Genomic DNA, 56774 nt, shown 5'->3' with positions numbered 1-56774 from the left:
ACTGGTTCCAATCCGTGTATGAGGTGAGATGGTAGGCGCGTGCCTGCGTGCGGAACATGGTGAACATCTCGGCCGATTCGAAGTTGACTTCCTTGCTGGCCATGTAGGCCACGGCGTGCGCGCCGCGTTCGGCGAGATGTTTGATGATGATCGCCATCGCCGCGCTTTCGTCGATGGAGACCACGGATGCTTTGAGGGACTGCTGATGGCCGCCGATCTGCACGACGGGCAGGAAATCGGCGTAGCGGTCCATGGTTGCGGACAGGTCGCTGTCTGGGTCGGGGGCGACGATCATGCCGTCCACATGGCGTAACACCAGGGATCTGAAGCGTTCCGCCTGTGCGGCCTGGTCGGCGCCGATGCCGATGAGGACCTGCTGCTCGTCGGCGTCGATCGCGTATTCGAGCTCGTCGAGCAGTTGTGCGCTGAATGGTTCCGTGGCGCTCGGGATGATCAGGCCGATGGAATTGGTCACATCGCTGCGCAGCGAGCTGGCCGCGTAGTTGACGGAATAGTTGAGCTGTTCCGCCGCGGCGCGCACGCGTCTGGCGATGTCGTCGTCCTTGCCGCGTTTGCCGGACAGCACGCGCGACACGGTGGCGATGGATACGTTGGCCAATGCGGCGACGTTCGTGATGGAACTGCCGCGTTCGTTCTTGCCGGTCATGCTCTCCTCCGTGTACATGACTCATGGAATGCGGTTCCGTCTGCCTCTGCGACTAAGGCATGGCGCCTGTGAAACACAGTGTGAAACACTGGTGCCGTGACGGGACCGCATCAAGAATAGAACAGCCGCCCGTCGAAAGGGCGGGCGGCTGGGGAAATCGTCGAAAAGCCGGGAATCACTCGGCGCTGACGAGGATGTTGGCCAGGTTGTCGGCGACGGTCTCGTCATCGGCGCCCTGCACGTCGATCACGACGGCGTCGCCCTGCTTGATGCCCAGGCCCATGACGGACAGGATGGAGCCGGCCGGGACGGCGTTGCCGCCTTCCTTGGCGATGGTCACGGTGCAGCCGGAGGCGGTGACCGCCTGGGCGAACTGTGCGGCCGGACGGGCGTGGATGCCGACGGGATCGGTGATGGTGATGGTGCGGGTTGCCATAATGACACTCCTTTGCGTCGATTCGGTTCTGTTATTACCTAACAATCATGCGGCGACGGGTGTGCCGCTGAAAGCAAGTGTAACACTTTTTCGCAAAACGCGGAAAACGTTTACCGTTTTTGTGTCGCGGGTTGTGCGGTGTATACTGACGTGGAGCTGAAAATGATTTACCGGCAAAGACGGTGGGGGTCATTGCAGTGGGGCAGCGCCTAGGTCGCGTTGCGCATCAAGTTTTACCAGCCGTACAGCGAGCGGTTGGAAGTAAGTAAAGGAAAGGGAGTTCCTTATGATTATCAAGGGTGTCGGCATTGGTCGTGGAGTTGCCGTGGGCAAGGTCATCCGCATGGCCCCGCCGCTGGAAGAGCCGGCGGACGTCAGCCGCGACGCCTCCATCAGCGCGGTGGAGGAGAACGAGCGCGTCGCCGCGGCCATGGCCAAGGTGAACGCCGAACTGAACCACAAGGCCGAGCAGGCCGCCAACGGCGATGAGGGCGCCAAGCAGGCCGCTCCGATCCTGCAGGCCATCGCCATGTTCGCTTCCGATCCCTCCCTCGCCGAGAACATCAAGAACCTCGTCAACGGCGGCAAGACCGGCGAACGCGCCGTGCTTGAAGGCTTCGCCCAGGTCGAGGAGATGTTCAAGATGATCGGCGGCTACCAGGCCGAGCGCGCGGCGGATCTGCATGATGTCGGCCAGCGTGTGATCGCCGAGCTGCGCGGCGTCGCCGCCCCGGGCGTTCCGGAATCCGACGAGCCCTTCGTGCTCGTGGCCGAGGATCTTTCTCCCGCCGACACCTCCACGCTCGACATGACCAAGACGCTCGCCATCGTCACCTCCCAGGGTGGCCCGACCTCCCACACCGCCATTCTGGCCCGTGCCCGCGGCATCGTGTCCGTGGTGTCCGCAGCCGAGGCGGAGGGCCTGAAGAACGGCGAGAACGTGATCGTCAACGCCGCCAAGGGCGAGGTCGTCACCGAGCCGACCGACGAGGAGATCAAGGACGCCGAAGCGGCCAAGGAACATGCCGCAAGGGCCAAGGAGCTGCGCGGCCGGGCCGGTGGCACCAAGGACGGCCACCATGTGCCGCTGCTTGCCAACCTCGGCAAGCCCGCCGACGCGAAGACCGCCATCGAATACGGCGCCGAAGGCGTGGGCCTGTTCCGTTCCGAATTCCTGTTCATCGGCAACTCCGAGCCGCCGAGCGTCGAAGAGCAGACCAAGGCCTACACCGAGCTGCTGAGCCAGTTCCCGGGCAAGAAGGTCGTCATCCGTATGCTCGACGCCGGTGCCGATAAGCCGCTGCCGTTCCTCACCCCGGAAGACGAGCCGAATCCGGCCCTGGGTCTGCGTGGTCTGCGCACCCTGCGCGAGCACAAGGATGTCCTGGAAGGCCAGCTGAAGGCCCTCGCCGCCGCCGACGCCCAGACCGACGCCGACCTGTGGGTCATGGCCCCGATGGTCGCCGACGAGTACGAGGCCGACTACTTCGTCAAGCTCGGCAAGAGCTTCGGTTTGAAGAAGGTCGGTGCGATGGCCGAGGTTCCGTCCATCGCCCTCATGGCCGACAAGGTCGCCGAAGTCGCCGACTTCGTGTCCATCGGCACCAACGATCTGACCCAGTACACCATGGCCGCCGATCGTACCCTCGGTTCCGTGGCCGGCTATCAGACCGCATGGCACCCGGCGGTGCTGCGCGCCATCAAGCTGATCTGCGACGCGGGCAATGCCAAGGGCATGCCGGTCGGCGTGTGCGGCGAGGCCGCGGCCGATCCGGATCTGGCCGTCGTGCTCACCGGTCTGGGCGTGAACTCCCTGTCGATGACCCCGGTGGCCCTCGATGACGTGCGTGCCCAGCTGGCCGAAGTCACCTTCGAGGAGGCCCAGGCCAAGGCCAAGGCCGCGCTGAACGGCGACTTCTACACGCCCGCCAACTGATTCGGCGCATAAGCCGGCACCGCCTCATCCCAAGGTTCCGCCTGTCCTTCCACGGATCGGCGGGACCTTCCGTATTTCCGGAGCCGCCCGCCTCCCACCCGCGGAAATGAGCCGTGAGCGGGGAGCGAACCACGGGGAGGGCTACACTGAAGCGTATGAAGATCTCCGCTGATTTCACAGTCGTGCCCGACGACTTCGCCAAGGCCGCGGCACCGGAATACCGGGTGGAAGGCGTGCCATCCATCTCCTTCCCCTTCTACATCGACGAGGTCGACCCAGAAGCGCGGTATCTGCACTGGGCGTTCACCGACCCCGACTCCATCCCCGTCTGCGGATTCGAATGGATCCATTGGACGGTAGCGAACCTGCCCATCGACGCGCTGATGTTCGATTTCAACGATTCCCACGCGCTGGCCATTCCGCCGGACTTCTCCCGCCAAATGCCCGCCATGATCCCCGAAGCCGTGCAGGGCCGCAACTCCTCGGCATCGCATTTCGTCGGTCGTAACGCCGACCCGGCGCTCACGATGCGTTACAACGGCCCGCAGCCGCCCGACAAGGATCATGACTACTGCCTGCACGTGTGGGCCACGAAGCAGCCGCTGCCCGGATTGAACCAGGGCTTCTGGATGAACGAGCTGCTTCGCGGACTGCGCGAGTCGGGGGAGAACCCCGATCAGGGCGTCATGTTCGTCACGGGTCGCGCCTGAGTCGTACGCGCCCGAACGGTCATGTCTGGGTATGCGTGGCTGAACGGTTCCGCCGACATCCAGACGCATAGATACTTCGCTCCCCATGGGGAGCACATCACCAAGAACAGAAAGGAAACCATGGCCTGCACCACGATTCTGGTAGGCAAGGATGCGAGCTATGACGGCTCCACCATCATCGCCCGCAACGAGGATTCCGCGAACGGCGAATTCTGCCCCAAGCGGTTCGTCGTCGTCAAGCCGGAGGACCAGCCGCGCACGTACCAGGCGGTCATCTCCCACGTCCGCATCGAACTGCCGGACGATCCCATGCAGTACACCAGCGTCCCCAACGCCGACCTCAAGGAAGGCCTGTGGGGCGAAGCCGGTGTGAACGAGGCCAACGTGGCCATGAGCGCCACCGAAACCCTGACCACCAACGAGCGCGTGCTCGGCGCCGACCCGTTCGTGGAGCGTATTCCGGCCAAGGGAAAGGAAGGCGAGGAAGGCTATGAGCCCGAAATCGCGGGCGGCATCGGTGAAGAGGACTTCCTCACCATCGTCCTGCCGTACGTCAAGACCGCGCGTGAAGGCGTGGAACGACTGGGCGCACTGCTGGAGGAATACGGCACCTACGAGATGAACGGCGTCGCATTCTCCGACGTGAACGAAATCTGGTGGATGGAAACCGTCGGCGGACACCATTGGATCGCCAAGCGCGTGCCGGATGCCGCATACGTGACCATGCCGAACCAGCTGGGCATCGACGAATTCGACCTGGACGACGCCCTGGGCGAGCAGATCGAACACATGTGCTCCGCCGATCTGGGCGAGTTCATCGAACGCAACCACCTCGACCTGGCCGTCGAAGCGACCTCGCCGTTCAACCCGCGCGACGCCTTCGGTTCGCACTCCGATTCCGACCACGTGTACAACACGCCGCGCGCATGGTGGATGCAGCGCTTCCTCAACCCGTATGACGAAGTGTGGGACGGCCCGGACGCCGACCATCGCCCCGAAAGCAACGACATCCCGTGGGCACGTCAGCCGGAACGCAAGGTGACCATCGAAGACATCAAGTACGTGCTGTCCGGGCACTACCAGGGCACCCCGTACGATCCGTACGGCAAGCTCGGCGACGAGCGCACGCACCACATGTACCGTCCGATCGGCATCAACCGCCAGAGCCAGCTCGCCGTGCTGCAGCTGCGCCCGTACCGCCCGCAGGCATACCGCGCGATCCAGTGGATGGCCTACGGTTCCAACCCGTTCAACACGCTGGTGCCGTTCTACGCCAACGTCGACACCACCCCCGCGTACATGGCCGACACCACCACGCGCGTGACCAGCGAGAACTTCTACTGGGAGAACCGCATCATCGCCGCGCTGTGCGACGGTGCCTTCGCCGACACCGCCAACGCGGTCGAACGCTACCAGGAGAAGACCGGCGCGATGGGCCACCGCATGGTCGCCGCCACCGATGAGCAGGCCGCGCGTCTGGATTCCGCCGTACAGGGCGAATTCGACGCCGACAACGTCGAAGGCGACATCGAGCCGATGGAACCGGAGGAGATCATCGCCTCCGTGCGCAACGGCGAAGTGCGCGACGTGCTCGCCGCGGCAAACCAGACCATGGCCGACCAGCTGAAGGAGGAAACCGATAAGCTTCTCGACTCCGTGCTGTACACGCGCAGCATGGCGATGAAGAACGGTTTCCACATGTCCGATTTCTGATCGCGGGCAACCGCAACCGGCGGCAACCGCAACCGACCGCAACAGGGAACACCCGGGACTCCCGGGAGCCCAGAGAACCCCAGGGAACACAAGGAAAGGTACAAACGAATGACTTCCATCGAGGACTTCACCAGCCAGTACGGCCTGGTGCAGAAGATCGACGCCTTCGGCTATCTCGATTACCTGAAGAACAACCCCGACGCCCCGCGCAAGCACGGCAAGGTCGTGCTCGTCACCGCCGACACCCCGCTGAAGGCGAGCCGCGGCGAAGGCAAGACCACCACCACCATCGCGCTCATCGACGCGCTGAACGAGCGTGGCATCGACGCGGCCGCCGTGCTGCGCCAGCCGAGCATGGGCATCACCGCAGCCGGTTCCAAGGGCGGTGCATCCGGTGGCGGCAAGGCCTCCCTGACCCACCCGGAGCTGATCGACTGGGGTCTGTGCGGTGAGATGGGTGCCATCGAGGCCGCCCAGAACCTGCTGGTCTCCTTCGCCGAGAAGGCCGTGGACGAAGGCAAGCTGGACACCATCCTCGTGCCGCGCGTCTCCGAAGTGCCGTCCCGCTCCCTGCGCCAGATCGCGGTGGACCGCGGCAAGGGCGATGTGCCCGAGCGCGTGGTACTCACCCCGACCTGCGAGCTCATGCAGATCGTGGTGCTGTCCCGTTCCATGGATGAGATTGCCGACCGCGTGTCCAGAATGATCGCCGGCACCAAGGACGGCAAGGGCGTGACCTTCGGTGAATTCGTCGACCTGTGGCGCATCACCGGCATCCTGGCCGACGCGGTCAAGCCCGCCAAGACCGAAACCGTGAACGGTTCCCCCGTGTACGTGCACGGCGGTCCGTTCGCCAACGTGTCCATCGGCATCCCGACGCTGGTCTCCGTGGAGATGGCGTGCGCGCTGCATGACGTGGTCATCGTCGAAGCCGGGTACGGCACCGACGCCGGCGCACAGAAGTGGCTCGACATCGCATGCCGCGAGTTCGACGCGCAGTGGCCGTCCGCCGCCATCGTCGTGACCCGCGCCTCCACCTGGCGCGACGACCCGGAGCTGGCATGGCGTTACCCGTTCCACGTGCAGCGCCTCGAAAGCCTGGATATCCCGACCTTCCCGCTCATCAACCTGTGGGAGGGCGAGGACGACCAGGTGCCGGCCCTGAAGCAGACCGCCAAGGATCTGGAGTTCCGTGAGCCGATCATCGGCAACCTGTTCCGTGACGGCGGCGAGGCGCTGGCCCCGCAGCTGGACGCCTTCGTCGACGTGCTGCAGAACGCCGCGGCCCCCGCGCGCCCGAGCAGCCACAGCGGCATGTCCGTGGTCGAGGACGCCAAGTGGGTCGCCGAACATGCGTACGGCGTGCCGGCCGAGCGCATTCTGCTCAAGGATGGTTTCGTCGCTTCCCGCGATGAGGCGATCTCGCTGTGCGAGAGCGTCGGCATCGACATCACCAAGCTTGCGCTGGTCGCGGTGAAGTCCCCGGCTACCATGACCGACAACGACCGTGCTCCGGAGGAGGAGCGCACCGTCACCCTGAAGAAAGTGGAAGTGCACGCCGGTGCAGGCTTGGTGCATGTGAACCTCACCACGTCGCTGACCACTCCGATGCCGAAGATCGTCTGATCCGGCTGCCGGAGGCTGGGCGGCCGGCGCCGTAGGTGTGGCCGACTGCGATTTTCGGGCGGGGCCTGCGCGGATGATTCCATCCGCGCGGGCCCCGTTTTTGTTGGGGTGGGTTCGCGCGGGTTGCTGGGGTTCACTGGGTGTTGGGTCTGCCGGGTTGTTGGGGCAGGGGCCATTGCCCTGCGAATGGGGGAGGGGCGGCGCTACCTCGCTTATATGTGGCGGATTTTGGCGTTCGGGATTTGCCAGGTGGCTTATGTATGGCACTTTTGCGTGGGAGCCCCGGGTATGCGCGTTGGAATTCCGGCGTTCGTACTCGGGGTTTTCCGGTTTTGATGCCATATATAAGCCACCTGGTTCGTGGAGGGGGCTGGAATCTGCCACCTATAGGCGAGATGGCCGCACGCGTGGGCGCACCGCTGCGGGAACGGGTGGAACGGGTGGGAACAAGGTAGTCGGAGCGGTTCGAGAGACGGTTCAGACGGTTTGGGGAGGTTCAGACGGTTTGAACGAGGGCGGCTTGGGGCGAAGGTTCGGGGATCCGAAGTGTAGAGAAATTGCTTAAGTTACATTTAAGTACTGGAAAATCAGCACTGTTAGCGTTCCCTCAATGACAACGCATGGTCATTGGTCATGGAAATGCCCGTTTTCAATGCCTGAAATACGGCAAGGGAAGCAAGTGCGACACGCCGATGCTAACGTTTGCGCAGACGGTTTTACGCCACTTTGAAGAGATGTCGCCGGAAGCTGCCCGAATGCGCCGGCGACGTTATTTTGTATTTTCAGAAAGAAATTTTCCATGCCTGATTTCATGGGGATTTTCATATCCCCAATTACTGAAGCGATTAAGCTAACAATCGGTAATTACCGCAATGAAAACGATTCAAACAAGCCGCCTAAAAGTCATGCAGCACAACGAATCTGAAATAGCCCTCATTTGCTTAAGTGTGTTAAGTGTTTACACTGTGTAAATGAAGCGCTTGAGTTGATGTGGGTGCGACGCATTGCGGGAACGCGAGAAGGGTTCCGCGTGGGGCGGCGCACCCATACGCAGTTGAGGAGTACGAGGAGTACATAGTGAAACGTTGGGATCTGCATACGCCGGGCAAAACAGCCCGTCATGCCGAGGGCAACCATGCCCACGGCGCCTGCGCGCGCCGCTTGGGCATGGGCGCAGGCAAGACGCAGTGCATCCTGATCGCCCTCGCGCTCGTGCTGTCCGCGTTGGTGGGCATGCCGGTGCTGGCGAACGCGGCCGACACCACCTCATCCCTGGATTCGTATTACGTGCTCGGCGATAAGGACATCGCATCCGGCGACCTCACCATCACCGTCACCACGCGCGACGACAACGGAAACACGCAGAACAAGACCTACAGCAACCCGAGCTCGATCGACAACATCGCACTGGACCAGCCGACCACCTTCACGCTGAAACTGAACCTGAGCGACGACACCATCACCGGCGGCAGCACCGACCCGTCCAAATACAACCTCGATCTGCGCTACCCGCTTCCGATCGATTACAGCGCGGTCGCCGACGAAAACAAGCAGATCCGTTACGAAATGAAGAACGGCGAAAAGCTGGGCTCCATGCAGATTGTCGAAGGGGAGAACGGCAAAGCCGAACTGGTGATCCGATTCGACCGCGATTACGTGACGAAGCATGGTCTGAACCAGAACTATTGGGTCAACTACACGTTCAAAACCAACTGGGACGCCGACAATATTCCGGACAACGGCCAGGACTCATGGGAGTTCCCCGGCATCTCCAACACGGTCGACGTGACGTGGAGCAAAGCGCAGGTGGGCGGCGGCAAAAGCTGCAACTACACGAGCGGACTGAAGCAAACCTGTGAAGTCAAGTTGACGGCCGAAGCCGACATGCAGGATTTCGACTTCAAGGACGTGCACGGCGCCGACCTGACCGTGAACCAGGATTTCCAGATCACCGCGAACGACCAGAACAATCAGGCCGCAGTGGATGCCGCCGCCAAAGCGACCTTCGATTACACGCATATCGATGACGACGAGCATTCCGTGACCATGCATATGGACACCCTCCCGAAGGGCGACTACACCATCACCTACACCACCGAAGTCAAAGACACGGCCCAAGCGAACGCCAGCAGCGGCAAATACGACGGCGCGAAGAACACCGCCCAGTGGCAGTGGAAGGGCGGCGGTCCGAAGGAATCCACCTACTACCCGTGGGTGAAAGGCAAAAGCTACAACTGGGTGAGCAAGACCTCAGGGCAGACGCTGGATGCCGACGGCAACGTCACGTGGACGGTCAACATCAATTCGGGAACCGACAAGGTCGATCTGAGCGGCTACCGTTTCACCGACGAACTGCAGCAGGGCAGCGACGGCAACCCGACGCAGCACTATACCGGCAACCTGCAGGTGTACAAGGTCGAAACCGATAAAGACGGCAATAAGACGGAAACGCTGGTGAGCGACAACACCGCTCTGCCGTCGGACGGCAGCCAGTCGTTCTCCTATGATTTCCCGAGCGATGCGGGGTCCTACGAATACAAGCTGGTGTACAGCACCAAGCCGATCGACGGAAAGGCCGAATTCAAGAACAAGGGCACGGTGTGCCATATCGACGGCAACTCCTGCTCCGAACAGGGCAACGCCTCCGGGTACTTCGCCAAGGACATCAGCGACATCCACCTGCTGAAGAAGACGCACGGGCACTCCCAGGCGGTGGAAGGGCACCCGAACGTGCTCGAAGTGCCGTGGACCATCGACTTCGACCCGCAGAACCAGGACATCACCGAACTCAACTTCTACGAGGATTGGACCTCCAGCGATTCGGACGGCAACACGCTGCACATGTGGTACTCCCAGGATGCGCTCAACCTGAGCGTCAAGGAATACACCGGCGGCGAAGGGTGCACGGAATCCATGGACAGCTGTTGGAAGGACGTGACCGGCGACTACCAGATCCTCTCCCGCGACGGGCGTGAACTGCCCAAGGGATACGACTACCCGGCGGGTTGGTTCCATGACGGCAACGCCGAATCCGGCGACACATGGAACCTGCACGACGGCTCGCCCAGCTTCAAGCTCTGGTACAAGAACGACGATGATCGGGCGACCAAGAAATACGACAAGAAGATGCGTATCAGCTACACCACGTTGTTCGACAAGAACCCGGACGTGTACCACAACTACGCCAAGTTCAGCTACAAGGTCGGCGGCATGAGCAAGGGGGAGACGGTGGAAGACACCTACACCTACTCAGGCGGCAACCATATCGGCAAGTCGGCGGACGCCACACATGAAGGCGGCAGCGACTTCAACGACGCCGCGACGTTCGAAACCGCGGAAACCGTGAAGAACAACTACAAGACCACGCTGAAGAACGCCGGCATGAGCGACGCCGACGCCGAAACCAAAGCGGCGGAATACGTGGAGAAGAACTGCCCGAACGGCAGGTGGCGCACGCATTGGCGCGTCTGGGGCAACGGCGTGAAGTCCTGGTGGCTGACCAGCGACACCAACAACCGGCTCAACGGTATTGCCGACCTCAGCGAGGTGCAGACGATCACCATGACCGACACGCTGCCCAAGGGCTGGAAGCTGGCCGACGACTACCCGACGTACGGGCGTTTCGTCAACCAGAAGTTCGATTACAGCGTCGACAAGTCGGATGCGACCGAGCATTGGGACACCTTCGCCGTCTCGACAAGCAAGGATTGCAAGACCGAAACCGGTGCCAGCGCGACCTGCGCGACCATGACGCAGCAAGGCCAGAATCTGACCTTCACCGCCCCCAACGACGGCACGTTGACCGCGTGGCGCACCAGTACCACCGACAGCAGCAAAGACATGCCCGAAACGGCGCGAACCAACAGCGACGGTACGGCCATGGCCATAGCCAAGCAGGATCATTCCATCGTGGTGTTCAGCTTCGACACCTACATCACACCCGAAACGGCGAACGACCTGGGCTACAAGGCCGGCACCACCATGGTGTTCACCAACCATGCCGGCATCCAGCTCGACGGCCAATCGCTTGTCAGCAACGACGCTTCCGGCACCGCCAGCATCAAGCAGGACGTGGAGAACGTGCTCGGCAAATGGGGCGACGTTAAGGACGACAACACCATCGTGTACACGGTGGATGTCGACAAGAAGATCCTGAACTTCGTCGGCAACGCGGACTCGTTCCAGCTGGTGGATGAGCTTGACAGCCCCAACGCCGAATACTTGGGCGACTACAGCGCCCTGGTCGATGGCGGCAGCGACCCGCGATGCGACAAAACCAAAGAGGTGAGCGCCGACATTTCCGTCGACCCGGTCACCAGGAAGCAGTCGATCACCTTCACCATCCCCAAGAACCTCTCCGATCCTTATGACGGCTCCGACAATCCCAAGAGCATGTGGATCGACCACGGCCTGAAAATCAAGTACACCGTGCGAGTCAAAGGCGTGGTGGGCCAGCAGGTGAGCGTGCGCAACTCGATCAAGCTCAAGGGCAACGAGGCGGTCAGGAAGGACGACGAGCGGGATACGAGCATCAAATCCATCGTATCCGGCATGGGCGCGCAAGGCGACACCACGCTCGTCAAAACCGATGCCGCTTTGCATAATCCGAAGACCCTGCCGGGTACGACGTTCACCGTCTGCAAGGTGGATATCAGCGACAACGCGACCAACACCGCCGAACAGACGACCTGCGACGGCACATACAGCAAAACCATCACCACGGGTAATGAAGGCCAGGCGACGCTCAGCTCTCGCGCCGGCACCGATACCAGCAGCGCGCTGTACAACCTCTCCACCAGCACGCTGTATGCGGCGGTGGAAACGCAGGCGCCGAACGGCTACCAGTTGGACGCGGCACCGTACTACTTCTACCTTCGCGACACGAACGATGCGGAAACCGACCAGCTCAAAACCATGAAGGAGTATGTCTCCGCGCATAAGCTCACCGTCGAATCCAACGACGAGATCCACGCGCGCGACCAGAAGATCAGCACCATCAGCTGGAACAAGGTCAAGGCCGCTTCGGCAACCATCGACGATAACGACAAGGCGACGCTGACAGGCGGGGATTCGGCTTATCTGGCCGGATCCAGCTGGGCGATCTGCACCGACCAGTGCGGGACCGATGCCGCGAGCTACGTGTATGTGGCCGACAACGGCAAAGCCGAAACCACCGACAGCGGCAACCAATGGCTGGCCGATCTGGATTCGCGCGACGGGTACATCACCATCTCCGGCTTCAAGCAGAACACCGTCTACCAGGTCACCGAAGTTTCGGCGCCGGACGGATACACCGCCAACGCGGGAGCCGACTACACGTTCGAGATCACGAGCGACGGCAACGTGACCGTCGGCATGCTCGACAGCGACGGACGGAACGTGCCCTCCACCAACGCGGATTTCCCCGCGCTCGCCAAAGCCCACGGGTTCGCGCAGCTTGAAGACGGCAGTTGGATCGTCACCAACGCCAAGAAACCCCTGACTTCCATGCCGTTCACAGGACGGGCCAACTGGCTTGGCGTGATCCTCGCGGCAGGACTGGTACTTGCAATGGTCGGCTACCGGCTGACCTCCTCATCAGGAAAGGAGCGACGCCCGAAGCGAATCCATGCAAGGGAATGACCGTGGGGCGCAATCCCGCCGCGCGGGCTTCCCACACCTTCCCATACCGAGAACCAACCAACAACCACAACCAATAACCAACCACCAACAATCAATCAGGAAAGAAGAAGATCAACGATGAATTCGATCACCAAGCGCCTGATGGCAGGCATGGCCGCGGCCGCGACACTGCTGTCCGGCATGGCCCTCACCGGCTCCGCCATGGCTGCCGATACCACCGCTATTGCGACCGACAATGTTAAGGCCGAGCAGACTCTGACCGTCAAGGCTTCCGAAGGCGCGCTCAAGGGCAAGAATCTGTACGCCGTCAAGCTGGCTGCCTATTCCGCGGCGCAGACCGATGGCACCAACATCACCGGCTACGATCTGGCGGACGGCGGTTATGCTACTGCCGTTAATCAGGCGTTGGAGGATGCCGGTATCAGCACCACCAGACCCGAGGGTTACGACAGCACCAACCCGATGGTGTGGGTCGTGCAGAACCTGCTCGACTCCGACGCCTCGCCGTACGCCGGCAAGCTGCGCAACTTCCTGACCAAGCTTGCCAACCAGCGGACTGTCAAGGATGCGTTCGCCGATGCCAACAAGATGACTGTGGATACTGATGGCAACAACGCCACCAAGAGCGTGCCTGCCGGCGTCTACGCCGTGTTCGATGTCGCTTCTGAGAACGGCAACGAAGTCGTGTCCATCCCGATGCTTAACGGCACCGGTATCGACAATAAGACCATCCAGGGTAAGACCCTTGGCGAAGTCGACTACAAGGCCACCCAGCCGACCGTCGACAAGAAGATCGTGGAAGGTAACGAGCGCGTCGAGAGCAACGTGGCCGCCATCGGCGACACCGTCACCTACGAGCTGACCACCACTGTGCCGAACTACACCGGTTACGACCAGGGCTACTACCTCTCCCTGAACGATACCCTCTCCAAGGGCCTGACCTTCAAGGAGATCACCTCCGTCAAGGTTGAAGACGTCGACACCGAGTACAAGGACAACGCTAACTTCTACAAGAAGACTGACCTCACCGATGTGACCACCGAAGACGCATACAACGGCGGCAAGTCCTTCTCCATTCTCTTCGCTCCGACCACTGAGGGTTCTTCCGATATCACCAAGCAGTCCGACTTGTTCCCGATCGGCAAGAAGATCACCGTGCAGTACACCGCGACCCTGAACAAGAACGCCGTCATCAACGGTGAAGGCAACCCGAACCAGGTGAACCTGACCTACTCCCGCAACCCGAACGGCATTGAGCACGGCGATACCGACACTGTCGAAGTCAAGACCTACACCGGCAACCTGAAGCTGCACAAGGTCGACGTCAAGGGCAACAACCTGGCCGGTGCCGAATTCGAAGTGCGTAACGCTTCCGACGGCGCTGCCCTCAAGTTCGTGAAGAACTCCGATGGCACCTACACCCTGCTTGACGATCAGACCGCTGCTGACGGCGTCACCGAGCTGGTCACCCCCGAGAGCGGCATCCTGACCATCAACGGTCTGAACGGCCAGTACTACTTCAAGGAAACGAAGTCCCCGCTGGGCGCAACCGCACTGCCGAGCTTCGAAGCCACCGTGACCGTTGCGGACGGCACCAAGGAAGGCGAAACCGCCGGAACCCAGACCGTCAGCCTCGACAAGGCCGACGCCAACCAGCTGGTGGTGGCCGACACCGACAGCGACGCCAACATCAAGGTGACCAACGTGCGCAACCTGCTTGAGATGCCGAAGACCGGTGCCACCTGGCTGTGCATCTACGCGGCCATGGCCGTGCTGTGCGGCGCCGGCGCGTTCCTGCTGCTGCGCTCCAGGAAGAACGACTGAGCGTAAAGGCGAATCGCAGCCATGACCAAGCAGCGCAAGACCGGTAGGGGAGGGCTTTCGGGCCGTGCCCTCGCCGGTGTTGCGCTGCTTGTGCTATCCGCGCTCTTTTGCACGCTGCCGTTCATGCTCATGGTCGGCAACTCCGGCAAAACCGCCGGCATCACCCAAGCGCACGACGACAGAACCGCCGCGCTTACGAAACGCAAGCTCGCCGCCGAGCTGCGGCAGGCGCGCGACTACAACACGAATCTGTTCAACAACGGTCAGGCGACCATGGGCGAGGTGGTCGACCCGTTCTCCAATGGCGGGAGCGCCTCCGAGGCGGATAAGGACGAGGATTACCAAAAGCAACTGAACCTGCCGGCCGACGGCATCATGGCAACCGTCACCTACCCGCGGCTCGGCATCAACCTGCCCATCCGCCACGGCACCAGCCAGCGTACGCTGGCAAGCGGCGCCGGGCACATGTACGGCACGAGCCTGCCGGTTGGCGGCGAGAACACGCACGCCGTGATCTCCGCGCACACCGGGCTCGCCGACCGTCTCATGTTCGACAAACTCAGCCTACGCCAAGGCAAAATAGGCGATTTCTTCTACATCAAAGTGGCGGGCGAAACGCTCGCCTACAAGGTGACCAGCATCACGGTGGTCGACCCCGACCAGTTCGATGATCTGAAAATCGTGCGTGGGAAAGATTTGGTGACCCTGCTCACCTGCACGCCCTACGGCGTGAACACGCAACGCCTGCTCGTCACCGGCACGCGCACCACCATGCCGCATCCCGCGCCCCTACCCAAGAACGCGCCCAAGGATCGCACATCCGACTACATGATGCTGTACGTGGCGATCGTATGGGTGCTCGTGGTCGCGTTCATCGCGGGCTATGTGCGCAAACGGCATCGCAAAGCGCGTCCGACGGTTTCTTGGGCCAAGCATGCCGTACAGAGAAGATGAGCGTACGCTACTTCGCCTATGTATGGCAGATTTTGCCGGTGCGGAATTACCAGGTGGCTTATATATGGCACCTAAAAGGGAAAACCCCGGGTATGTGCGTTGGAATTCCAACGCGCATACCCGGGGTTTTCGTGCCGGAGTGCCATATATAAGCCACCTGGTTTGTTGCGAAGGCCCGAATCTGCCATAGATAAGCGAAGTAGGGGCGAAGCGACTACATGGCCGCCGTGTGCCGGGCCTCGGCCGGGGCCGTACCGGCGCTTGTGCCGGGGCTGGCCTGGCGCAAACGAACGTCAAGGCGTTATGGAAGGTCGCTCGGCTCTTCGCTAGAAGTTGCCGCCGTTCCAGCCCCAGTCGGTGGTGGCCGTGTAGCGGATGTAGGTGCGATCCTGCGGAATGCCGAGCTGTTCGCTCAGTGCCGCCATGATCTGCTCGGTCAGCTTCTCCCAAGCGGAGCCCGGCACGGAGCGGCCGAACACGTTCACCTCGACGTAGGCGGCGGGGCGGGAATCGTCGCCGCCGAAGTAGATGGGCATATTGTCTTCGAACGGGCACATCAGCCAGCCCTCGGACTTGCCGGGGACGGCGGTGATGGCCTTGCCGTACGCGGCCTTCAGGGCTTCGCGCTGCTCGGGAGTGGTGGAAACGGAAACGTGGGTGTGGATGACGGGCATGATTCCTCCAATGTCGGTGGATGATACGCCTCCATCATAGGCGTTGCCAAACGCCATGAAAATATAGACGAAAACACAGATTCTGTAGAGTTTCTTGGTTTGTTCCGTGCTACGTCGCAGCGCACATGTTAAATGTTCGATGTGAAAAAACTGATTGAGCAGCTGATGAAGTTCGGCATCGTCGGTGTGATCGCGTTCATCATCGACTGGGGCATCCTGAATATTCTGGTCGGCGTCTTCCACATGCACAATGTGCTCGCCGCCACCATCTCCTTTGTTATCTCCCTGATCTTCAACTATGTGGCCAGCATGAAGGTCGTGTTCAAGCATCGTGAGGACATGGCCCGCTGGATGGAGATCGCGATCTTCGTGGTCGGTGCGGTGATCGGCCTGTTCATGAACGACGCCATCATCTGGATCTCCACCTACGGTATGAACCACGATGCCTATGTTTCGCAGAGCACCGAGTACCTGATCCGCACCAACGTGGGCAAGCTCATCGCCACCGCTGTGGTGATGGTGTGGAACTTCCTGACGCGCAAATGGCTGCTCGACGACACGCATACCAATGCGATGAACCGGCTCAGGAAAGCCGAGGATCGTCTGAGCGCGGAGGAGCTGGAAGCCAAGTGGGAGAACAGCTTCTCGCATAAGCTCGGTCTGTGGTCGCTGGAGCATACGCCCAAGGGCTGGCCGAAGTAACCGGCAGGCAGCCGAACATACGACAATGGCGGGTGGATTCCCCAAGGAATCCACCCGCCATTATTTTTGTGCCGCGCATATGTGCCGCGTGTGACACGTGATACGCGGCACACGAAAGCAAAGAGCGGCAGGCTACGCGTCGATCTGCGTGAGCATGGGCTGCTCCGTCGAACCCTTGATCTGCTTGAAGCCGATGAACGCGATCAGCAGCGACGTCAACGCCAGCGCTGTCACCACCATGAAGCCGCCGTGCGAACCCATGCGGTCGATGAACACGCCCGCGATGGCCGAACCCGCGGATCCGCCGATCGAGTTCATCGCGCCCATCCACGCCATGCCTTCGGTGAACCGTGTGGGCGGTACAAGATGCAGCATGAGCTGGTTGCCGTTCACCCAGGTCGGCGCCTGGCATACGCCGATCAGCAGGTAGATGATCATAATCACCCACAGGTGCTTGGCGAACATGAACGAGCCGATGCCCAGATTCACCACGGCAAGGCAGAAGTAGAAGCGCTTCCACAGCGGGATCGTCCAGTTCTTCGCGCCGTAGAACAGTGCGCCCATAAGCGAGCTGAACGAGAAGCAGGCGAACACGAAACCGGTGTACTGCTTCATATTCGCTTCGGTGGCGAACGAGACGATCGAAATGCTGGCGGCGCTTTGGAACGCGCCCAAACCGAACCAGGTGACGCACACGGCGATCAGGCCGGGGCCCCAAATGGACTCCTTCTTACCGGCGAGCGCATCGGCTTCGGCCTTGGCCATCGCGGCCCTGACCTCATCCTCGCTCTTGCCTTCGGAACGTGCCTTGTCACGCGCGTACTCCACGGCCGTTTCGGCCTGCAACGCCTTGGCATGGGCGGCTTCGCGCTCGCGGTACTGCTTGCGGGTCATGCCGGCCTCACGTGCCAGCTGCGTCTGCGATTTCGGTTCGGTCGTGAGCTCGGTCAGGAACATCAGCGCGCCGATGACCACGCACATGCCGGTGAACGAGAACGCCAGCAGGCCGGAAATCACGGCCAACGTGGAGGCGAGCGGATTGCCGATCACCCACATGCATTCGTCGAATACGCCGCACAGCGACAATGCGCGGTTGGTGCGTTCGGTGTCGCCCTTGAGCTGGTTCGTCCAACGCTGGCGGCTCATCGCGCCCCACGGCGGAATGGCCGCCATGAACGGCGTGATGCAGAACAGCACCCATTCTGGCGCATGCGACTGGATGCTGGTGATCAGCGCGGTCGCGGCCACGATCCACACGATGATGGTGGGAATCGACACCTGGCGCTGGCCGAACTTGTCGACCAGCTTGCCCAGCACCGGACTTGCGATGGCCAAGGCGATGGCCTGCACGGCGGACAGCGCGCCGGCCAGCGAATAGTTGCCGTAGTAATGCTGCACGGCGATGGTGATGGTCATGCCCACCATGGGGAAGGGCATGCATGCGATGACGGAGCCGATGGAGAATCGTGCGGTGTGCGGGATGCGCAGCAGCTCAGCATAGCCGCCGAACACTTTCTGGCCGACTTCCTTCAGACCGGTTAGTACTTGATTGGACACAGCAGCACCCACGCTCCTTTCCGCTCCCGATTGGATGTCCCTCGCAGCACAGTTCGTTGTGTGCGAAGCCCTCATCGAATGATGTGTTGATTGTCCATGGTCGCGCAAAGTTTGCGTCTGCATATTTGCGTCACGGCAACTCTAATCGTTTGACACGACGCAAAACGGCCGTGACACGCGGTGCGTGCGGGTACATTGGAAAGAAGATTTTCCCGCTTCCCCGGACATGAACCGGCTATGGAAAGGAACGCTGTGAGCACGACCACCATCCACTTCGTCCGTCATGGCAAGGTGTACAACCCCGACCATCTGCTGTACGAACGGCTGCCCGACTTCCATCTGTCCGACCGGGGCCGTCGCATGGCGGAAGCGACCGGCGCATACATCGCCGCGGACCCGGCCATGAACCGGTCCGTCGCGATCTTCTCCTCGCCGCTCGACCGCACCCGCGAAACCGCCGGAGCCATTCTGGAAGCGCTCAACCCCGTGCGCGAAGCCCGCGGCGAACAGCCGCTGGAACTCGCCACCGACGAGCGCATCATCGAGGCGCGCAACGAATTCCGCGGCAAACGCATCGGCCACGGCGAAGGGGCCCTGTGGCGCAACGGCAACTGGAAGCTCATCACGAACCTCTACAAGCCGAGCTGGGGCGAGACCTACCGGCAGATTGCCGCGCGCGTAGGCGACTTCGCGGACGAGAAGGTGCGGGAATTCCCCGGCGAGCACATCATCGTGGTCAGCCACGAGTCACCGATCTTCAGCTACCGGCACATGCTGGAAACCGGTCACCCGGAGCATTGGATGTTCCTGCGCCACACCGCGCTCGCATCCATCACCTCCATCACCTACGACGATGCGACCGGGCGCATGGTGTCGGTCGCGTACGTCGACCCTGCGGCCGACGTGGAGTAACGTATTCGACGAAGAAGCGAGGATCGCATATGACTTACGCATTGGATATGGAAACCGTGGAGCGTATCGCGGCCATGCCCGCGGTGGCTAAAGCCGCTAAGGCCGCCGGCGAGCTGACGGCGCTCTGGCCGTTGGATGGCGCGCTGCGCATGGATAACGACGCGAAATACACCGAGGACTTGCAGGTCCGCGTCACGCTCGCCTTCGCGCGCGTGCTGACCGGGCTCGAAGTGACGTCGGCCGACGCCGAATTCGTGTATGAGGGCGCCGATTTCATTCCCGGCCGTCCGCAGGAGGTGGTGGACGCGCTGCTCGCCGCCGACGAAGCATACGAGATCATGGAGGATTACGGCCATGACGGGCAGGTCGATCTGGTGGTCGAAGCCGCGCAGGCGCTGGGGGCGGCATGGGATGAAACGGCCGCCTGGGAGGTGACGCAGCTGGTTTCCGGCGTCGCCGGGCAGGTGCGGAGCATCGACGAGCTGGATATGGCGAAGCGCTTCGCCATGGCACTCACCGTATGCGACGCGCTACTGGGTACCGTCACGCGCGGCGCCGCCGACGCGCACGATGCGGCGGTGCGCTCGCTGCCGGTGCTGTTGTATGTCAACGAGTTGCGTGAGGGCTGCTCGGTGCCGAGAATCTGCTTGGATGGCGAACGGATTCTCGGCTTGGTGGAATGCCGTGGAAACGCTTCGGATACGCTGGCGGCCACCGCCGAGTTCATCGCACCGCTGGCCGAGGCGGAATGGCGTAAGCATCGCGAGGATGTGCTGTGGGACCCGGATGAGGCGAAGAAACGCGCCAAGGAGGAGGATGAGCGCCGCAACAAGGAGGAGCTCGCCGCCAAGTTCGCCGATAAGTAGAGTCCACTGATTGCGCGGTTCGCGTGGTGTTGCGTTGTGCGGCCCGCACGGTTCGCGCGGCATTCCATAACGAAAGGGTTCGGCCCCGTCCATTTGGAACGGGGCCGAACCTTTTCGCTATCGATTTGTCTGACCGGCGAACGGCGTCATTTCACGACGTCACTGCTGGGCTTCGCCGTTCTGCCCGTTGATTTGCTCCGGGTCGGTGTCGGCGGTCTGCGCCGGCTGATCGGAGGCGTCGAACGGATTGTGCTCGGCTTCCGGAGTCTGCTCGGTTTCCGGAACCGTGGGCACGGTCGGCACTGCGGGCATGGCGGGCACGGTCGGAGCCTGATATGCCGGCGTTTCGGCAACGGGCTGCACCGGCTGTGCGACGGGCGCCGTGGGGGTTGCCGGAGCTACCGGAGCCTGATAAGGCTGGAACTGCTGGCCGGCTGCGGGAGCTGCGGGAGCGGTAGGAGCCGCAGGCGCGGCGGGAGTGCTGTAGACCGGAGCGCCGTATGCGGGAGCCTGATTCTGCTGCTGGCCGTAGGTGGGAGCGCCATAGGTCGGGGCGTTGTAGGGCTGGTTGCCGTAGGTGGGGGCGCCGTAGGTGGGTGCCGTGTAGGCCGGTGCGGCGGGCTGCGGGAAGCGCGGGTTCTCGTCGAAACGTGCGCCTTCCGGCTTGGAAGCGGATGCCATGAACACGATGTACGCGATTTCGAGCGCGATGACGATGGCCACGCAAACCAGCAGCGTGATGCCGAGCGACGCGATGGTTTCGGACGAGGTGCAGCCGCTCATGCTCCTCGGCATGATGCCGTCGAACGCGCCGGAGGTGTACATGGCGATGGAGCAGGCGCGGTTGCTGAACAGCGAGCCGATGGTGCCGGCCGCGATCAGGATACCGGCGATGACGGTCACGATGATCGCGGCGTAGTAGCCGAACAGCCACCAGCCGGACCGGTTCGTGTCATGCAGTCGCCTGACGCCCAGCGCGATGGTCGGCACGACCGTCGCCAGAGCCCACAGGCCGGGCAGGAAGCTGAGCTGATCCACATAATCCGCGATGACGCCGAGTGCCATCACGATGATGACGTTCGCCAGCGCGAACCACCAGAATTCGCTGCGGGACGCGCGTCCCTTGAAGGTGGCGTATTTCTTCCAGAAGCGAAGGAACGCTTCGGTGAACGAGCAACCGTAATACGGCTGGTCCAGCGGCACGGTTCCGGCTACGGCGCCGGACGGGGGAATGTTCGGGGTGTTGTTGTTATACGGTGCGCCCTGAGCGTATTGCGGCGGTGCGACTGGCTGCTGAGGCTGCGGGGGGATGTTTGGATTCGACATGATCTTCCCTTCGATTGAATGGCCGTAGTGCTGTGATCGTTCTCCATTGTACAAAGGAACGAGGGGGTTGCCGGTACCGGCACTTGGAGTGGCCGGCAAAGTTTCCGGATGTTTCCTGAACGTTCACTGAAAGCCGCTGGCGGCGATTCGGCGATCGTACATCGCGCCCGCCGCCGTGCTCGTCCCTCTTGCGCGGCACAATGGAGCCTATGACTGAAGCTGAAAACAACAAACCAGAACTTCCCGAAAACGTTCGCGTGCGCTTCTGCCCGTCCCCGACCGGCATCCCGCACGTCGGCATGGTCCGTACCGCCCTGTTCAACTGGGCCGAAGCACGCCACACCAAGGGCACCTTCGTGTTCCGTATCGAAGACACCGATGCCCAGCGTGACTCCGAGGAAAGCTACAACCAGATCATCGAGGCCCTGAATTGGCTCGGCATCGACTGGGATGAGGGCATCAACGTCGGTGGCCCCGACGGCCCGTACCGCCAGTCCGAGCGCGGTGACATCTATAAGGATGTTGCGGCCAAGCTGCTCGAAGCCGGCTATGCGTACGAATCCTTCTCCACCCCCGAGGAGATCGAGGCCCGCAATGTGGCTGCTGGTCGTCCGAAGGCATTCGGCTACGACGGCTACGACCGCAACCTCACCGAGGAGCAGAAGGCCGCCTTCCGTGCGGAAGGCCGCAAGCCCGCGCTGCGCATCCGCATGCCCGACGAGGACGTCGCCTTCGACGATCTGATCCGCGGACGCATCGAATTCAAGGCCGGTTCCGTGCCGGATTACGTGATTGTGCGCCCGAACGGCGACCCGCTGTACACCCTGACCAACCCGGTCGACGATGCCATGATGAACATCAACGTGGTGCTGCGCGGCGAGGATCTGCTGAGCTCCACCCCGCGTCAGATCGTGCTGTACCGTTACCTGATCGAGCTGGGCATCGCGAAGGAGATGCCGCTGTTCGGCCACATGCCGTACGTGATGGGCCAGGGCAACAAGAAGCTTTCCAAGCGCGACCCCGAGTCCAACCTGTTCCTGCACCGCGACAACGGCTTCATCCGCGAAGGCCTGCTGAACTACCTGGCGCTGCTGGGCTGGTCCATCGCCCCCGACCGCGACGTGTTCTCCATGGAGGAGATGATCGAGAAGTTCGACGTGCGCGACGTGAAGGCCAATCCGGCCCGTTTCGACCTCGACAAGGCCATCTCCATCAACGCCGAGCACATCCGCATGCTCGAACCGCAGGACTTCCTCAACCGCGCCGTGCCGTACCTGCACCGCGACGGTGTGGTGTCCGCCGACTCCTGGGATGCGCTCACCGACCGCGAGCGTGAGGTGCTCACCGCCGCCGCGCCGCTCGTCCAGCCGCGCGTGCGCCTGCTGGGCGAGGTCGCCGGCATGGTCGGCTCCCTGCTGTCCACCGAGGGCTACATCGAGCCCGCCGCCGATGCCAAGAAGCAGCTCAAGGAATCCGCCCCCGAGGTGCTGGACAAGGCCATCGCCGCCCTCGAAGGCGTGGACGAGGCTGACTGGAAGACCGATAACCTGCACGAGACCCTGAACAAGGCGCTGGTCGAGGAAGGCGGCTACAAGCCGCGTCTGGCCTTCGGTCCGGTGCGTGTGGCCATGAGCGGCCGCCGCGTGAGCCCGCCGCTGTTCGAATCCATGGAGATCGTCGGCAAGGCGGTTTCCATGGCTCGTCTGCAGGGTCTGCGCGAGCACCTGTGACGCCGTGGCGTGCGCGCCCGCTCTGAACACGGTTAGCTGAACCGAGCCTGATGATGGCCGGCGAATCCTGGTGGTTCGCCGGCCATCACTCGTTTTCCCCGTCTTTGCCTACGCGGGCACGCGGATTTTCCCGGAATACGTTCCCGTTTTCACGCCTCGGGCTTGGCGCCGGCAGTGGCTACGTATGATGAAAACCGTTGGAAATCAAGGCGACACGCCGTAAGTTGCGCACGTCTGGCAATCCGCGTATATTAATCACTCGTTGCGGTTCACACGGCACAGCCGAGAACCACAGCGAATAAATTAAGCCCCCATCGTCTAGCGGTCTAGGACTACGCCCTCTCACGGCGCCAACACCGGTTCAAATCCGGTTGGGGGTACGACGGACAACTTTTCGAAGTTGCCACGCCTGCCAAATTGGGATGTGGTGTAATTGGCAACACAGCTGATTCTGGTTCAGCCATTCTTGGTTCGAGTCCAGGCATCCCAGCCAATAGCCCTCGCGAATTCGCGAGGGTTTTTTGTTTCTCACGGGAATTCGCATCGCGAATCCATGAGCCGATGGGTTACAGTGGAGGGCATGACGGAATCGCAGCACATGCTAGAAGGCCTGTCCAATACGCCGAGGATCAAGCCAGCCGAAGAAGGCGACCATCGCCCGGTATCGGTGTCCGCACGGCTGGGGCGGCTGCAATTCCATAATTCCGGCAAATTCAGGGTGCTGCAGGTCTCCGATATCCAGGATGGCGCGAAGGTCTCGAAAGACACCGTCGCGCTCATCGCGGCATCGCTCGACACCGTCCGCCCCGATCTGGTCGTGTTCACCGGCAATCAGATCGCCGGATTCGATCCCGCATTCACCGAAACGTTCGTCAAACGCCCGTGGAACGCGCAGGAGGCGGGGAGCGAGGCGCTGGAACGCACCAAACAGCAGGTGCGCGGCGCCATCGAACAGTTCCTGACACCGCTGATCGAACGCGGCGTGCCATTCGCCGTCACCTACGGTAACCATGATGCCCAATGCGGGCTGACCAACGCGCAGCTCGACGAAATCTACCGTTCGTTCCCCGGTTGCCTGAATCCGGCTCCGCGCGATGCCGCGGGGGCTTCGGCGGCATCGGAAACGCGAGAGGCGGGGGAGAGCCTGCTGCCGAAGCAAGCGGTCGTTCCGTTCGGGCCGGGCACCTTCGCGCTGCCCGTACTCGGATTGGAGGGCGCGGCCAACGTGCTCGCCTTGGCGCTGCTGGATTCCGGCGGGTACGCGCATGGCGGCGGATTCGCGGCCCCCGATGGCGATGCATTGGCGTTCCTGAAGGCCGTGCCGCACCGTTTGGGCGTCAGGATGATGCTGTTCCAGCACATGCCGGTCCCGCAATACTATGATCTGCTCAAACCGGCCAAAGCCAACGCGCCGTACGCCATGCAAGGGTATCGGGCGCATGCCGACCGCTATTACGTGCTGGACGGCGAACGAACCCAAGTGGGCGGATACCTGGGGGAGGGCATCAGCTGCCCCGACGAATCAGAGGAATTCGATCTGCTGCATGACGGTCTTATCGGCATCAGCGCCGGTCATGACCATCGCAACGGTTTCGTCGGTGAAATCGACGGAACGATGCTGCTCGCCACGCCGACCTGCGGATTCGACACGTACGGCCCGGCTCCGGACCATCGTGCGACGAGGCTCATCGAATTCGACATCCGCCACCCGCACGAGCTGCGCACGCAGCTGCTGACCTTCGGCGAATTGGTCGGCAAGCCGAGCTCCAAGAAGGCGTACACGTACGCGATCAACGCCAAGCCTCCGCAGGATGGCGAAGGCGACGACCTGCTGCGCAAGCCGTCCCTGCTGTCGCGGCTGCTTGCCCCGTTCGGGCATAAGTGACGATGCCACGCCGCCGGAAGGTAGGGGTGGCGGTAGTACACGAAAGGCGTGCGGTTCCGTGTGGAATCGCACGCCTTCTTTTATGCGTGATATGGCGTGATATGCGTGTTGTGCGCGGAGTGCCGGTCAGCGACCAGCGGAAGCCTTGATCAGCGCGTCGGTGAGATAACGGCCTGCCGCCATCACCAGCGGCGCGTAACGGCGGCCGGGGGCGGTACCCATACGGCCGATCGGGCCGGAGATGGAGATGGCTGCGATCACCTGGCCGGAGGCGTTGCGGATCGGGGCGGAAATCGAGGCGACGCCCTCCTCGCGTTCGTTGACGGATTCGGACCAGCCGCGCTTGCGCACCTGTGCGAGCTTGGCGGCATTGAACTTCGCGTGGCGCAGCCCCTGATGCAGACGGTCGGAATCCTCCCAGGCGAGCAGGATCTGCGCGGCGGAACCCGCCTCCATGGAGAGCATGGCGCCCACCGGGATGGAATCGCGCAGGCCGGACGCGCGTTCGACGGCGGCGATGCACACTCTCTGATCGCCCTGACGGCGATAGATCTGTGCGGATTCGCCGGTGCGGTCGAGCAACGTTTGCAGAATCGGTCCGGCGGCGGTGAGCAGGCGATCCTCACCGGCGGCCGCGGCGAGTTCGGCGAAACGCGAGCCGAGCACGAATCGGCCATGCTGGTCGCGCAGCACGAAGCGGTGACGTTCCAGCGCGATGGCCAGACGATGCGCCGTGGGTCGGGCGAGACCGGTGGCGCTTACCAGCTGGCCGAGCGTGGACGGGCCGGATTCGAGAGCGTCGAGGATCTTGACGGTTTTGTCAAGCACTCCAACGCCGGAATGGATTTCATTGTCCTTCGGCAGGGAGGCCGAAGCCTGATCGGAGGGGGCGAATTCGCCGTTCTGCGGTGTGATATCGTTCTCAACAAATGTCATAATAAGGCGATTATGCCATCTCACATAGTGAAATCGCAAATCGGGAAATATCTCACTGTTCGGTCTGCTCCGGCATATCTCAATATCCGACCGCACAAGGGGCGATAGATGGAGTGCACCATAGGCTAGTACCACGAACAAGAAGCAAACGCAAGAGTTAGCGTGAAAATTCAGGAGGATTTCCATGGGAACGACACTGGCCGAAAAGGTCTGGGCCGATCATTTGGTACGCAAGGGCAACGACGGCGCGCCCGATTTGCTGTACATCGACCTGATGCTTATGCACGAAGTCACGAGCCCGCAGGCGTTCGAGGGTCTGCGACTGGCCGGACGCAAGCCGCGCCACGTTGACCAGCTCATCGCCACCGAGGACCACAACACCCCGACCGTCGACATCGACAAGCCGAACCCCGACGAGACCAGCTCGCTGCAGCTGACCACGCTGGAGAAGAACTGCAAGGAATTCGGCGTGCGCCTGCACCCGCTGGGCGACGCCGATCAGGGCGTCGTGCACGCCTTCGCCCCGGTGCTGGGCCTCACCCAGCCGGGCATGACCATCGTGTGCGGCGATTCGCACACCTCCACCCACGGTGCGTTCGGCGCACTGGCCTTCGGCATCGGCACCTCCGAAGTCGAACACGTCATGGCCACGCAGACCCTGTCGCTCAAGCCGTTCAAGACCATGGCCATCAACATCGAAGGCGACCTGCCCGAAGGTGTGACCGCCAAGGACATCATCCTCGCCATCATCGCCAAGATCGGCACCGGCGGCGGCCAGGGCTACGTCATCGAATACCGTGGCGAAGCCATCCGCAAGCTCTCCATGGACGCCCGCATGACCATCTGCAACATGTCCATCGAAGCGGGCGCACGCGCCGGCATGATCGCGCCGGACGAGATCACCTTCGACTATCTCAAGGGCCGTCCGCACGCGCCGGAAGGCGAAATGTGGGACAAGGCCGTCGAATACTGGAAGACGCTCAAGACCGACGACGACGCGGTGTTCGATAAGGAAGTCACCATCAAGGCCGAGGATCTCGAACCGTACGTCACCTGGGGCACCAACCCCGGTCAGGGCGCTCCGATCTCCGCATCCGTGCCCGATCCCGAATCCATCGCCGACGAAACCGAGCGCAACGCCGCCCGCCGCGCCATCGAATACATGGGTCTCAAGCCGGGCATGCCGATCAAGGACATCGCCGTGGACACTGTGTTCATCGGTTCGTGCACCAACGGCCGTCTTGAGGATCTGCGCGTGGCCGCGTCCATCATGAAGGGCCATCACAAGGCCGAGAACATCCACCGCGTGCTCGTGGTGCCGGCATCCTCCCGCGTGCGCCTGCAGGCGGAGAAGGAAGGTCTCGACGTGATCTTCAAGGACTTCGGTGCGGAATGGCGTAACGCCGGCTGCTCCATGTGCCTGGGCATGAACCCCGACAAGATGGTCGCCCGCGAACGCTCCATCTCCACCTCCAACCGCAACTTCGAAGGCCGTCAGGGCAAGGGCTCCCGCACGCATCTGGCGTCCCCGGCAGTGGCCGCCGCCACCGCCATCCGCGGTACGATCTCCTCCCCGGCCGACCTCTAGACCCATCGATGCCCCTCCGCTGGGAGGGGATTCGCAGCAAAGGACTTTCGAATATGGAAAAACTCACCACCCTCACCGGCGTTGGCGTGCCGCTGCGCCGTTCCAACGTCGACACCGACCAGATCATTCCGGCCGTGTTCCTCAAGCGCGTCACGAAGACCGGCTTCGACGACGCCCTGTTCTACGCATGGCGCCGTGATCCGGAGTTCGTGCTCAACAAGCCCGAATACGCCAAGGGCCAGATCTTGGTGGCCGGCCCCGAATTCGGCATCGGCTCCTCCCGCGAGCACGCCGTGTGGGCGCTGCACGACTACGGTTTCCGCGTGGTCATCGCGCCGAGCTTCGCCGACATCTTCTACGGTAACACCGCCAAGAACGGCGTGCTGGCCGCCATCATGCCTCAGGAATCCGTCGAACTGCTGTGGAAGCTCCTCGAGGAGGAGCCGGGCATCACGATGACGGTGAGCCTGGAGGACCGCACCGTGACGTGCGGCGACGTGACCCTGCCGTTCGAAGTGGGCGATTACGTGCGTTGGCGCCTTATGAACGGTTACGACGACATCGACCTGACGCTGCAGCATGAGGATGATATCGCCGCATACGAGCGTATGCGCGCCGAGAAGTTCCCGTTCAAGCCGAAGACCCTCCCCATCAAGCAGGAGCCGGAGCAGGCGATCGAATCCGCCCGCGAAGGTGAATACCCTGATTGGCAAGGCCCGTTGGCCGATCGCGGCATCATTTAGCCGCGAACGGCCTGTGAGAGGCGCGGTGCGCCTCTCACAGGGCCTTGCCCGAGCGAGGCGATAGCCGAGCGAGGGTAACGATGAGCCTCGCGCGAACGCGCGAGTCCGCAATTGCCGGAAAGGCCCGTTGGCCGTAGGGATTGTTGAGGCGGGTTTATCCTTCCGATTCGATTCGTCTGATTGCGGGCAAGGCCAATTGCCTTTGGGCGTCCGAGCGTCTCTTGCTCATCCGGCATGATCTTTAACCAAGCAAAACCGGCCGAAAGGCCGGTTTTGCCGTATTTGCGCCCTTGTTCGCCCGCTCCCGGCAGGCATCGCCGGTTCGTCTCGGGTTGCGGCTACACTGCCTGATTGGCGTAAAACGCCCGCGGATAGAGAGCGCTTCGTGCATTGGGCCCGGAGCACCGCGCAACAAATGACTACAAGGAGGATGCCGTGGCACTGACGGCTGAAGAAAAGACCCAGATCATCAACGAGTTCGCGACCCACGAGGGCGACACCGGCTCCCCGGAGGTCCAGGTTGCCCTGCTCTCCAAGCGCATCGCCGATCTGACCGAGCATCTGAAGGAGCACAAGCACGATCACCACTCCCGCCGTGGTATGCAGATGATGATCGGTTCCCGCCGCAGCCTGCTCGATTACCTCAAGCGCACCGATATCAACCGTTACCGTGCGCTGATCGAGAAGCTTGGTCTGCGTCGATAATTCAGACTTCCGCCCGGGCGCCCATAGGCGCTCGGGCGTTTTACATACGCTGCCAACGGCAACAACGCAAACGAGGGCGATGAAGAGGATCAGGCCGAAGGAACAGGCCAGAACAGCAAGCCCGACTGAAGAGGTTGACACGAGGAACGCAGCCAAGGGGCTGTGAACATTGCGAATGTAAGAGCTTGCCCAGCTGAAGAGGGCTGTTTGAAGGAATATTAGGAAAACACAAAGGAGTAGCCCCATGGAGGGTCCTGAAATCAAGGCCGCAGAAGCCGTTATCGACAACGGTTCGTTCGGCAAGCGCACGCTGCGCTTCGAAACCGGTCGTCTCGCCCAGCAGGCGGACGGCGCAGTCGCCGCCTACCTGGACGACGACACCATGATCCTGTCCACCACCACCGCCGGTTCCAGCCCGAAGGAGAACTACGACTTCTTCCCGCTGACCGTCGACGTGGAAGAGAAGATGTACGCCGCGGGCAAGATTCCCGGCTCCTTCTTCCGCCGCGAAGGCCGTCCGAGCTCCGAGGCCATCCTCGCCTGCCGTATCATCGACCGTCCGCTGCGTCCGCTGTTCCCGCACACCCTGCGCAACGAGGTGCAGGTCGTCGAGACCATTCTCGCCGTCAACCCGCAGGACGCCTACGATGTGGTCGCGCTGAACGCCGCATCCGCTTCCACCATGATTTCCGGCCTGCCGTTCGAAGGCCCGGTCTCCGGCGTGCGTCTGGCCCTCATCGACGGTCAGTGGGTCGCCTTCCCGACCTGGGAGCAGCGTGAACGCGCCGTCTTCGAGATCGTGGTCGCGGGCCGTGTCATCGAGAACGGTGACGTCGCCATCGCCATGATCGAAGCCGGTGCAGGCAAGAACGCCTGGCACCTCATCTACGACGAAGGCCAGACCAAGCCGGACGAGGAAGTCGTCGCCGGTGGTCTGGAAGCCGCCAAGCCGTTCATCAAGGTGATCTGCGAAGCCCAGAACGAGCTCAAGGAGAAGGCCGCCAAGGAAACCAAGGAATTCCAGCTCTTCCCGGAGTACACCGACGAGCTGTACGCGCGCATCGACGAGATCGCGCACAAGGATCTCGATGAGGCCCTGACCATCGCGGAGAAGCTGCCGCGTCAGGATCGCATCAAGGAGATCAAGGAAGGCGTGAAGGCCACCCTCGCCAACGAGTTCGAGGACATGGACGACGCCGAGAAGGAAAAGGAAATCGGCAACGCCTTCAAGGAGCTGCAGCGCCAGATCGTGCGTCGCCGCATCCTGACCGAGGATTACCGCATCGACGGCCGTGGCCTGCGCGACATCCGCACCCTGTCCGCCGAAGTGGACATCGTGCCCCGCGTGCACGGCTCCGCCCTGTTCCAGCGCGGCGAAACCCAGATCCTGGGCGTCACCACCCTGAACATGCTCAAGATGGAACAGCAGCTGGACTCCCTGTCCGGCCCGCAGTCCAAGCGTTACATGCACAACTACGAGATGCCGCCGTACTCCACCGGCGAAACCGGCCGTGTCGGCTCCCCGAAGCGCCGCGAAATCGGCCACGGCGCCCTCGCCGAGAAGGCCCTCGTGCCCGTGCTGCCGAGCCGTGAGGAGTTCCCGTACGCCATCCGTCAGGTCTCCGAAGCCATCGGTTCCAACGGTTCCACCTCCATGGGCTCCGTGTGCGCATCCACCCTGTCGCTGCTCGCCGCCGGCGTGCCGCTGAAGGCCCCCGTCGCGGGCATCGCCATGGGCCTCGTGTCCGGTGATGTGGACGGCAAGCACATCTTCAAGACCCTGACCGACATTCTGGGCGCCGAAGACGCGTTCGGCGACATGGACTTCAAGGTCGCCGGTACCTCCGAGTTCATTACCGCCCTGCAGCTCGACACCAAGCTGGACGGCATCCCCGCCGACATCCTGGCCGCCGCCCTGCAGCAGGCCAAGGAAGCCCGCACCACCATCCTCGAAGTCATCAACGAGTGCATCGACGGCCCGGCCGAGATGAGCGAGTTCGCTCCGCGCATCATCACCACCACCGTCCCGGTCGACAAGATCGGCGAGATCATCGGACCGAAGGGCAAGATGATCAACCAGATTCAGGAAGACACCGGCGCCGAAATCGCCATCGAGGATGACGGTACCGTGTTCATCTCCTCCGAAGGTGGCGAAGCCGCCGAGAAGGCCAAGCAGATCATCGACCAGATCGCCAACCCGCACGTTCCGGAAGCCGGCGAAACCTACAACGGCAAGGTCGTCAAGACCACGTCCTTCGGCGCGTTCGTGAACCTGACCCCGGGCACCGACGGTCTGCTGCACATCTCCCAGATCCGCAACCTCGCCAACGGCGAACGCATCGATCAGGTCGAGGACGTGCTGCAGGAAGGCGACACCGTCGAGGTCGTCGTGCAGGGCGTCGACGATCGCGGCAAGATCAGCCTCGCCATCCCGGGCTTCGAAGAGCAGGAGTCCAACTCCGGCCGTGGCAACCGTGAGGATCGCGGTGACCGTGGCGGACGTGGCGATCGTGGTGGCCGTGGCCGCCGTGACGACCGTCGCGATGACCGTCATGACGATCGCCGTGACGACCGTCGTTCCCGCGACGACCGCGACTATGATGATCGTCCGCGTCGTGGCCGTCATGAGGATCGCGACAACGATCGCGACCGCGATTACGATGATCGTCCGCGTCGCCGTCGTTCCTACGACGACCGCGATGATCGCGATTACGATGATCGTCCGCGTCGCCGTCGTTCCTACGACGACCGTGGCGACCGCGATCGCGACTACGATCGCGACGACCGCCGTGGTGGCCGTGGCAACCGCCGCGGTTCCGACCGCAACCCGCGTTACGCGACCGATGACAACTACGACGATTACCGTTCCGAGCGCGAAGAGCGCACCGAGCGTCCGCGTCGCCGCGTCCGTCGCGACTTTGATCCGTTCGAAGACTGACGTCTTCTCACGGATCCCTCGCAGCGGAGCTGCTCACTTCGCCTACAGGAAGCCCACTGGGCTTCCTGCTTGACGGCTCAGCATTCGAAGACTGACGTCTTCTCACGGATCCTTCGCAGCGGAGCTGCTCACTTCGCCTACGGGAAGCCCACTGGGCTTCCTGCTTGACGGCTCAGCATTTGAGGATTGAGATTCTCTCACGGCCAGTGATGCACGGCGTCACCGGCCGTGAAGAACGGTGATGATATTGATATCGGGGCCACCCGCTGGAAGAGATTCCGGCGGGTGGCCCCGGTTCGTTTCCCGGGGTCGTTTCCCAAGGCGTGGAATGGCGCGGTTTCCACGGTATGCGTTTTCGTATGCGTATGCGATAATGAAATCGTTGTCTCGATTTGCAAGGAGGAACTTGCCTATGAACATCGCCGTTATCATCGCAATCGTTGTGGTCGTACTGATCGTGTTGTGGGCGATCAGCGCATACAACGGTCTCGTGGCGCTGCGCAACCGTGTGAAGAACGCATGGTCGCAGATCGACGTCCAGCTCAAGCAGCGCGCCGACCTCGTACCGAACCTCGTGGAGACGGTCAAAGGATACGTCGCCCACGAATCCGAGGTCTTCACCCAGGTGACGCAGGCCCGCAACAAGGCCGTCCAGGTCGCCGCCGACCCGAACGCCGACCCGGCGCAGCGCATCCAGGCGGAAAACGACCTCTCCCGCGCCATCTTCAACCTGCAGGCCACCGCCGAAGCGTACCCGCAGCTGCAGGCCAACCAGAACTTCATGGACCTGCAGTCCCAGCTCAAGACGCTTGAGGAGAAGCTCGCCTACGCGCGCCAGTTCTACAACGACGTGGTCCAGAAGTACAACACCAAGATCGAGACGGTGCCCACCAACATCATCGCCTCGCTGTTCCACTTCAAGCAGGCCGATCACTACCAGATCGCCGAAGCCGACCGCGCGGTGCCGCAGGTCAAGTTCTGACGGTTCCACCGGTTCACTGGTTCCAACGGTTCGCCGGATTCCGGTGATTCCGGTTTCATGATTCCCCAAGGCCCGCAATCGCAAAGCCAGCCTTGGGGAATTCGGGCGCGACGCAAGGGGGAGTCGCGCCCCACGGTGCCGGGCAGGCTCGGCAACGGATGCGGGTGCAAGGGAAGAGGCACCCGCCGCGATGCGGCGTACGCAACCGCCGTTCGACAACGCAAGGGAAGAGAGAATGGATGAGGAAGAGGCTTATCAAGGCGGTGGTCACCGCCATCATCGCAGCCTTGGCCGCGGCGTTCATGGTGGCGTTCGTCTGGCTCGACGGCAACGATGAAGCGTCGGCGAGCTACCGGAGCCTGGATTACGAGGCGACGGTGCAAACCAACGGCGATCTGAAGATCGTGCAGCACATCGACTACCACTTCAAGAAAAGGGAAGACGACAACGGCCATACCAAATACTGGCGGCAGCTGTACTGGCAGTACACGTTGGACAGCACGAACCTGACCAACATCACCGACATCAAGGTCAAAAACACCACCACGGGCGCGGAATACAGCCAGATCAACCCGCAGAACCCCGACAGGGTGGATCAGTACACGTGGGATTCGAAGTTCGCGAACCATTGGTATATCGCCGATGTGACGAACGGCAGCAGCTACCCCGAACCGTTCGACACGCAGAACGACGGACTGGATCCGAACGCGCAGGAACGGACGACGAAAACCGTCGAGGTCGGCTGGAACATCCCATACACGGTCAAGGCCGACAGCATGAAATTCGACGTGGAGATGACCTTCCATGGCGTCGCCACGAAGTACAAGGACATCACCAGCTTCCAATGGGAGCCGATCGGCCCGACCAACACCATCCCCGCCGCAAAGGTGACGGGCGTCGTGCGATTCCCGGACGGCATCGACGCGAAGAACTCGTGGGGTTGGCTGCACACCAAGAACAATTCCGAAACGGAACGCGGCAAGCAAGGCGAACTGCGGTTCACCGTATACGATCTGAAGTCCGAACAGTACGTCGACGTGGTCGCCGCCTTCGACAGTGCGGTGGCATCCGATGTCGCCAGGACGGAATTAACCGATCACCTCGACACATTGAAGGCCGATGAGGCGAAACAGGAGAAGGCTTGGCGCGACAGCCAGCATAAGAAGGCCGTCATCCGCGTCGTCATCTGGATTCTTTCGCTGGCCGTCGGCATCGGTTCGTGCGTTCTCGCGATCATCGCGGTGATCCAGTCCAACAAGGCTTCGCGCTACCGCGGAGGATTGGAATACTGGCGTGACCGCCCGTCGCTGTCCCCGGCATCAGCCGCCCGCATGATCGACATCGTCGGCGAAGCGAAGGGCACCCAGTCCTCCCGCTCCATGACGGCCACGATACTGGCGCTCGCAGCCAAACATGCCATCGCGATCTACCCGGGCCCGGCTTCGAACTACAAGGGCATCGACATGAGCACCGCCGACCCGGTGCAGATTTCGCACATGATCGCGTCCGACGGCACCAAGGCGCTCGCCTCGTCCAAGACGAGCACCATCGTCATCATGCCGGATGCGCTGCATAACCGCGGGACGTTGAACCTGAGCCAGTCCGAACAGAAGTGCCTGCGCCTGCTGATCAGCATTTCGACGCGCGTGGGCTACCCGGTGTTCGATCTCAAGCAGATGAAGGACGCCTGCAAGGATTGGACCTCCGGCTACAGGGAGCTGGAAGCCTTCGAAAGCGCCTGCGACACCGAATTCGCGCTGCTCGGCGCCACCAGCCAGTCGGCATGGCGGTACATGCTGCCGGGAAGCATCGCCGCGATCATCGGCCTGATCATCTGCATCAACGGCTTCTTCATCGGCAATCTCGTGCTCGGCTTCCTCATCGGCATGCCGATGTTCCTGATCGGCGTGTTCTGCGATTGCGCAGGGGCGTCCGAAACGGTCACGCCCGCCGGTCAGGAATACGCCGGCCAATGCCTCGGCCTGCGCAACTACATGCAGGACTTCTCCGACTTCTCCGATCGCGGTTCCGCCGATCTGAAGATGTGGGACTGGTACCTGGTGTATGCGGCGGCGTTCGGCATTTCCGAGCGTGTGATGAAGGAGCTTGCGAAAGCCTACCCGCAGGTGCGCGACCAGGAATGGCTGGACGCGAACGGTGCCGGTTCGATGTGGTACTGGAGCTACAGCCCGATGTACTGGGGTTCCGATTCGACGTCGAGCACGCCATTCGGCGGCGGATTCGGCGGTTCCGCGGGCATGTTCGACATCGGCACGCAGATCGATTCCGGCTTCTCCGCGGTGCGCAGCACCATCAGCGCCGCGGCCCCGTCCAGCAGCAGCGGCGGTTCCGGCGGTTCGTTCTCCGGCGGCGGATTCGGCGGTTCGAGCGGCGGTTCCGGCGGCGGTTCCTCGGGCGCCCGCTGATAGTACGGGCGATTGCCCGGCCCCGACTGTTCCCCGGTGTGGAATATCCGCACCGGGGAACAGTGCGTTTCCGGGAAGATGGAGGTGCGCGGCGGCGAGGGGAGCGGGTCCGGTCGGGCGCACCCTCATGCCGTGGGGCGCAAGTATTCTGGAACACAGCGCACACAACCGTCAAACGCGTACCGTAAGGAGAATCCCATGACCCTGTTCCGAGATCTCGGACCGTTCCACACCACCGCCATCGGGCACGGCGAAATGCCGTTGACCATCGAAAACAACCGTGGCCATGACGTCGGCATCGAAACCCTGCACGCCTCGCTGGACGCGGGATGCCGCCACATCGACACCGCATGGGCCTACTACACGCCCGGCGAGGAGGAGCAGACCGGCGAAAAGCTGGTGCGCGAGGCGCTCGACACGTGGAAGGGGCCGCGTGAGGAGGTCACCGTGGCCACCAAGGTCGGTCTGAGGCGTGCCTGGGACGGCGACAAGCCGATCTGGCCGCGCGACGGCAAGCCGGAACACATCATCGAATACGGCAAGCAGTCCGCCCAAGCGCTTGGCGTCGACTCCATCGACCTGCTGTACCTGCACCGTCACGATCCCGAAGTGCCGTACAACGAGTCCTGCGAGGGCATCAAGGCCCTGCTTGACCAGGGCGTGGCCCAGTGGGCCGGCGTTTCCAACGTCACCATCGAACAGCTCGACATCGCCCGCGAGATCCTGGGCGACAAGCTCGTGGCCGTGCAGAACCAGTATTCGCCGATCCACCTGGAGACGCAGGATACGCTCGACTACTGCCGTGAGCTCGGACTGGCGTTCGTGTGCTGGAGCCCGCTCGGCGGCTACCGTCACCCGTACGACGAGCATCTGTTCGACCCGTTCCGCAAGGTCGCGGCCGAGCACGGCGTGAGCTACCAGCGCGTGGTGCTGGCATGGGAGCTCGCCAAGGGCGACCACATGTTCGTGATCCCCGGTGCGCACCGCCCCGAAACCATTCTCGATTCGCTTAAGGCGGACGAGCTCGAACTCAGCCCCGAAGAGCTGGAGTTCCTCGGCTGACCGATTGCCCGAACCCCCGCAGGGGCGGACGGGGCCGGCACCGCGCTGTGCACTCCAATCCGTACAATATGGAAGGTTTTACGTCGAGTACGAGGAATGAACGTGCATAGAAGAAACAAGCCCGAAGTGTTGGCCCCGGCAGGCAATCTGCGAGGACTCAAAACCGCCGTCGACTACGGCGCGGACGCCGTGTACTGCGGCGGCAAGGCGTTCGGCATGCGCAGCGCGCCGAAGAACCTGTCGTTGGACGATTTCGAGGAGGGCGCACGCTACGCGCATGAGCGCGGGGCACGCGTCTACGTGACCTGCAACGTGCTGCCGCGCAACAGCGAGGTCGAGGCGATCCGCGATTATCTCGGCCAGCTGAAAGACACCGGCGTGGACGCGCTGATCGTCAGCGATATCGGTGTGATGATGACCGCGCGTGAGGTCGCGCCGGAACTCGAACTGCATGTGAGCACGCAGGCCGGCATCACCAATTACGGCGCCGCACGCGCCTTCTACGAGCTTGGCGCCAAGCGCGTGGTGCTCGCCCGCGAAATGGACCTGCAGGCGGTGCGCGACATCCGCGCTCGCATCCCCGACGACATGGATATCGAATGCTTCGTGCATGGTGCCATGTGCATGGCGTTCTCCGGCCGTTGCCTGTTCTCCAACTATCTGACCGGCCGTGACGGCAATCACGGCGAATGCGCCCAGCCCTGCCGTTGGAAGTACTCGATCGTGGAGGAGAAGCGCCCCGGCCAGTATTTCCCCATCGAACAGACCGAGAACGGCGCGTACCTGTTCAACTCGCAGGATATGAACATGCTGGAACATGTCGACGATCTGATCGACTCGGGCGCGACCAGTCTCAAGATCGAGGGACGGTCCAAAAGCGCCTACTACATCGCCGCGATGACCAACGCCTACCGCACCGCGGTGGACCTGTACATGGTCGCGCGCGGGTTCGAGGACGCCGATGGCAACGTACTCAAGCCGTTCCACGACGCCGTGATCCGCCCCGGCGACCCCGATTACCGCGCCGCCGCCCAGGATGACATCGCGCGTAACGCGGACAAGGCCTTCGCGGGCGTGCCCGATGCGGAGGACGGTCAGGCCGCGCCGCAGGTCGGTTCGGCGCGCACCGCCAATATCGGCAACGCCGACGACGGTGATCTGAGCTACCATGCGCGCAGCACGCGCCGCAAGTCCAACACCGCGGCGGAGATCCTGCCCGAAGGCTGGCATCATGCCGCCGTGCGACCGGCCGAACATGTTGAACTGCCGGAATGGTTGAAGGAGGAGCCTTACAAGGTGGCTCACCGCGACTATTCCACGGGCTTCTACTACCCCGAGCGCAAGGTGCAGCAGCGCACCGACCGCGCCGGGTATTTCCGCTCCTGGCTGGTGGTCGGCGAAGCCATCTCGTGGTCGCCGGACGGCGGCGGCAGGCTCACCATCATGAGCCGCAACAAGATCGAACCCGGTCAGGAGGTCGAATTCCTGCTCGCCGGCCAGCCGCCGCTGGCCTACACCATCCCCGATTCCGGGCTGCGGGACGCGGACGGCGTGCCGGTCGCCGCCATCAACAATCCGGCGCACGTGTTCTCCATCCCCTGCCCGCACGAGATCCCGGCCAACACCGCCATCCGTTCGCGCACTAAGCACGCCACGCTCAAGGCCGAATAGCCTCGCCGTGCCCACACGGACAAACCCACCTATCGTCACCATCATCGAAGGAACAAGCGAAGGAACACAGCATGACCGAATACGACGACGCGATCCTCGACTCGTCCACCATCAGCTCCACGGACAAGGCCGGACGCCCGATTCCCGTCACCATCCCGATCGCCCTCGCGCAGGGCGTCACCGTCACCTACACCACGCGACTCGGTGGCCTGAGCTCGGGGGAGTGGGGCAACTGCAATCTCGGCGGCAAGGGCGGCGACAGCGCCGAAGCCGTGCTGTCGAACCGTATCGCGCTGTCCGAAGCGGTCGGCGCACCGTTGAGCATCATTTCGCAGGTGCATTCCGGCAAGGCCGTCGACGTGGATGAGGTGTTCGGCAGGAACGCGCCGTTCGGTTACGATTTCTCCGGCACCCATGATGCCGAAGGGCACACGCCCGAAGGCGTGACGGTGATCGAAGCCGACGCGCAGGTCACTTCCCGCAAGGGCATGGCGTTGGGCGTGTTCGCCGCGGATTGCCTGCCCGTGCTGCTCGCCGACCCGCAGGCCGGCGTGATCGGCGTCGCCCACTGCGGCCGCAAAGGCCTGCAGGAGGGCGTGATCGGTTCGGCGGTCGAACTGATGAAGGCCAAGGGCGCGGTTCCGGAGCGCATCGTGGCCACGCTCGGCCCGCGCATCTGCGGCGACTGCTACGAGACCGGCGACGAGATCGCCGACGAGTTCGACGCGCAGTTCCCCGGCAGCTTCTCGCTCACCCGCTTCGGCGGCACCGGCATCAACATCGTCGCCGCGGCGTTGAGCGAACTCGCCGAAGCCGGCGTGGTGGCCGACAACATCATCGAATCGCGCCCGCGCGTCAACGCGGCCACCCAGTACCTGAGCGAAGACGCCGAACTGGCCGAACTGTGCGCCACCGACGGCGAAGGGCCCGCAAGCCTCGAGGAGCGCATCGGCGCGATTCGTCGCAGCATGTGCACCGTGGAGAACCCGCTGTGGTATTCGCACCGCAGGGCTTCGCTCGCCGGCAAAACCCATGAAGGGCGTATGCTCGCGCTGATCCAGCGCAGCTGACGGCCACCGGCCCATCGGCTTACCGGTCCGACGGTCGAACGATTGAACGTCCGAATGTCCGAACATCCGAATGCCCGAACGGCGGACGGAGATTCCGTGCAGAACGAACGCCCGCGCCCATCCCAAAGCCTCGGCGCGGCATAGGTTGGAGAACTATGCAAGAAGAAGAGAAGAAGCAGCAGACGGTGCCCGTGGTGGCCGTGGTCCTCGCGGCCGGTTTCGGCACCCGTTTCGACCCGGAGAACCCCAAGCAGCTGGTCTGCATCGCCGACAAGCCCATCGTGTGCTGGAGCATCGAGGCGTTCGAACGCAACAGCCGCGTCAGCGACATCGTGGTGGTGGTGAACCCGAAGGTGCGTGACGGCATCGAAGGGCTTATCGACGAAGCCGGGTACGGCAAGGTGCGCATGGTGATCGACGGCGGCGCCGAACGCGCCGACAGTACGATGGCCGCGTTGGATGTGCTGGAACAGGCGGGGATCCCCGAAAGCGCGAAGATCCTCATCCACGACGCCGTACGCCCCTTCGTCTCGCAGGAGTCGATCGACGATTCGATCGACGCGCTGGACGAGTTCACGGCCGCGACCGTCGCCTTCGCTTCGACTGACACCATCCTGCTGACGCGCGACGCGGGCGATCGCAAGGTGATCGCCTCGGTGCCGGACCGCGCCGACACGTTCCGCGCGCAGACCCCGCAGTCGTTCCGTTTCGGCACGATCCACCACGCCTACGAGCTGGCGGCGGGCGATCCCGACTTCCATCCGACCGACGACACCCGCGTGGTGGTTGATTACCTGCCCGACGAACCGGTCGCCATCGTGGCCGGCAGCGAAACGAACCTGAAGGTCACCACGCTCGCCGATCTGCCCACGGCGGAACGCATCGCGGCGAGCGTCACGCACCAGCTCACCAAGGAGGAGGCGCGCGCCCGCATGCACGCCATCCTGCGTGAAGCGGTGGCCCACTGAGCGACTGAGCACAACTGAGGAACGGTAGACTGGGCGTATGCAGCAGATCAGCGTGGTGATTTCCGGATTCGACCATTACGACGGCGTCGACGTCAATCCCTCCCATGAGGTGCCGAAAGCCTTGGCGGAGCATGGCGTCGGCGAGCTTGACGGCGTGGAGCTCGCCATCAGCGCGGTGAGCCTGCCGGTGAGTTTCGCCAAGGCATGGCCGATGCTGGAACAGGCCATCGAATCCGCGAAGCCGAACATCGTCATCGCCACCGGGCTGAAGCGTGCGGCCCGCGGCGTGATGCTGGAACGGTGCGCCACGAATCTCATGGACGCCAACAGGCCGGACATCGACAACGCCGTTCCCAAGCTCGCGCGCATCGACCCGAACGGCCCCGCCGCCTACTGGACCAGGCTGCCGTTGCGTGCGATTCTCAGCCAGTTCACCCACGATTCCATTCCCGCCACGCTCAGCTCCGACGCCGGCACCTTCGTGTGCAATTCCCTGTTCTACAACCTGCTGAACTGGGCATCCTCGCAGGAGAAGGTGCTGGCCGGATTCGTGAGCCTGCCGCTGGTCAACGAGGAGCCGCACCCGCAGCATGGTCTGCCGATGAACCAACTGGTGCAGGCCGGTGCCGACGTGGTACGCGAAAGCGTGGAATACTACATGCGCCCCTCCAGCGAGGACATTCTCATCGCCTGAATCACGCCCTGCAGCCGCCATGCGGTCGAGGCTGTGTGAAAGTGCAAGACGTTCGCCGATTCGCGGGCACATATGAAGTAGTGTTTTACGTGTTTACGTGGATAAAGTCGAGTAGGATATGTGCCACGAAGGATTTTCGGCGGAAAGGATCAGAGCATGGAACAGTTCCCGGTTGTCTTGCGGGGATACGACAAGGATAAGGTGGACGCGGCGTTCGCTTCGGCACAGAAGACGCTGGCCGATATGCGCGAGCAGATCGCGTCCAATGACGATATGATCCTTCAGCTGCAGGCGCAGCTCGAACAGGAGAAGGCCCGCCAGAGCAAGTCCGGCAGCAGCTTCTCCTCGCTGGGCGCGAACGCGCAGCAGATGCTGTCCTCCGCGGAACAGACGAGCGCCGAACTGCTCGAACGTGCCAAGAGCGACGCCGCATCCACCCGTTCCGCCGCACAGGTCCAGGCACAGACCCTGATCAACAACGCCAAGCTCGACGCCCGGCGCATCGTGGACGATGCCAAGGCCAAGGCGGACAGCATCCTGACCCGCGCCAACAACGACGCCGAAAGCCTGACCCATTCCGCCAAGGAAGACGCCGAGCATCTGCGCTCCGAAACCGCCAAGAACGTCACCGAGCAGCGCCAGACCGTCGAAATCGAACTGCGCAACGCCCGCGAGGAGCAGACGAAGAAGCTCGCCTCCGAACGTTCCACCCAGGAACGTGAGATCGCCGAAATGAAGGCCGACGCCGTCCAGCAGATCGCCGACCAGCGCAAGAGCACCAACGAGGAGCTCACCCGTCTGAAGAACGAGGCCAACGACCAGATCGAAGCCGCGCTCGCCGAAGCGAACAAGAAGCTTGCCGACGTGCGCGAGCAGGTCGCCAAGATGACCACCGATGCGCAGCGCAAGGCCGCCGAAATCACCGACGCGGCACAGACGAAGGCCCAGGAGATCACCGACGAGGCCGAAGTGCACCGCACCAAGACCATGAGTCAGGTCACCGCCGAAGTCGAGCAGATTCGCACCGACATCGCCGCCCAGCAGGAGGAAGCCACCAAGAAGGTGAGCGAACTGCTCAAGAGCTTGGAGGAGAGCCGTACCGCGGCCAAGAAGGAAGCCGACGAGCTGATCAGCCAAGCCAAGACCGCACGTCAGGAGGCCGACGAGTACGCCACCCGCAAGCGTACCGACACCGACGCCAAGGTCGACGTGATGCTGAAGAACGCGCAGGATGAGGTCGAACGCCAGATCGACGAACGCCGTCAGGCGGCGCAGGGGGAGATCGAGGATCTCAAGAAGCGCATCAGCGACCTGCAGCAGCGCGAAGCCCAGATCACGCAGCGTGTGGGTGAACTGCGCTCCATGTTCTCCAACGCGTTCGCGGGATTCCTCGCCGGTGACGGCATGGATGCTCCCGCAGCGCCCGCAGCTCCCGCCGCCCAGGCTCCCGTCCAGCAGGGCGAGAACGAGCAGCCCGCCGCCGAAGCCGCCGAAGCCGTGGAAACCGCTGAAGGCGGCGAGAACGGCGAGAACGAAGGCTCGCAGGAGTAATCTTCCGCCACACCACGCATACCAGTTCCCAAGCCCCTTGCGCAATGCCGGATCCGGCCCGCGCAAGGGGCTTTTCATAACAGCCGGCGATGATGGTAGGCTGGGCATCAAACCATAACCATCAATATGCATTCGGCGGCATCCGGCCCGGGCTTTCCCGCGTCCGGGTGCCGCGATGTTTTGAGTGAAGGAGCATTCATATGGCACAGATCACGCCGTTGAGCGCCGAGGCCCTTGCCGGCCTGCGCGAAGGCTTCGAGGCGGGCGCTTCCAATCGCATGGCGATGAACGCCGTCACCGCGGCCGGAGTGGACAAGGTGGCGCGTAATTACGACCGCGCCCGTCTGCTGCAGCGCAGGTTCTCCACGGTCGTCGACAACGGTGAAGCCACCCATCAGGACCGTTCCGGTCGTTGCTGGCTGTTCAGCTCGCTGAACGTGGCCCGCTTCGTGGCCAAGAAGAACCTCGGCCTCAAGGAGTTCGAGTTCTCCCAGAACTACGCCATGTACTACGACAAGCTGGAGCGCATCAACTACTTCCTCAAGGATGTCGCCGCGCTCATCGAGGCCGGCGAGCCCGCCGATTCCCGCCTCATGCAGCACCTGCTGCAGGATGTGATGGGCGACGGCGGCCAGTGGACCATGGCCATGAACGTCTACAAGAAGTATGGTGCCGTTCCCAAGGACCTGTTCCCGGAAACCGAATCCTCCAAGAACACCGGTGAGATGAACACGCAGCTGCGTCACATGCTGCACACCGCCGTGGCCCGCATGTACGCCAAGGGCGCTGACGTCGAGAGCATCATCGCCGAAGCCACCGCGGCCGGCCATCGCATCCTCACCATCCACCTGGGCGAGCCATCCGTCTCCTTCGACTGGGAGTGGACCGACAAGGACGGCGTATTCCACCGCGACGGCGAGATCACGCCGCAGGAGTTCTGGAACAAGTATGTCGGCTCCGCCGATCTGGAAAGCTACGTGTGCCTGGTGGACGATCCGCGCGCCGAGCACCCGAAGGGCAGGAAGATCGCCATCGAGCATTTGGGCAATGTGGCCGGCGGCGACGCCACCGAGTATCTGAACGTGCCGAACCAGTTCATGAAGGATTGCGTGAAGAAGATCCTCGTCGAGGAGGGTATTCCGGTGTGGTTCGGTGCCGACTGCCACCCGTTCATGGATCGTGAGAACGGCGCTTGGGCCACCGACCTGTTCGAATACGGCAAGCTGTACGATTTCGATTTCGATCTGGATAAGGAGGAGCGCGTGCGCTTCGCCGATTCCGCCATGAACCACGCCATGGCCTTCGCCGGTGTGGATGTGGCCGAGGATGGTTCCACCCGCCGTTGGCGCGTGGAGAACTCCTGGGGTTCCAAGATCGCCGACAAGGGCTACTTCACGATGAGCGACGACTGGTTCACCGAATACGTGTACGAGGTGGCCGTGCCGAAGGCCCTGCTGCCCGCCGACTATCAGGCCGCTCTGGACGAGCCCGCCATCTCCCTGCCCGCTTGGGATCCGATGGGAGCTCTGGCATAAGAGACAGTCCTGTGGGCCGTTATCTCTCGTAGGGTGAAGGCTCCATCCGCCGTGGCGGATGGAGCCTTGTCGTTCCGGTAGGCGGTCGATGGTTATGTTCTGCGCGGCCGATGAACTATTGTGGTGAATTCGGTGCGTGAGCGCACCATAATCACATCAACGCATTGTGTAGCATTACAGGCATCGAAGGTATGCGAGGAAGGAGAGTCGGCATGGCAGCGTTGCGCGGTCCGGATAGTTCCGAAGATAAGCGTCGTTTGGGGGAGCAGGCGGTCTTTCCCGAGACGGTGGATGTCAATATTCGTCAGCTTGATCCGATTCCCGCCCCGCGCGCTTTTCTGCGCGAGCTGCCGCTCACTGAGGAGATGGGCCGGCTGGTGCGTTCGTCGCGTCAGGAGATCCGCGACGTGCTGCGTGGCCGTGACGATCGCCTGCTGGTCATTGTGGGCCCGTGCTCCATTCATGATCCCAAGGCGGCGCACGAGTATGCCGAGCGTCTTGCGGCGGTGCAGCGTGAACTGAACGATCGTCTGCTGATCGTCATGCGCGTGTATTTCGAAAAGCCGCGTACCACTATCGGTTGGAAGGGCTTGATCAACGATCCCGATCTTGACGGCCAGTTCAATATTCGTAAGGGCATGTGGGAGGCGCGTAAGGTGCTGACCGACGTACTGTCGTTGGGTTTGCCGATCGCCACCGAATGGCTGGATCCGATCACCCCGCAGTATATTTGCGACGCGATCAGTTGGGGCGCGATCGGTGCGCGTAATACGGAGAGCCAGGTGCATCGCGAGTTGGCGAGCGGCCTGTCCATGCCGGTCGGGTTCAAGAATTCCACGGACGGTTCGGTCAAGGCTGCGGCGGATTCCTGCTACGCGGCCGCGTTCGAGCATCATTTCCTGTCCATCAATCTGGATGGGCGTGTGATTTCGGCAGAAACGAAGGGCAATCCGGATTGTCATCTGGTGTTGCGCGGTTCGTCGAGCGGTCCGAACTATGACGCCGAATCGGTGAAGCGCGCGTTGGATGAACTGCACCGTTCGAAGGCGACCGGCCCGAGCGAGCATGGTCTGATCATCGACGCGGCGCATGGCAATTGCGGTAAGGATGAGGTGCGTGAGGCCGAGGTGGTCGAGGAGATCGCCGTCCGTCTCGCCAAGGGCGAACAAGGTATTCTCGGCGTGATGATGGAGAGCTTCCTGGTGGCGGGCAATCAGAAGCCTGCGCCGTTGGAGCGTCTGGTGTACGGTCAGTCCGTCACGGATTCGTGCATTCCGTGGGATCGTACCGAGCAGCTGCTGCATACGCTGGCGGACGCGGTCGAAACCCGTAGGGCGGCGGCCGGTCGCGCGTAGCCTCCGCTTCGCTGGCGGCCGATGGTGGCCAAGCGAAGCGCGTTGGGCATAAGGAAACGGGCCATGACGATACCGTCATGGCCCGTTCGCGTACTGGCAGGCGCCGTGCACCGACTGCCGCATCAACCGGCATCACATGTCCTGCAGATCGTCCTTCTCCTCAAGTTCGGTCTGCATATCGAACCACATGCGTTCGGCGGGGTTGATGTCGCGCACCTCGAGCAGCTTCTGGTACATGGGGTACAGGACGTGCAGCCACGGGTACATGATGTACAGCGTGTGCTCCGACTTGTGGTTGCGCCAATGCTCCGGATGCGCCTCGAAGGTGTTGCGGAAGCGTTTCATGTAATTATGGAACGAGATGGGCGACGTATACATGCGTCGCGCGGAGATGCCGCACACCATGCGCTTGGAGTACACGGTTTTCAACCCGCGGCCCAGCAGATGCAGCGACACGTCCACATCCTCATGCATCACGTCGGATTTGTCGCGGCACACCTCGTCCCTGATCTGCTTCCAGGCGGTGGCGCGCAACGCCATATTCGAGCCGAACAGCAGCACCTGGCCGTCGTCGGCGCGGTAGGAGTGGCGGCGCACATGGTCGTCGCCGCGCAGCGCCATGCGGCGGGCGGGCATATCGTAGTAGCTTACCGGGCCGGTCGCGCCCATGGCGTCGCTGTCTTCGGTGAAGATGCCGGCCACGACTTCGACCCAATCGGGTTTGAGCATGCAATCCGCGTCGATACGGCCGAGCACGTCGCCCGTGGCGGCGTCGAGCCCGTAGTTTCTGGTGGGGATCAGTCCTTGTTCATCATTCTGATGCAGCAGTCGGATCGGCGCTTCGGGATGCTGCGCCATGAATTCCTCCACGATCGTGCAGGTGGAGTCGGTGCTGCGATTGTCGACCACCAGGATCTCGTGGGGCATTACGGTCTGGCGGATGGTGTTGGTCAGGCAGTCCGCGATACGTTCCTCTTCGTTCCACGCCGGGATGATAATCGAGACATTCAACATGCTTTCCAGAATAAATAGTCGTGCGTACACCATTCGTCGAACAATCGGGGTATTGGCGGTACAGCCCTCATCGCTACAATGGGGTGCCATGAGCGAACGCACGAACGAATGCGAAGAGACTGAAAACGGCAGGCAGGACAGCCTGCGATGGGATTTGGGAACCTTGTTCCCCGCGAAGGGCGATGACAGACGACCACCGGAATGGTTCGGCAGGGCACTGCTGTATGTGGCCATCGCGATAGTGCTGTTCACCTACTGCTGGCGGTCGTGGGGGTCGGTCGCATACCTGATCTACGACATCCTGATTTCGCTGTTCCTCGCGCTCGCGATCGAACCGATGGTGAAGGGCCTGGTGGCGCACGGCTGGAGCCGTGTGGTCGCGTCGCTGTTCTCGTTCGCCGTGGTGATCGTCGCCGTATGCGTCCTGCTGCTGTTGTTCGGCAACATGTTCATCCAGCAGATGATCGCGTTGGTTTCCGGACTTCCCGACATGTATGAGCAGGCGCGTGAGCTGATCGAACGGCATTTGTCCTTCACGCTGCCGGAGATCAACAATCTCGGCCCGGAGATCCTGAAGAACATCCAGACCTCCTGGCTGTCCGATTTCGCCGGTCAGGCCATGCACACCGTTTCCGGTGTTTCCGCGGCGTTCATCGACATCACCACCATTCTGATGGTCACGTATTACATTTCCGCGGCGGGCCCGAAGCTGCGCCGTTCCGTATGCCAGTGGTTCGCGCCTTCCGCGCAGCGCCGCATCCTCACCGTGTGGATGGTCGCCCAGGAGCAGATCTCGTCCTTCCTGTTCTCCCGTACCATTCTCGCCGCGCTCAACGCATTCTTCACCGGCGTCTTCCTGGTGATCATGGACGTGCCGTACTGGCTGCCGTTGGCGCTGTTCTGCGGTATCGTCTCGCAGTTCATCCCGATGGTCGGCACTTTCGTGGGCGGCGCCGCACCGGTGCTGTTCGCGTGGGGGAACAACGGTCTGGTGGCGGGTATCGCCGTCATCGTGTTCATCACCATCTACCAGCAGATCGAGAACTTCATCTTCCTGCCGAAGATTTCGCAGCGCACCATGGATATCAACGAGGCCGTGGCGTTCATTTCCGTGCTGTTCTTCGGTTCGCTGTTCGGCGCGATCGGCGCGTTCCTCGCGCTGCCTATCGCCGCTTCCATCCAGGTGATCGTGCATGCGGGTACCAGACGGTACGATCTGGTGGATTCGCCGTTGATGGATGATCCCGCGCCGAAGAAGAAGTCGAAGGTGGTCGAGGCCAGCGAGGCGTTCAACGAGCATGTGATCCAGCCCATCAACCATGCCATTCCGCGTGCGGTCAAGGGCACCGCGAACCGTGTGCATGTGGATGACGAGATTCGCCAGATGCAGGAGATCTTCTACTCCATGTCCGACGAGGAGCTTCGTGAGGGGATGGAGGATGAATCCGCCACGGTGGCGATTCCGAAGCATGTGCTGAAGAACGCCGCGGGAGCCGGGGGCGCCGGTAATGCCGGCAAGCCGAAGCTGAAGGGCGTCGAAGTCGGCGGATCGGACGAATCCGACGAAGCGACTGAACCGGTCGAATCGGTCGAAACCGCCGAATCCGCTGAAACCGAAAAATCGAACGAAGCAACCAAGCCCGTCAACGATCCGGACGTATCCAGCAATCCAAGGAAGGGGTGGCGCTGATGGTACTGCTCACCGTACTTGACGTGCTGCTGTTCGTCGTGGGCGCGGTCGGCATGATCTATCAGGGCGTGTGCATCGTGGCGTCGCTGTTCGCCAAGCCCGTGACCTTCCCCGAAGCACCCATGGATAAGCGGTATGCCGTGCTCATCTCGGCACGCAACGAGGAGAACGTGATCGGCAACCTCATCAACTGCCTGCACGAACAGACCTACCCTTCGGAACTCATCGACATCTGGGTGGTGGCCGACAACTGCACCGACAACACCGCCAAGGTCGTGCGCGACATGGGCTGCCATGTGGTCGAACGCCACAATATGGAACTCGTGGGCAAAGGCTACGCGCTCACCTACCTGCTTGACCACATGATCGACGCCGGACTGTCCGACGCATACGATGCGTACTTCGTCTTCGACGCCGACAACAAGCTCGACCGCCACTACTTCGAGGAGATGAACAAGGGCTTCCAATCCGGTTTCAAGATCCTCACCAGCTATCGCAATTCGGTGAATCTGGCCGACAACTGGGTGTCCTCCGGTTCCGCGCTGTGGTTCATCCGCGAATCAAGATTCCTCAACAACTCCCGTATGCTGTTCGGTTCCAGCTGTCATGTGGGCGGCACCGGCTTCATGTTCTCCAAGGAGATCATGAAGCGCAACAAGGGGTGGAAGTTCCATCTGCTTACCGAGGATCTCGAATTCACCATGGATTCCGTGCTGCACGGCGACCGCGTCGGCTACTGCGGCAACGCGATCCTGTACGACGAGCAGCCCGTCACCTTCGCGCAGAGCTGGCGTCAGCGCCTGCGCTGGAGCAAGGGCTTCCTGCAGGTGTTCCGGTATTACGGCCCGCAGCTGATCCGCCGCGCCGTGCGCGAACGCGACTTCTCCGCGGTCGATTTCACCCTGCTGCTGTGCCCGTTCACCGTGCTCGGCGTGATCCGCGTGGTCATGGGCATCATCTTCGCGGCCTGCGGGTTCGTCACCTGGCAGAGCCAGCTGGGTGCCGTCACCGGCTGGAGCAGCGGCATCCTGCTGTCCGTGCTCGGCATGATGGCGCTTGCCGCCCTGACGATCATCGTGGAACGCAGGCAGATCGGCGCGACCAACAAGGAGCTGTTCGCCTACGTGCTGAGCTTCCCGATCTACATGTTCAGCTATGTGCCGATCTCCTTTCAGGCCATCTTCTCCAAGGTGCAGTGGAAGCCCATCGAGCATAAGGGCTGAACTCCGCCAAGCCGGTTCGGGTCAACACCCGTCGATTCGGGGGTGGAACGATTGCATTCGGCTGTTACGATTAACGCTATGAGCGAAATGACAGCAGTTCCCAATAATCCGATCACCCCACAGGGCAATGGTGCCCCCGACGCGCGGATGGCGGTTTCCATCCGCGGATTGTTCAAACGCTTCGGCACCAAAACCGCGGTGAACAATCTGAACCTCGATATTCCCGTCTCCTCCTTCTACGGTTTGGTCGGCCCCAATGGCGCGGGCAAGACCACCACGCTGAGGATGCTCACCGGGCTGCTGACCCCCGATTCCGGCCACGCTTCGATTTTCGGCCATGACGTGTGGAGCGACGTGAACGCCGCCAAGCGCATGATCGGCGTGATGCCCGAACCGAGCCAGATCTTCGACCGGCTCACCGGCATGCAGTTGCTCGTCTATGCGGGCATGTTGCGCGGCATGAAGCGTAAGGAGTCCATCACCCGCGCGCACGATCTGATCAAGGCCTTCGACTTGCAGGATTCCGCCAACGTCATGGTCGCCGACTATTCGACCGGCATGATGAAGAAGATCTGCCTGGCGAGCGCGATGATCCACAGCCCGCGCATTCTGGTGCTCGACGAGCCGTTCGAAGCCGTCGACCCGGTGTCCAGCGCGAATCTGAAGGATATTCTGCTCGAATACGCCGCGACGGGCGGCACGGTCATCATCTCCTCGCATGTCATGGCGCTGGTGGAACGCATGTGCACTCATGTGGCGGTGATCGACAAGGGGTATGTGTGCGCTTCCGGCACGGTGGACGAGGTCGCCGCCGGTCAGGATCTTGAGGATCGTTTCCTGCAGCTGGTCGGCGGCCGTCATGCCGCCGCGCATCTCGATTGGCTCGACGGGGGTGCCCGATGAGCGAAATCGCATCGATCGTCCGCCTGCGCTGGACGATGTACCTATCCGCCATGCGCGGCAAACCGATGAGCATCGCGCTGTATGCGCTGGGTGCGCTGTTCGCCTTGGCGATTGTGGCCGGAACCGGCGCGTTGTGCTGGACCATGAACGCTTTGGACGCCGCCGGTTTGGCAAGCATGCGGTCCGTTATGCTGATGGTCGGCGCGGTGCTGTCGATCGGCGGATTGCTCATGCAGATCATGAGCCTTGGCCAGGGCGAGGTGCTGAGCGCGTCGAAATTCGAGCTTTTCGGCATCAGGGATGGCGCGCTTTCCGCCGGCCTGCTGGCGGCCGCCATCTGCGGTATGCCGGGGCTGACAATCCTGTTCTCTCTACTGGCGGTTGTGCCCGCGTACCGTTCCGTTGGCGTGGCGGTGATGGTGGCCGGCGTGGTGAGCGCGTTCCTGGCGGTCATCACCATATTCACGCTGCTGCGCATTCTTACCACGGCGCTTTCCTCGGTGCGTTTCTCGAAAAGGGGCAAGAACGTCCTGTATGTGGTGGTGTTCGTCATACTGATGGTCCTCAGCCAGCTGCCCAACATGTTCGACGTGGACTATGCCGATCTGTTCATGCGCGGGGCGCGGGCGACGGGCGCAATGAACGTGTTGGCCTGGACCCCGTTCGCCGCCGCGTTCCAGATTCCGTTCGATGTGGCGGATGGGCAGTGGTTTGCGCTGGTGGGCCGTCTGCTCGTCCTCGCCGCGACCTGGGTGTTCTGCCGTTGGCTGTGCGTGTGGCAGCTGCGCAAGGCCAGGGCGGATTCGGGCACGCGGACCATGAAGGCCGCGAGTGGCGCGAAGGGCATCGGCATGTTCCGTTTCGTGCCCGACAACGTTTCCGGCGCGGTCGGTGCACGTCTGGCGATTTACATGCGCAAGGATGTGCGGCAGATTTCGATGCTCGTCATCCCGCTGCTGCTTGTCGTGATGGCCGTCTTCCGTGGCACGAAGTCGCCTGACGCGGTATGGCAGGCGTTGCTCATTGGCCCGCTGTTCGTGATGATCTGCGAAGGCAACGGTCTCGCGTATGACGGCCGAGGCACGTACATGGAGGCGATTTGCGGTGTGCGCGGATGGCATGACCGTCTTGGTCGTGCGCGCGTGAACGTCGCGATGATCACGGTTTACACCCTGCTGCTCACACTGTTCGCCTTCATCGTCACCGGGTATTGGAAGACGCCGGAGCATATTCTCGAAGGGCTGATCTACACCGTGGCGGCCATATCGGTGGGGCTGTGCAGCATCGGCGTGGCTGAGGTCACCTCCTGCGCGTTCATGTACCCGGTGTCGGCGATGGACCGCCCGTTCTCGGGTGCACAGGGGCGTGGCATCTCGCAATTCCTGTTCCCCGTCCTCCAGATCGTCGCTTCGATAGTGACGGTGCTGCCGGGGGCCGCGGTTGCGGTGCTGCTGCTTATCGCCAATGCCCAGAGCCTGATGTGGATCATGATTCCCGTGTCGCTGGTCAACGGACTGGCCGTGTTGCTTCTTGGTTCATGGCTGGGCGGTAAGCTGATGGATGCTCGGATGCCGAAGATCCTGTCCACTCTGGAGGAGTTCGCATCCCTGCAGCAGTAGTCCGTAAACGCAGGTAGGGAGGCAGCGTGACTCGCAGGGCATCGGCTCGTCCGAACCATCGCATCGTCGTCGTATCGGTGAGCGTGGTGGCGACGCTCGCCATGTGCATCGGCTATACGATCGCGGACATCCACGATATCGTGCCGGGCCTGCTCACCTCCAAAGCCGCGCCGACCCGCACCTACACCGCCATCCCCAAGCCGATCGCCGCGGGCGCGGTGGCAGGCAAGGCGAATCATGACGTGACGATCGACAAGACGCGCGCCGAAGCACTCATCGAACAGCTCGCCAATGCGGATGGCGTGGGTGAAGGGCTTTCCGTGGCCATCGCCTCCGCCGACGGCACCGTGGTGGCCGGGCGGAACGTCAACACCGACCGCGAACCGGCCTCCACGACGAAGACGCTCACCGCGTTCGCCGCCAGCGAGACGCTGGAAATGAGCGGCACCCTGGATACCGAGGTCTACCTGACCCACGCGGATACCACGCCGACCATCGTGCTGCAGGGCCACGGCGACATGCTGCTCGGATCGGGCGAAAACGATTCCTCCCATGTCAATGGTCGCGCGGGGCTCACCACGCTCGCCAAAAGCACGGCCGCCGCGCTCGGCCAACGCGGCATCAGCCAGGTGGCGCTCGCCGTGGACGATACGCTGTTCGGCAACGACCGCATTTCCAGCGCGGTGGAGGAGAACAACGAGGCGAGCGCGATGTACACGCCACTGTCCAGCATGGCTGTGGACGGCGGGCGCATCCGCTACGGTGTGAGCGCCGACCCCGATGCGTTCACCGATTATCCGACCTTGTCTCAGACCACGGCGAGCGACGCCGCCGCCACGTTCAAAACCCTGCTCACCCAGCAGGGCATTACGATCACCGATTCGTCCGACATCAGCGGCACCGAAGCCTCGGCCCGCATCGCCAAGGTCAGCTCGGCTCCGCTGAATGAGGTGATGGCGTTCATGTTGCGCCATTCCGACAATACGCTCGCCGAACTGTTCGGCAGGCTCACCGCGTTGAAGCTCGGTTTGGGCAATTCGATGGATGCCGATATCCAGGCGGTCACGCAGGTGCTGCGCGAACACGACATTCCCACAGGCGGTCTGCAGATGACCAGCTGTTCCGGTTTGGGTGCGGGAACGCGTCTGCGCATCCCCACGTTGCTGGGCGTGCAACGTGCGCTCGTCGCCACGGATGGTGGCGGCGCGGCGGAACTCGAAGGGCTTTCCGTGCCCGGCCTGACGGGAACGGCCCGCAGCAGGGCCGCTTCCGACAGCGTGAAGGGACTTGCGAGGGTCAAGACGGGCAGTCTCAGCGGAGTGCGCACCATGGCGGGCAACGTCTCGCGTGAACATGGCGGCGTACTGCTGTTCGCCGTGCTCGTCAACGGCTCCGACGATCCGTGGGCTGCGAACAACGCCATCGACGAATTCGTCGCCGGACTCGCCAAGCTGTAAATTCGCCCGGTTTCTCCCAGCTTCTCTTCAGGTAACGGCTAGAAACACGTCATTCGCCTGTGACAATATAGTGCCCATGCGAATCGCTGATGTACAAGAAGATATCGACCACGAGCTGGTCAGCAAAGAGGAAATCCACACCATCATCGCCAAGGCTGCAGCGCAGGCGAGCAAGGATTATGCGGACAAGGATCCGCTGCTCATCGCGGTGCTCAAGGGCGCGATCAATACGCTGGCGGTGTTCTCGCAGGAGATGTCCATCCCGTGCCAGCTCGACTTCATGAGCCTGTCGAGCTACGGTTCGGGAACCAAGTCGTCCGGTACCGTGACGATCCGTCAGGACCTGTCGACCGATGTTCGCGGTCGGCACATTCTCATCGTTGAGGATATTGTGGATTCGGGACGCACGCTGGCGTGGCTGGTCGAGGAACTGAAGAGACGCGGCGCCGCGTCCGTCGAGATCTTCGCGCTGCTTGAGAAGCCCTCGCGCCGTGAGGTCGAGGTGGATGTGAAGTACCCGGGTCTGGAGATTCCCGACGAGTTCGTCGTCGGCTTCGGTCTCGACTACGACGAGCGGTACCGCAACCTCGACTCCATCGCAGTGCTGAAGCCCGAAGTGTATCAAGGAGAACAAGCATGAGCTTCCCTCAGGGACCGGGGCAGCCGAACAACAACGGCAACCCCTTCAACAACCCGTTCCGCCAGAACGGGAACAACGGCGGCAACGGCAACAAGCCGAACCGCGGCAACGGCGGTGACAAGCCGTTCTGGCAGTCCCCATGGCTGTGGGGGGTTGTGATCGTCATCCTCGTGATCACGATGTTCCAGATGTTCACCGGCATGGGCACGCAGACCATCGACACCAAGGATGGTCTGGAACTGCTGAAGGACGGTCAGGTCAGCTACGCCAAGATCGTCGACAACAAGCAGAAGGTCACGCTGCAGCTGAAGAACGATTACACCAAGCGTGACAGCGAGACCGGCAAAACGCATAATTACGGCAAGAACGTGCAGTTCTATTACACGTTCGCGCAGGGTCAGGATATCGTCAAGGCAGTCGAGAAGGCCGATCCGTCCAAGGGCTGGAGCGCCGACATCGAATCCAGCAGCATGATGGCCTACCTGATCCAGTCGATTCTGCCGTTCATCATCTTCTTCGCGTTCGCCTGGTTCCTCATGAGCCGCATGGGTGCGAGCAACATGCTCGGCATGGGCGGCAAGAAAAACAACGGCAAGCTGCTCGACGGGCAGACGCCGAAGACCAAGTTCTCCGATGTGGCGGGCGAAGACGAAGCCCTGGCCGAAGTCGAGGAAATCAAGGACTTCCTGAAGGATCCCTCCAAGTACAAGGCGCTGGGCGCCCGCATTCCGCGCGGCGTGCTGCTGTACGGCCCTCCCGGCACCGGTAAGACGCTGCTCGCGCGAGCGATCGCAGGCGAGGCCGGCGTGCCGTTCTACTCCATGGCGGGCTCCGACTTCGTGGAGATGTTCGTGGGCCTCGGCGCATCCCGTGTGCGCGACCTGTTCGACGAGGCGAAGAAGAACGCCCCGGCCATCATCTTCATCGACGAGATCGACGCCGTGGGCCGCAAGCGCGGATCCGGCATGGGCGGCGGCCACGACGAGCGCGAGCAGACGCTCAACCAGCTGCTCGTCGAAATGGACGGCTTCGACAACGATACGAACCTCATCATCATCGCCGCGACCAACCGACCCGACGTGCTCGACCCGGCACTGCTGCGCCCAGGCCGTTTCGACCGTCAGGTGGGCGTGGCCGCCCCGGATCTGGAAGGCCGCGAGGCGATCCTGAAGGTGCATGCCAAAGGCAAGCCGTTCGTGCCGGACGTCGACCTGCATATGGTCGCGGTCCGTACCCCGGGCTTCACCGGCGCCGACCTGGCCAACGTGCTCAACGAGGCCGCGCTGCTGTGCGCACGCGCCGGCGCCCAGCTCATCGACAACCGTGCCATCGACGAGGCCATCGACCGCGTCCAGGCCGGTCCGAAGAAGCAGTCGAAGGGCATGGCGTTGGAGGAGCTGCGCAACACCGCCTACCATGAGGGCGGCCATGCGCTCGTCGCCGCCGCACTCAACGACACCGACCCGGTGACCAAGGTGACGATCCTGCCGCGAGGCCGTGCGCTCGGCTACACCGCCGTCATGCCGACCTCCGATCGCTACTCCCAGTCGCGTAACCAGCTGCTCGACCAGATGGCCTACGCCATGGGCGGGCGCACCGCCGAGGAGATCGTGTTCCACGATCCGACGACCGGCGCCTCCAACGATATCGAAAAGGCCACGAACATCGCCCGCACCATGGTCGGCGAATACGGTTTCTCCGACCGCCTAGGCGCGATCAAGTGGACCGAGGACGACGATCAGAGCGACATGGGTGGTCTCGCGCCACACAAGTATTCCGACCGCATCGCCGAAACCATCGACGAAGAGGTGCTCAAGCTCGTCGAAACCGCCCACACCGAAGCGTGGACGATCATCAACGAAAACCGCGACATCCTCGACGAACTCGTCCGTCAGCTGCTCGTCAAGGAAACGTTGAACGAGAAGGAACTGGCCGAGATCTTCGCACCCATCAAGAAGGCGCCGAAGCGCAAGGTGTGGCTCTCCAACGAGAACCGCCCCGATTCGGACAAGCCCCCGGTGGAGATCCCCGAATCGCTCAAGCGTTCCGTTGGCATGAAGACCGAGGAGAAGTAACGGTATGACCGAACGGGAGCATGGCATCGGCGACGCCGTCAGGCCGTACGACGAGGAAGGTGTGCGCAGATCCGTGCGCCTGTTCCTGCAATCCATAGGCGAGGACCCCGACCGCGAGGGTCTGCTGGAAACGCCCGACCGCATCGCTCGGGCGTGCCGGGAGATCTTCGCGGGGCTCGACTCCTCGCCCGCCGACGTGCTGGAAAAGCATTTCGACGTGGACACCGACGAACTCGTGCTCGTCAAGGACATCGAACTGTATTCGGTGTGCGAGCATCACCTGCTGCCCTTCCATGGCGTGGCCCACGTGGGGTACATTCCCGCGAAGAACGGCGTGATGGGACTGAGCAAGCTGGCCCGTCTGGTCGAAGTGTATGCCAGACGCCCGCAGGTGCAGGAGCGTCTGACCCAGCAGATCGCCGACGCGCTCGTGGATTACGCGGGTGCACGCGGCGTGATCGTGGTCACTGAATGCGAGCATCTGTGCATGTCGATGCGCGGCATCAAGAAATCCGAGGCGCGCACGGTGACCTCCGCGGTGAGAGGGCTGCTGCGCAATCCGGCCACCCGCGCCGAGGCCATGAGCCTGATCCTCAACCACTGATGTCAAGGCCCCGCCGCCGGCATGAAGGCATTCGCCGGCGCGGGGCCGTTCCATAGGCTGCCGCGCATCGCCGCCGGCACTCCCACACTTTTCAGGCTTTCAGACTCCCAGATTCCACGTTTTCAGGTTTGTCAGGAAGGGACGGCAATGACCGAACCGCAATCGATCCGCAACACCGAACGCAC

General features: G+C 62.5%; 42 protein-coding genes and 2 tRNA genes. 37 read left to right on the top strand and 7 right to left on the bottom strand.

The features are described 5' to 3' along the window. Window positions 1-667 (bottom strand): LacI family DNA-binding transcriptional regulator (locus KIH75_RS05140; protein ID WP_219055701.1); only part of this gene is annotated, 667 nt, incomplete at its 3' end. A 175-nt stretch (window positions 668-842) separates the two neighbouring features. Beyond that, entirely contained in the window at window positions 843-1103 is a 261-nt protein-coding gene (locus tag KIH75_RS05135) for an HPr family phosphocarrier protein (RefSeq protein ID WP_219055700.1), read from the bottom strand. Window positions 1104-1389: 286 nt separating this feature from the next. Between KIH75_RS05135 and ptsP the strand changes: the two genes are divergently transcribed. From ptsP to KIH75_RS05100, 8 genes are all read left to right on the top strand, one after another. Next, window positions 1390-3039 carry a phosphoenolpyruvate--protein phosphotransferase gene (gene ptsP / locus KIH75_RS05130; protein ID WP_219055699.1) on the top strand — a complete coding sequence of 550 codons (1650 nt, stop codon included), beginning with the start codon at window positions 1390-1392 and terminating at the stop codon, window positions 3037-3039. Window positions 3040-3194: 155 nt separating this feature from the next. Beyond that, window positions 3195-3749 (top strand): YbhB/YbcL family Raf kinase inhibitor-like protein, encoded by a 555-nt coding sequence (locus KIH75_RS05125; RefSeq protein WP_219055698.1) that lies wholly within the window; start codon window positions 3195-3197, stop codon window positions 3747-3749. Between the two features lie 120 nt (window positions 3750-3869). Next, the gene (locus KIH75_RS05120; RefSeq protein ID WP_219055706.1) at window positions 3870-5462 is read left to right on the top strand and encodes a C69 family dipeptidase; all 1593 of its coding nucleotides are present in this window, start codon (window positions 3870-3872) and stop codon (window positions 5460-5462) included. Window positions 5463-5570: 108 nt separating this feature from the next. After that, window positions 5571-7088, top strand: coding sequence for a formate--tetrahydrofolate ligase (locus KIH75_RS05115; RefSeq protein WP_219055697.1), 1518 nt, complete (start codon window positions 5571-5573; stop codon window positions 7086-7088). 799 nt (window positions 7089-7887) lie between these two features. Then, entirely contained in the window at window positions 7888-8013 is a 126-nt protein-coding gene (locus KIH75_RS10225; RefSeq protein ID WP_274608100.1) for a hypothetical protein, read from the top strand. 152 nt (window positions 8014-8165) lie between these two features. After that, window positions 8166-12710: a SpaA isopeptide-forming pilin-related protein gene (locus tag KIH75_RS10300; RefSeq protein WP_219055696.1), complete on the top strand. Its 4545-nt coding sequence runs from the start codon at window positions 8166-8168 to the stop codon at window positions 12708-12710. A 117-nt stretch (window positions 12711-12827) separates the two neighbouring features. Then, window positions 12828-14534: an isopeptide-forming domain-containing fimbrial protein gene (locus KIH75_RS05105; protein WP_219055695.1), complete on the top strand. Its 1707-nt coding sequence runs from the start codon at window positions 12828-12830 to the stop codon at window positions 14532-14534. Window positions 14535-14555: 21 nt separating this feature from the next. Further along, window positions 14556-15488, top strand: a complete 933-nt coding sequence (locus tag KIH75_RS05100) for a class C sortase (protein WP_219055694.1) — start codon at window positions 14556-14558, stop codon at window positions 15486-15488. A 326-nt stretch (window positions 15489-15814) separates the two neighbouring features. Here KIH75_RS05100 and KIH75_RS05095 read toward each other — a convergent pair whose 3' ends face one another. Continuing rightward, complete coding sequence (locus KIH75_RS05095) at window positions 15815-16162, bottom strand: phenylpyruvate tautomerase MIF-related protein (RefSeq protein ID WP_219055693.1); 348 nt, start codon at window positions 16160-16162, stop codon at window positions 15815-15817. A gap of 165 nt (window positions 16163-16327) precedes the next feature. On the opposite strand from KIH75_RS05095, the gene KIH75_RS05090 reads away from it, so the two are divergent. Beyond that, the gene (locus tag KIH75_RS05090; protein ID WP_219055705.1) at window positions 16328-16864 is read left to right on the top strand and encodes a GtrA family protein; all 537 of its coding nucleotides are present in this window, start codon (window positions 16328-16330) and stop codon (window positions 16862-16864) included. A gap of 132 nt (window positions 16865-16996) precedes the next feature. Here KIH75_RS05090 and KIH75_RS05085 read toward each other — a convergent pair whose 3' ends face one another. After that, window positions 16997-18421, bottom strand: a complete 1425-nt coding sequence (locus tag KIH75_RS05085; protein WP_219055692.1) for an MFS transporter — start codon at window positions 18419-18421, stop codon at window positions 16997-16999. 252 nt (window positions 18422-18673) lie between these two features. Here KIH75_RS05085 and KIH75_RS05080 point away from each other — a divergent pair, with 252 nt between their 5' ends. Together KIH75_RS05080 and KIH75_RS05075 are read left to right on the top strand one after the other, a co-directional pair. Beyond that, a complete protein-coding gene (locus KIH75_RS05080; protein WP_219055691.1) occupies window positions 18674-19333 on the top strand; it encodes a histidine phosphatase family protein in 660 nt (219 codons plus the stop codon). A gap of 29 nt (window positions 19334-19362) precedes the next feature. Then, window positions 19363-20199 carry a hypothetical protein gene (locus KIH75_RS05075; RefSeq protein ID WP_219055690.1) on the top strand — a complete coding sequence of 279 codons (837 nt, stop codon included), beginning with the start codon at window positions 19363-19365 and terminating at the stop codon, window positions 20197-20199. A 159-nt stretch (window positions 20200-20358) separates the two neighbouring features. Here the strand turns inward: KIH75_RS05075 and KIH75_RS05070 are convergent, their stop codons facing one another. Continuing rightward, window positions 20359-21525: a DUF805 domain-containing protein gene (locus tag KIH75_RS05070; protein WP_219055689.1), complete on the bottom strand. Its 1167-nt coding sequence runs from the start codon at window positions 21523-21525 to the stop codon at window positions 20359-20361. Window positions 21526-21734: 209 nt separating this feature from the next. Between KIH75_RS05070 and gltX the strand changes: the two genes are divergently transcribed. The 4 genes from gltX to KIH75_RS05050 all read left to right on the top strand — a co-directional run bounded on the left by gltX (window position 21735) and on the right by KIH75_RS05050 (window position 25140). Further along, on the top strand, window positions 21735-23255 hold the full coding sequence (gltX, locus tag KIH75_RS05065) for a glutamate--tRNA ligase (RefSeq protein WP_219055688.1): 1521 nt from the start codon (window positions 21735-21737) through the stop codon (window positions 23253-23255). Window positions 23256-23562: 307 nt separating this feature from the next. Continuing rightward, window positions 23563-23635 (top strand) — tRNA-Glu (locus tag KIH75_RS05060). Window positions 23636-23673: 38 nt separating this feature from the next. Beyond that, window positions 23674-23748, top strand: a tRNA-Gln gene (locus KIH75_RS05055). Between the two features lie 87 nt (window positions 23749-23835). Next, the gene (locus tag KIH75_RS05050) at window positions 23836-25140 is read left to right on the top strand and encodes a metallophosphoesterase (RefSeq protein ID WP_219055687.1); all 1305 of its coding nucleotides are present in this window, start codon (window positions 23836-23838) and stop codon (window positions 25138-25140) included. 126 nt (window positions 25141-25266) lie between these two features. Here KIH75_RS05050 and KIH75_RS05045 read toward each other — a convergent pair whose 3' ends face one another. After that, window positions 25267-26076 (bottom strand): IclR family transcriptional regulator, encoded by an 810-nt coding sequence (locus tag KIH75_RS05045; protein ID WP_236028059.1) that lies wholly within the window; start codon window positions 26074-26076, stop codon window positions 25267-25269. Between the two features lie 184 nt (window positions 26077-26260). Between KIH75_RS05045 and leuC the strand changes: the two genes are divergently transcribed. From leuC to KIH75_RS04975, 14 genes are all read left to right on the top strand, one after another. Continuing rightward, a complete protein-coding gene (leuC, locus tag KIH75_RS05040) occupies window positions 26261-27664 on the top strand; it encodes a 3-isopropylmalate dehydratase large subunit (RefSeq protein ID WP_219055686.1) in 1404 nt (467 codons plus the stop codon). A 53-nt stretch (window positions 27665-27717) separates the two neighbouring features. Next, window positions 27718-28407 (top strand): 3-isopropylmalate dehydratase small subunit, encoded by a 690-nt coding sequence (gene leuD / locus KIH75_RS05035; protein WP_219055685.1) that lies wholly within the window; start codon window positions 27718-27720, stop codon window positions 28405-28407. Window positions 28408-28842: 435 nt separating this feature from the next. Continuing rightward, window positions 28843-29112: a 30S ribosomal protein S15 gene (gene rpsO, locus KIH75_RS05030; RefSeq protein WP_003827663.1), complete on the top strand. Its 270-nt coding sequence runs from the start codon at window positions 28843-28845 to the stop codon at window positions 29110-29112. A gap of 244 nt (window positions 29113-29356) precedes the next feature. Further along, on the top strand, window positions 29357-32050 hold the full coding sequence (locus KIH75_RS05025; protein ID WP_219055684.1) for a polyribonucleotide nucleotidyltransferase: 2694 nt from the start codon (window positions 29357-29359) through the stop codon (window positions 32048-32050). A gap of 412 nt (window positions 32051-32462) precedes the next feature. Continuing rightward, the gene (locus KIH75_RS05020; protein ID WP_219055683.1) at window positions 32463-33032 is read left to right on the top strand and encodes a LemA family protein; all 570 of its coding nucleotides are present in this window, start codon (window positions 32463-32465) and stop codon (window positions 33030-33032) included. A 239-nt stretch (window positions 33033-33271) separates the two neighbouring features. Then, window positions 33272-35458, top strand: coding sequence for a DUF2207 domain-containing protein (locus KIH75_RS05015; RefSeq protein ID WP_219055682.1), 2187 nt, complete (start codon window positions 33272-33274; stop codon window positions 35456-35458). A gap of 198 nt (window positions 35459-35656) precedes the next feature. Further along, complete coding sequence (locus tag KIH75_RS05010; protein ID WP_219055681.1) at window positions 35657-36520, top strand: aldo/keto reductase; 864 nt, start codon at window positions 35657-35659, stop codon at window positions 36518-36520. Between the two features lie 96 nt (window positions 36521-36616). After that, window positions 36617-38191 (top strand): peptidase U32 family protein, encoded by a 1575-nt coding sequence (locus tag KIH75_RS05005; RefSeq protein ID WP_219055680.1) that lies wholly within the window; start codon window positions 36617-36619, stop codon window positions 38189-38191. A 71-nt stretch (window positions 38192-38262) separates the two neighbouring features. Further along, on the top strand, window positions 38263-39261 hold the full coding sequence (locus KIH75_RS05000) for a purine nucleoside phosphorylase YfiH/LACC1 family protein (protein ID WP_219055679.1): 999 nt from the start codon (window positions 38263-38265) through the stop codon (window positions 39259-39261). Between the two features lie 155 nt (window positions 39262-39416). Beyond that, entirely contained in the window at window positions 39417-40229 is an 813-nt protein-coding gene (locus KIH75_RS04995; RefSeq protein ID WP_219055678.1) for an IspD/TarI family cytidylyltransferase, read from the top strand. Window positions 40230-40266: 37 nt separating this feature from the next. After that, window positions 40267-40923 (top strand): pyroglutamyl-peptidase I, encoded by a 657-nt coding sequence (locus KIH75_RS04990; protein WP_219055677.1) that lies wholly within the window; start codon window positions 40267-40269, stop codon window positions 40921-40923. A gap of 156 nt (window positions 40924-41079) precedes the next feature. Continuing rightward, entirely contained in the window at window positions 41080-42474 is a 1395-nt protein-coding gene (locus tag KIH75_RS04985; RefSeq protein WP_219055676.1) for a cell division protein, read from the top strand. Window positions 42475-42674: 200 nt separating this feature from the next. Further along, window positions 42675-44009, top strand: a complete 1335-nt coding sequence (locus KIH75_RS04980; protein ID WP_219055675.1) for a C1 family peptidase — start codon at window positions 42675-42677, stop codon at window positions 44007-44009. 212 nt (window positions 44010-44221) lie between these two features. Further along, window positions 44222-45364: a 3-deoxy-7-phosphoheptulonate synthase gene (locus tag KIH75_RS04975; RefSeq protein ID WP_219055674.1), complete on the top strand. Its 1143-nt coding sequence runs from the start codon at window positions 44222-44224 to the stop codon at window positions 45362-45364. Window positions 45365-45496: 132 nt separating this feature from the next. Here KIH75_RS04975 and KIH75_RS04970 read toward each other — a convergent pair whose 3' ends face one another. Then, entirely contained in the window at window positions 45497-46378 is an 882-nt protein-coding gene (locus KIH75_RS04970; RefSeq protein WP_219055673.1) for a glycosyltransferase family 2 protein, read from the bottom strand. Window positions 46379-46466: 88 nt separating this feature from the next. On the opposite strand from KIH75_RS04970, the gene KIH75_RS04965 reads away from it, so the two are divergent. The 8 genes from KIH75_RS04965 to folE all read left to right on the top strand — a co-directional run bounded on the left by KIH75_RS04965 (window position 46467) and on the right by folE (window position 56589). Further along, entirely contained in the window at window positions 46467-48068 is a 1602-nt protein-coding gene (locus tag KIH75_RS04965) for an AI-2E family transporter (RefSeq protein ID WP_219055672.1), read from the top strand. Next, on the top strand, window positions 48068-49291 hold the full coding sequence (locus KIH75_RS04960) for a glycosyltransferase family 2 protein (RefSeq protein ID WP_219055703.1): 1224 nt from the start codon (window positions 48068-48070) through the stop codon (window positions 49289-49291). Before KIH75_RS04965 ends, KIH75_RS04960 begins: the two co-directional genes overlap by 1 nt. An 87-nt stretch (window positions 49292-49378) precedes the next feature. Continuing rightward, the gene (locus KIH75_RS04955; RefSeq protein WP_420829178.1) at window positions 49379-50194 is read left to right on the top strand and encodes an ABC transporter ATP-binding protein; all 816 of its coding nucleotides are present in this window, start codon (window positions 49379-49381) and stop codon (window positions 50192-50194) included. Next, window positions 50191-51813, top strand: a complete 1623-nt coding sequence (locus KIH75_RS04950) for an ABC transporter permease (RefSeq protein ID WP_219055670.1) — start codon at window positions 50191-50193, stop codon at window positions 51811-51813. Before KIH75_RS04955 ends, KIH75_RS04950 begins: the two co-directional genes overlap by 4 nt. Before the next feature lie 26 nt (window positions 51814-51839). Then, the gene (locus KIH75_RS04945) at window positions 51840-53270 is read left to right on the top strand and encodes a D-alanyl-D-alanine carboxypeptidase/D-alanyl-D-alanine-endopeptidase (protein WP_338024294.1); all 1431 of its coding nucleotides are present in this window, start codon (window positions 51840-51842) and stop codon (window positions 53268-53270) included. 76 nt (window positions 53271-53346) lie between these two features. After that, on the top strand, window positions 53347-53910 hold the full coding sequence (gene hpt, locus KIH75_RS04940) for a hypoxanthine phosphoribosyltransferase (RefSeq protein WP_219055669.1): 564 nt from the start codon (window positions 53347-53349) through the stop codon (window positions 53908-53910). Beyond that, window positions 53907-55985: an ATP-dependent zinc metalloprotease FtsH gene (gene ftsH, locus KIH75_RS04935; protein ID WP_219055668.1), complete on the top strand. Its 2079-nt coding sequence runs from the start codon at window positions 53907-53909 to the stop codon at window positions 55983-55985. Before hpt ends, ftsH begins: the two co-directional genes overlap by 4 nt. 4 nt (window positions 55986-55989) lie before the next feature. Then, window positions 55990-56589 (top strand): GTP cyclohydrolase I FolE, encoded by a 600-nt coding sequence (gene folE / locus KIH75_RS04930; protein WP_219055667.1) that lies wholly within the window; start codon window positions 55990-55992, stop codon window positions 56587-56589. Window positions 56590-56774 lie beyond the last annotated feature (185 nt).

Source organism: Bifidobacterium pongonis (assembly GCF_019331805.1).
In the GTDB taxonomy this organism is placed as follows: domain Bacteria; phylum Actinomycetota; class Actinomycetes; order Actinomycetales; family Bifidobacteriaceae; genus Bifidobacterium; species Bifidobacterium pongonis.
This window is presented reverse-complemented; position numbering and strand designations above follow the sequence as displayed.

Coding starts and splice junctions, on each gene's coding strand:
- KIH75_RS05135 (WP_219055700.1), bottom strand. CDS start 1,103: ATGGCAACCCGCACCATCACCATCACCGATCCCGTCGGCATCCACGCC.
- ptsP (WP_219055699.1), top strand. CDS start 1,390: ATGATTATCAAGGGTGTCGGCATTGGTCGTGGAGTTGCCGTGGGCAAG.
- KIH75_RS05125 (WP_219055698.1), top strand. CDS start 3,195: ATGAAGATCTCCGCTGATTTCACAGTCGTGCCCGACGACTTCGCCAAG.
- KIH75_RS05120 (WP_219055706.1), top strand. CDS start 3,870: ATGGCCTGCACCACGATTCTGGTAGGCAAGGATGCGAGCTATGACGGC.
- KIH75_RS05115 (WP_219055697.1), top strand. CDS start 5,571: ATGACTTCCATCGAGGACTTCACCAGCCAGTACGGCCTGGTGCAGAAG.
- KIH75_RS10225 (WP_274608100.1), top strand. CDS start 7,888: ATGCCTGATTTCATGGGGATTTTCATATCCCCAATTACTGAAGCGATT.
- KIH75_RS05105 (WP_219055695.1), top strand. CDS start 12,828: ATGAATTCGATCACCAAGCGCCTGATGGCAGGCATGGCCGCGGCCGCG.
- KIH75_RS05100 (WP_219055694.1), top strand. CDS start 14,556: ATGACCAAGCAGCGCAAGACCGGTAGGGGAGGGCTTTCGGGCCGTGCC.
- KIH75_RS05095 (WP_219055693.1), bottom strand. CDS start 16,162: ATGCCCGTCATCCACACCCACGTTTCCGTTTCCACCACTCCCGAGCAG.
- KIH75_RS05090 (WP_219055705.1), top strand. CDS start 16,328: ATGAAGTTCGGCATCGTCGGTGTGATCGCGTTCATCATCGACTGGGGC.
- KIH75_RS05075 (WP_219055690.1), top strand. CDS start 19,363: ATGACTTACGCATTGGATATGGAAACCGTGGAGCGTATCGCGGCCATG.
- KIH75_RS05070 (WP_219055689.1), bottom strand. CDS start 21,525: ATGTCGAATCCAAACATCCCCCCGCAGCCTCAGCAGCCAGTCGCACCG.
- gltX (WP_219055688.1), top strand. CDS start 21,735: ATGACTGAAGCTGAAAACAACAAACCAGAACTTCCCGAAAACGTTCGC.
- KIH75_RS05050 (WP_219055687.1), top strand. CDS start 23,836: ATGACGGAATCGCAGCACATGCTAGAAGGCCTGTCCAATACGCCGAGG.
- KIH75_RS05045 (WP_236028059.1), bottom strand. CDS start 26,076: ATGACATTTGTTGAGAACGATATCACACCGCAGAACGGCGAATTCGCC.
- leuC (WP_219055686.1), top strand. CDS start 26,261: ATGGGAACGACACTGGCCGAAAAGGTCTGGGCCGATCATTTGGTACGC.
- leuD (WP_219055685.1), top strand. CDS start 27,718: ATGGAAAAACTCACCACCCTCACCGGCGTTGGCGTGCCGCTGCGCCGT.
- KIH75_RS05025 (WP_219055684.1), top strand. CDS start 29,357: ATGGAGGGTCCTGAAATCAAGGCCGCAGAAGCCGTTATCGACAACGGT.
- KIH75_RS05020 (WP_219055683.1), top strand. CDS start 32,463: ATGAACATCGCCGTTATCATCGCAATCGTTGTGGTCGTACTGATCGTG.
- KIH75_RS05015 (WP_219055682.1), top strand. CDS start 33,272: ATGAGGAAGAGGCTTATCAAGGCGGTGGTCACCGCCATCATCGCAGCC.
- KIH75_RS05010 (WP_219055681.1), top strand. CDS start 35,657: ATGACCCTGTTCCGAGATCTCGGACCGTTCCACACCACCGCCATCGGG.
- KIH75_RS05005 (WP_219055680.1), top strand. CDS start 36,617: ATGAACGTGCATAGAAGAAACAAGCCCGAAGTGTTGGCCCCGGCAGGC.
- KIH75_RS05000 (WP_219055679.1), top strand. CDS start 38,263: ATGACCGAATACGACGACGCGATCCTCGACTCGTCCACCATCAGCTCC.
- KIH75_RS04995 (WP_219055678.1), top strand. CDS start 39,417: ATGCAAGAAGAAGAGAAGAAGCAGCAGACGGTGCCCGTGGTGGCCGTG.
- KIH75_RS04990 (WP_219055677.1), top strand. CDS start 40,267: ATGCAGCAGATCAGCGTGGTGATTTCCGGATTCGACCATTACGACGGC.
- KIH75_RS04985 (WP_219055676.1), top strand. CDS start 41,080: ATGGAACAGTTCCCGGTTGTCTTGCGGGGATACGACAAGGATAAGGTG.
- KIH75_RS04980 (WP_219055675.1), top strand. CDS start 42,675: ATGGCACAGATCACGCCGTTGAGCGCCGAGGCCCTTGCCGGCCTGCGC.
- KIH75_RS04975 (WP_219055674.1), top strand. CDS start 44,222: ATGGCAGCGTTGCGCGGTCCGGATAGTTCCGAAGATAAGCGTCGTTTG.
- KIH75_RS04970 (WP_219055673.1), bottom strand. CDS start 46,378: ATGTTGAATGTCTCGATTATCATCCCGGCGTGGAACGAAGAGGAACGT.
- KIH75_RS04965 (WP_219055672.1), top strand. CDS start 46,467: ATGAGCGAACGCACGAACGAATGCGAAGAGACTGAAAACGGCAGGCAG.
- KIH75_RS04960 (WP_219055703.1), top strand. CDS start 48,068: ATGGTACTGCTCACCGTACTTGACGTGCTGCTGTTCGTCGTGGGCGCG.
- KIH75_RS04955 (WP_420829178.1), top strand. CDS start 49,379: ATGACAGCAGTTCCCAATAATCCGATCACCCCACAGGGCAATGGTGCC.
- KIH75_RS04950 (WP_219055670.1), top strand. CDS start 50,191: ATGAGCGAAATCGCATCGATCGTCCGCCTGCGCTGGACGATGTACCTA.
- hpt (WP_219055669.1), top strand. CDS start 53,347: ATGCGAATCGCTGATGTACAAGAAGATATCGACCACGAGCTGGTCAGC.
- ftsH (WP_219055668.1), top strand. CDS start 53,907: ATGAGCTTCCCTCAGGGACCGGGGCAGCCGAACAACAACGGCAACCCC.
- folE (WP_219055667.1), top strand. CDS start 55,990: ATGACCGAACGGGAGCATGGCATCGGCGACGCCGTCAGGCCGTACGAC.